42 protein-coding genes and 2 tRNA genes (1 of these 44 running past the window's edge) are annotated in these 53,588 nt (G+C 35.0%); 28 read left to right on the forward strand and 16 right to left on the reverse strand.

Annotation, left to right across the window (positions count from 1 at the left end):
* Both EYY60_RS18835 and EYY60_RS18840 read right to left on the reverse strand, forming a co-directional pair.
* On the reverse strand, positions 1 to 290 hold the 5' portion of the coding sequence (locus tag EYY60_RS18835) for a hypothetical protein (protein ID WP_132990825.1). 253 nt of this gene lie to the left of the window's left edge; 290 of the gene's 543 nt are visible here — the first part of the coding sequence; its start codon is at positions 288 to 290; its stop codon lies off the left edge, out of view.
* 148 nt (positions 291 to 438) lie between these two features.
* Positions 439 to 1,101, reverse strand: a complete 663-nt coding sequence (locus tag EYY60_RS18840; protein ID WP_132990826.1) for a queuosine precursor transporter — start codon at positions 1,099 to 1,101, stop codon at positions 439 to 441.
* 289 nt (positions 1,102 to 1,390) lie between these two features.
* On the opposite strand from EYY60_RS18840, the gene EYY60_RS18845 reads away from it, so the two are divergent.
* Positions 1,391 to 3,508, forward strand: coding sequence for a M3 family metallopeptidase (locus EYY60_RS18845; RefSeq protein WP_132990827.1), 2,118 nt, complete (start codon positions 1,391 to 1,393; stop codon positions 3,506 to 3,508).
* A 272-nt stretch (positions 3,509 to 3,780) separates the two neighbouring features.
* On the opposite strand, the gene tsf is transcribed toward EYY60_RS18845, so the two are convergent.
* The 6 genes from tsf to EYY60_RS18875 all read right to left on the reverse strand — a co-directional run bounded on the left by tsf (position 3,781) and on the right by EYY60_RS18875 (position 8,446).
* Positions 3,781 to 4,743 (reverse strand): translation elongation factor Ts, encoded by a 963-nt coding sequence (tsf, locus tag EYY60_RS18850; RefSeq protein ID WP_132990828.1) that lies wholly within the window; start codon positions 4,741 to 4,743, stop codon positions 3,781 to 3,783.
* 140 nt (positions 4,744 to 4,883) lie between these two features.
* Positions 4,884 to 5,648: a 30S ribosomal protein S2 gene (rpsB, locus tag EYY60_RS18855; RefSeq protein ID WP_012023686.1), complete on the reverse strand. Its 765-nt coding sequence runs from the start codon at positions 5,646 to 5,648 to the stop codon at positions 4,884 to 4,886.
* A gap of 176 nt (positions 5,649 to 5,824) precedes the next feature.
* The gene (gene rpsI, locus EYY60_RS18860) at positions 5,825 to 6,211 is read right to left on the reverse strand and encodes a 30S ribosomal protein S9 (protein ID WP_111288027.1); all 387 of its coding nucleotides are present in this window, start codon (positions 6,209 to 6,211) and stop codon (positions 5,825 to 5,827) included.
* Positions 6,211 to 6,666, reverse strand: coding sequence for a 50S ribosomal protein L13 (gene rplM, locus EYY60_RS18865; RefSeq protein ID WP_132990829.1), 456 nt, complete (start codon positions 6,664 to 6,666; stop codon positions 6,211 to 6,213). The genes rpsI and rplM overlap by 1 nt, the downstream gene beginning before the upstream one ends.
* Positions 6,667 to 6,860: 194 nt before the next feature.
* A complete protein-coding gene (locus EYY60_RS18870; RefSeq protein ID WP_132990830.1) occupies positions 6,861 to 7,673 on the reverse strand; it encodes a ferritin-like domain-containing protein in 813 nt (270 codons plus the stop codon).
* Between the two features lie 26 nt (positions 7,674 to 7,699).
* Complete coding sequence (locus EYY60_RS18875; protein ID WP_132990831.1) at positions 7,700 to 8,446, reverse strand: ferritin-like domain-containing protein; 747 nt, start codon at positions 8,444 to 8,446, stop codon at positions 7,700 to 7,702.
* Between the two features lie 196 nt (positions 8,447 to 8,642).
* On the opposite strand from EYY60_RS18875, the gene EYY60_RS18880 reads away from it, so the two are divergent.
* On the forward strand, positions 8,643 to 9,671 hold the full coding sequence (locus tag EYY60_RS18880) for a LacI family DNA-binding transcriptional regulator (protein WP_026728614.1): 1,029 nt from the start codon (positions 8,643 to 8,645) through the stop codon (positions 9,669 to 9,671).
* A gap of 48 nt (positions 9,672 to 9,719) precedes the next feature.
* Here EYY60_RS18880 and EYY60_RS18885 read toward each other — a convergent pair whose 3' ends face one another.
* Entirely contained in the window at positions 9,720 to 10,208 is a 489-nt protein-coding gene (locus EYY60_RS18885; RefSeq protein WP_132990832.1) for a hypothetical protein, read from the reverse strand.
* Between the two features lie 16 nt (positions 10,209 to 10,224).
* The gene (gene polA / locus EYY60_RS18890) at positions 10,225 to 13,065 is read right to left on the reverse strand and encodes a DNA polymerase I (RefSeq protein ID WP_132990833.1); all 2,841 of its coding nucleotides are present in this window, start codon (positions 13,063 to 13,065) and stop codon (positions 10,225 to 10,227) included.
* A 328-nt stretch (positions 13,066 to 13,393) separates the two neighbouring features.
* Here polA and EYY60_RS18895 point away from each other — a divergent pair, with 328 nt between their 5' ends.
* From EYY60_RS18895 to EYY60_RS18925, 7 genes are all read left to right on the forward strand, one after another.
* The gene (locus EYY60_RS18895; protein WP_132990834.1) at positions 13,394 to 13,591 is read left to right on the forward strand and encodes a hypothetical protein; all 198 of its coding nucleotides are present in this window, start codon (positions 13,394 to 13,396) and stop codon (positions 13,589 to 13,591) included.
* 50 nt (positions 13,592 to 13,641) lie between these two features.
* Positions 13,642 to 13,878, forward strand: coding sequence for a hypothetical protein (locus EYY60_RS18900; protein WP_132990835.1), 237 nt, complete (start codon positions 13,642 to 13,644; stop codon positions 13,876 to 13,878).
* Positions 13,879 to 14,067: 189 nt separating this feature from the next.
* A complete protein-coding gene (locus EYY60_RS18905) occupies positions 14,068 to 14,742 on the forward strand; it encodes a response regulator transcription factor (RefSeq protein ID WP_132990836.1) in 675 nt (224 codons plus the stop codon).
* Positions 14,743 to 14,754: 12 nt separating this feature from the next.
* Positions 14,755 to 16,092, forward strand: a complete 1,338-nt coding sequence (locus EYY60_RS18910) for a sensor histidine kinase (RefSeq protein WP_235832362.1) — start codon at positions 14,755 to 14,757, stop codon at positions 16,090 to 16,092.
* 108 nt (positions 16,093 to 16,200) lie between these two features.
* A complete protein-coding gene (locus tag EYY60_RS18915) occupies positions 16,201 to 16,392 on the forward strand; it encodes a hypothetical protein (RefSeq protein ID WP_132990837.1) in 192 nt (63 codons plus the stop codon).
* Positions 16,393 to 16,574: 182 nt separating this feature from the next.
* A complete protein-coding gene (locus tag EYY60_RS18920; RefSeq protein ID WP_132990838.1) occupies positions 16,575 to 17,810 on the forward strand; it encodes a metallophosphoesterase in 1,236 nt (411 codons plus the stop codon).
* 73 nt (positions 17,811 to 17,883) lie between these two features.
* Positions 17,884 to 18,186, forward strand: coding sequence for a thioredoxin family protein (locus EYY60_RS18925; protein WP_026728605.1), 303 nt, complete (start codon positions 17,884 to 17,886; stop codon positions 18,184 to 18,186).
* A gap of 23 nt (positions 18,187 to 18,209) precedes the next feature.
* Here EYY60_RS18925 and EYY60_RS18930 read toward each other — a convergent pair whose 3' ends face one another.
* Positions 18,210 to 18,848: a polysaccharide deacetylase family protein gene (locus EYY60_RS18930; protein ID WP_132990839.1), complete on the reverse strand. Its 639-nt coding sequence runs from the start codon at positions 18,846 to 18,848 to the stop codon at positions 18,210 to 18,212.
* Between the two features lie 96 nt (positions 18,849 to 18,944).
* On the reverse strand, positions 18,945 to 22,226 hold the full coding sequence (locus EYY60_RS18935) for a glycosyltransferase family 117 protein (RefSeq protein ID WP_132990840.1): 3,282 nt from the start codon (positions 22,224 to 22,226) through the stop codon (positions 18,945 to 18,947).
* A 245-nt stretch (positions 22,227 to 22,471) separates the two neighbouring features.
* On the opposite strand from EYY60_RS18935, the gene EYY60_RS18940 reads away from it, so the two are divergent.
* Positions 22,472 to 22,542, forward strand: a tRNA-Gln gene (locus EYY60_RS18940).
* Between the two features lie 109 nt (positions 22,543 to 22,651).
* Positions 22,652 to 22,722 (forward strand) — tRNA-Gln (locus tag EYY60_RS18945).
* A 236-nt stretch (positions 22,723 to 22,958) separates the two neighbouring features.
* Here the strand turns inward: EYY60_RS18945 and EYY60_RS18950 are convergent.
* From EYY60_RS18950 to EYY60_RS18960, 3 genes are all read right to left on the reverse strand, one after another.
* Positions 22,959 to 23,765: a helix-turn-helix domain-containing protein gene (locus EYY60_RS18950; RefSeq protein WP_132990841.1), complete on the reverse strand. Its 807-nt coding sequence runs from the start codon at positions 23,763 to 23,765 to the stop codon at positions 22,959 to 22,961.
* Positions 23,766 to 23,827: 62 nt separating this feature from the next.
* Positions 23,828 to 25,249, reverse strand: coding sequence for an aldehyde dehydrogenase family protein (locus EYY60_RS18955; RefSeq protein WP_132990842.1), 1,422 nt, complete (start codon positions 25,247 to 25,249; stop codon positions 23,828 to 23,830).
* Between the two features lie 162 nt (positions 25,250 to 25,411).
* Positions 25,412 to 26,236, reverse strand: a complete 825-nt coding sequence (locus EYY60_RS18960) for a universal stress protein (protein WP_132990843.1) — start codon at positions 26,234 to 26,236, stop codon at positions 25,412 to 25,414.
* Positions 26,237 to 26,411: 175 nt separating this feature from the next.
* On the opposite strand from EYY60_RS18960, the gene rimP reads away from it, so the two are divergent.
* The 4 genes from rimP to EYY60_RS18980 all read left to right on the forward strand — a co-directional run bounded on the left by rimP (position 26,412) and on the right by EYY60_RS18980 (position 31,733).
* The gene (rimP, locus tag EYY60_RS18965) at positions 26,412 to 26,876 is read left to right on the forward strand and encodes a ribosome assembly cofactor RimP (protein ID WP_162847905.1); all 465 of its coding nucleotides are present in this window, start codon (positions 26,412 to 26,414) and stop codon (positions 26,874 to 26,876) included.
* Positions 26,877 to 26,889: 13 nt separating this feature from the next.
* A complete protein-coding gene (gene nusA / locus EYY60_RS18970; protein WP_125722262.1) occupies positions 26,890 to 28,143 on the forward strand; it encodes a transcription termination factor NusA in 1,254 nt (417 codons plus the stop codon).
* Positions 28,144 to 28,201: 58 nt separating this feature from the next.
* Positions 28,202 to 31,090, forward strand: coding sequence for a translation initiation factor IF-2 (gene infB / locus EYY60_RS18975; RefSeq protein WP_132990845.1), 2,889 nt, complete (start codon positions 28,202 to 28,204; stop codon positions 31,088 to 31,090).
* Between the two features lie 133 nt (positions 31,091 to 31,223).
* The gene (locus EYY60_RS18980) at positions 31,224 to 31,733 is read left to right on the forward strand and encodes a DUF4920 domain-containing protein (RefSeq protein ID WP_132990846.1); all 510 of its coding nucleotides are present in this window, start codon (positions 31,224 to 31,226) and stop codon (positions 31,731 to 31,733) included.
* 67 nt (positions 31,734 to 31,800) lie between these two features.
* Here EYY60_RS18980 and EYY60_RS18985 read toward each other — a convergent pair whose 3' ends face one another.
* Complete coding sequence (locus tag EYY60_RS18985; RefSeq protein WP_132990847.1) at positions 31,801 to 32,190, reverse strand: SPOR domain-containing protein; 390 nt, start codon at positions 32,188 to 32,190, stop codon at positions 31,801 to 31,803.
* Between the two features lie 218 nt (positions 32,191 to 32,408).
* Between EYY60_RS18985 and EYY60_RS18990 the strand changes: the two genes are divergently transcribed.
* The 13 genes from EYY60_RS18990 to EYY60_RS19050 all read left to right on the forward strand — a co-directional run.
* A complete protein-coding gene (locus tag EYY60_RS18990) occupies positions 32,409 to 33,743 on the forward strand; it encodes a c-type cytochrome (RefSeq protein ID WP_132990848.1) in 1,335 nt (444 codons plus the stop codon).
* Positions 33,744 to 33,775: 32 nt separating this feature from the next.
* Complete coding sequence (locus tag EYY60_RS18995; protein WP_132990849.1) at positions 33,776 to 36,841, forward strand: TAT-variant-translocated molybdopterin oxidoreductase; 3,066 nt, start codon at positions 33,776 to 33,778, stop codon at positions 36,839 to 36,841.
* Between the two features lie 33 nt (positions 36,842 to 36,874).
* Positions 36,875 to 38,278: an NrfD/PsrC family molybdoenzyme membrane anchor subunit gene (gene nrfD, locus EYY60_RS19000; protein ID WP_035645274.1), complete on the forward strand. Its 1,404-nt coding sequence runs from the start codon at positions 36,875 to 36,877 to the stop codon at positions 38,276 to 38,278.
* Positions 38,271 to 38,795: a DUF3341 domain-containing protein gene (locus tag EYY60_RS19005; RefSeq protein WP_132990850.1), complete on the forward strand. Its 525-nt coding sequence runs from the start codon at positions 38,271 to 38,273 to the stop codon at positions 38,793 to 38,795. Before nrfD ends, EYY60_RS19005 begins: the two co-directional genes overlap by 8 nt.
* An 8-nt stretch (positions 38,796 to 38,803) precedes the next feature.
* Entirely contained in the window at positions 38,804 to 39,349 is a 546-nt protein-coding gene (locus tag EYY60_RS19010) for a c-type cytochrome (protein ID WP_132990851.1), read from the forward strand.
* A 27-nt stretch (positions 39,350 to 39,376) separates the two neighbouring features.
* The gene (locus EYY60_RS19015) at positions 39,377 to 40,771 is read left to right on the forward strand and encodes a quinol:cytochrome C oxidoreductase (protein WP_132990852.1); all 1,395 of its coding nucleotides are present in this window, start codon (positions 39,377 to 39,379) and stop codon (positions 40,769 to 40,771) included.
* A gap of 19 nt (positions 40,772 to 40,790) precedes the next feature.
* Entirely contained in the window at positions 40,791 to 41,981 is a 1,191-nt protein-coding gene (locus EYY60_RS19020) for a cytochrome c oxidase subunit II (protein WP_132990853.1), read from the forward strand.
* Positions 41,982 to 42,011: 30 nt separating this feature from the next.
* Entirely contained in the window at positions 42,012 to 43,814 is a 1,803-nt protein-coding gene (locus tag EYY60_RS19025; RefSeq protein WP_132990854.1) for a cytochrome c oxidase subunit I, read from the forward strand.
* A gap of 107 nt (positions 43,815 to 43,921) precedes the next feature.
* Positions 43,922 to 44,944 carry a Holliday junction branch migration DNA helicase RuvB gene (ruvB, locus tag EYY60_RS19030; protein WP_132990855.1) on the forward strand — a complete coding sequence of 341 codons (1,023 nt, stop codon included), beginning with the start codon at positions 43,922 to 43,924 and terminating at the stop codon, positions 44,942 to 44,944.
* Between the two features lie 9 nt (positions 44,945 to 44,953).
* Positions 44,954 to 45,769: a prolyl oligopeptidase family serine peptidase gene (locus EYY60_RS19035; protein ID WP_132990856.1), complete on the forward strand. Its 816-nt coding sequence runs from the start codon at positions 44,954 to 44,956 to the stop codon at positions 45,767 to 45,769.
* Between the two features lie 67 nt (positions 45,770 to 45,836).
* Positions 45,837 to 47,183, forward strand: a complete 1,347-nt coding sequence (locus tag EYY60_RS19040; protein ID WP_132990857.1) for a cytochrome P450 — start codon at positions 45,837 to 45,839, stop codon at positions 47,181 to 47,183.
* Positions 47,180 to 48,106, forward strand: a complete 927-nt coding sequence (queG, locus tag EYY60_RS19045; protein WP_132990858.1) for a tRNA epoxyqueuosine(34) reductase QueG — start codon at positions 47,180 to 47,182, stop codon at positions 48,104 to 48,106. The genes EYY60_RS19040 and queG overlap by 4 nt, the downstream gene beginning before the upstream one ends.
* 1,018 nt (positions 48,107 to 49,124) lie before the next feature.
* Positions 49,125 to 53,588, forward strand: a 4,464-nt coding sequence (locus EYY60_RS19050; RefSeq protein WP_132990859.1) for an Ig-like domain-containing protein, incomplete at its 3' end; no start/stop codon positions are given.

Here is a 53,588-nt window from a genome sequence, read left to right on the forward strand (position 1 = left end):
ACCAATTTTACGGCTTCCTCAGGAATTTCAAAGTTTTGTGTAAGTTCTTTTTGTGTCATTGTTTGTCCCATTTTGCACTTATCGAGAATCTTTCTGATATTAACAAAATTCAGCAATTTGTCGTTTGCTTCTTTTTTGATATCAATAGCAGTATTTTTTGGTTTGCTTTCAAGATCAGGAGAAGGAGTTATGGTAATGGCGTTTTTTACCGCAAAAGCAGTTTGATTTGCGGCTGTTCTTTTTGTTCCAATTTCCTTTGGCGCCTTGATGTTTTTTGATGAAATTTTCACTCCTTTTTTAACTGGCGCGGGGGTTAACATATTTACGGGTGTGATTATTTTTTTAGGTGGTTTTTTTTCATCATTTCCACAACTAAAAAAGAAACATGTTAATGCGAATAAAATAAGTAAGCTAACATTTTTCATAACCCAGATGTTTTTATTCTTTATGAGTAGAATCTTCTTCCAAATATTTTTTAATCAAATGATGCCCTGCATAAATTAAAGGCGTTAACAATATTGCAATTGACAATTTAAACGTATATCCAATCAAAGCCGATGACAAAAAGGTGTCAAAATCAATTTTACCTGGCAACCAAAATGCAATTCCAAGAACAATAAAAGAATCAAATAATTGCGAAATTACAGTTGATCCTGTTGTTCTGAGCCAAATTTTTCTTTCGCCAGTTCGTCTTTTAAAGAACCAAAAAATCCATACATCAATTAGCTGCGATGCCATGAAAGCAATCAAGCTACCAACAATAATCCACATACTTTGGCCAAAAACAGCTTGAAATTGGTCGTCATTTACAGGGCTTATTCCTTTTGCTGCGGGAATTATAATGGCCATAAATAAAATTAAAAAAGCATAAGCAATTAAGCAAGCCGTAATGAATGAGAGCTTTTTCACTCCTTTTTCTCCAAAATATTCATTAATCAAATCGGTTGTTAAAAAAACCACCGGCCAAGGCAAAATCCCAATACTCATTACAAATGGACCAATCTGGATCAGCTTGCCTCCAATTAATTCAGCTACAACAGCGTTGGTTATAAATATGCCTGCTAGAATAACAAAGACAACTTCTTTTTTGGTTTTAAACATGTGAACTTATTAAAATCTGATTTATTCAAAGTTAATTATTTTAACTAAATTAACATTTAGCATCGATGATTATTTCTTATTCGGTTTTCCTTTTAGTTAATAATAGAACTCTTTATTTTACTTTTCATTTAATAAATGTTTTCTGATTGCGAGCGATTGTTTGCCTGAAAAGTGAAATTGTTTTATTTGTCTCATTTTTTTAACATATTGTGATATGCTGTCGATTGGTAAATTTTAGGTATTTTTGGAGAAGAACAAGTTTCTATTATTTATAATCAAATTCACGAGAATGAAAAAATTAATGTCAATTTTTATCATGAGTACAACTTTTTTTGCGGCTTCCGCACAAAGCAATTCTGATAATCCGTTGCTAAAACCATGGCCAGGGCCATACGGAGGAGTTCCTGCCTTTAATGAGTACAAAGTTTCAGACTTTAAACCAGCAATTGAATTTGCAATTCAGGAAAAATTAAATGAAGTAGATGCTATTGCAAATAATCCAAAACCAGCTACTTTCGAAAATACTATTGTTGCTATGGAGCGCTCTGGGCAAACAATTGAAAGAATTATGACCGTTTACGGAATTTACAGGTCAAACTTAAGCAGTCCTGAGTTTAGCGCTATTGACAGAGAAATGTCTCCTAAATTTTCTGAGTTTTCAGATAAAATCAATCAAAATAAAAAATTATTTACCAGAATTGAAACGGTTTATAATTCAAAAGAAAAAAGCAAACTTACAGGTGAGCAACAACGTTTAATTTGGTTGTACTATACTAATTTTGTGCGTCAAGGTGCGCAGCTTAACGATGCAGACAAAGCAAAAGTTGCAGGAATAAACAAAGAACTTGCAACATTATTTACACGTTTTAGTCAAAATTTATTGGCAGAAGAACATAATCAATATGTTGCATTAAAAACAGAAAGCGATTTCGCTGGTTTGCCAGCAGAAGTTAAAAATGCAGCAATTGCTGAAGCAAAAGAGAGAAAATTGGATGTTATGGGATGTATTGCGAATACACGTTCTTCAATTGAGCCATTCTTGACATTTTCTACTCGCAGAGATTTAAGAGAAAAAGCATTTGATATTTTTGTTAAACGTGGTGATAACGGAAACGAGAATGACAACAATGCAACACTTGTTTCTATTTTGCAGTTGCGTACGCAAAAAGCAAAATTGTTAGGTTATCCAACATTTGCTGATTGGAGCTTATCTAACAAAATGGCAAAAGATCCTAAAAAAACTTTGGCTTTAATGGAATCTGTTTGGGAGCCAGCTGTTGAACAAGTTCATAAAGATGTTGCCGAAATGCAAAAAATCGTTGATGCTGAAGGCGGAAATTTCAAAATTCAGCCTTGGGATTACCGTTTTTATGCTGAAAAAGTTAGAAAAGCAAAATACGATTTAGATCAAAATGAAGTTAAGCCTTATCTTCAATTAGAAAAATTGCGCGAAGGAATGTTTTGGGTTGCTGGAGAATTATTCAATTTAAGCTTCAAGCAAATTACAAATGTTCCAGTTTATCATCCAGACGTGCGTGTTTGGGAAGTAAGCAACAAAGTAACTGGAAAAGTTGTTGGTTTATGGTATTTTGATCCTTATGCGCGTGCAGGAAAACGCTCTGGCGCTTGGATGAACGCTTACCGTAATCAAGAAAAATTAGACGGAAATGTACTTACAATTGTCTCTAACAACTGTAATTTTGTTAAAGGTGCACCAGATGAGCCAATTTTAATTTCTTGGGAAGATGCTTCAACTTTATTCCACGAATTTGGACATGCGCTTCACGGATTATGCTCAAATGTAACATATCCTAGTTTGGCAGGAACGTCTGTGGCAAGAGATTATGTTGAATTCCCATCTCAATTATTAGAGCACTGGTTAGCAACTCCAGAAGTGTTGAATAAATTTGCTTTGCATTACAAAACAAATCAACCGTTGCCTAAAGCTTTAGTAGAAAGAATTGAAAAAGCAGCAAACTTTGGTGAAGGTTTCTCTACAGTAGAAACAATTTCAAGCTCTTTAGTGGATATGAAACTGCATTTAGCTACTGAGCCGATTGATCCTCATAAATTTGAAAAAGAAACGTTAGATGCCTTACACATGCCATCAGAAATTGTAATGCGTCATCGTATTCCACAATTTGGCCACATTTTTTCAAGCGATGGATATGCTGCAGGATACTACAGCTATTTATGGGCAGATGTTATTAATGCTGATGCGTGGGAAGCTTTTTTAGAAGGAAAAGGTGCTTATGATAAAGCAGTAGCAAAAAGACTTTATGATACTGTATTTAGTGTAGGAAACACTATCGATCAGGAAAAAGCTTATGAAAACTTTAGAGGGAGAGCTCCAAAATCTGATGCGTTGATGCGCGCTAGAAACTTTCCAATTAAGAGCAAAAAATAATTAAGATGAAAATCTGATTAAAGTCCTCGAATAATTATTTATTCGGGGATTTTTTTTGAATTGCGTTATAGTTGCGATGATGTAATTTTTTGCATTTTAATCAGGCTAAAGTTCGATCTAAACCAAGGGTTCTTTATGGTAGTTCCGAAAGGAACGAATTATATTGTAGAGCAGTCCCGAGGCTTCGGGATCAGTCCAGTTTATAGATAGAATAACAAAAAAAGCCCCGAATCGTAAGATTCAGGGCTTTTTAATATTTGAAATAATAAATATTAACCTAAAGTAACTCTTTTGAAACCAGTGATTTCAACATTGAATCCTTTTACGTAATCACCAACTTTTTTACTGTCATCTTTGATGAAGTTTTGATCAAGTAAAGCTTTCTCTTGATCTAAAGTAGTGTTGTCAGAAATGAAACGTTGAACTTTTCCTGGAAGGATTTTGTCCCAGATTTGCTCTGGTTTACCTTCAGCTTTTAATTCAGCTTTAGCATCTTCTTCAGCTTGTTTGATAACTTCAGGAGTTAATTGAGAGAAAGAGATGTATTTAGGAACATTTTTCAAAGTTTTTCCTAAACGTTTTGCTTCTTCATTATCTTTTTCGATTACAGCAATACGAGCAGCAAGTTCAGATTCAACGAAAGCAGGATCAAAATCTTTGTAAGATAAAGTATCAGCTCCCATAGAAGCAACTTGCATAGAGATGTCTTTTGTTAAAGCCTCAGCGTTAGCAACTGGAGCAGAAATTGCAGTTAAAGCAGCAATTTTATTAACGTGAACATAAGATCCTACGTAAGCACCTTCTAAAATTTCGAAACCACCGATTTCGATTTTTTCACCGATAACACCAGTTTGCTCGATTAATTTCTCAGCAACAGTGATTCCGTTGAAATCAGAAGCTAATAATTCTTCTTTAGAAGAGAAGTTGATAGCTCTTTCTACTAAATCTTTAGCTAAAGCAACGAAAGCTTCGTTTTTACCTACGAAGTCAGTTTCGCAGTTTAAAGTGATGATAGCTCCTTTAGTGTTGTCAGCATTGATAAAAGAAACAGCAGCTCCTTCAGCAGACTCACGGTCAGAACGGTTAGCAGCAACTTTTTGTCCTTTTTCTCTAAGGATTTGGATCGCTTTATCGAAATCTCCTTCAGCTTCAACTAAAGCTTTTTTACAGTCCATCATTCCGGCACCTGTAGATTGTCTTAATTTATTTACGTCTGCAGCAGTAATTGTTGACATAATATTTTGAATTTTTAATGTTAAAAGTAAAAAATTCCAGCTTTTAAATCCCAAACTCCAATTTTAATAAATTATCAACATAACGTTTTTAATTTTGTATTTGGAATTTGGAATTTAAAATTTGGAATTTAAAATTTGATTTATTCTTCAGTTGCAGGAGCAGCTTCAGCCTCAGCAGCAGGAGCTTCTTCAGCAGCTTCAACTTCTTTTTCAGCACCTCTGTCAGAAAGACCTTCGATTACTGCAGTAGTTACTAAAGATAAAATTTTGTCAATTGATTTAGAAGCGTCATCATTTGCAGGAATCACGTAATCAACCTCTCTTGGGTCAGAATTCGTATCAACCATTGCGAAAACTGGAATGTTTAATTTTTGAGCTTCTTTTATTGCGATGTGTTCAGCTTTGATATCTACTACGAACAATGCTGCAGGTAGTCTAGACATATCAGCAATTGAACCTAAGTTTTTCTCTAATTTAGCACGTAGACGATCAACTTGTAAACGCTCTTTTTTAGATAAAGTGTTGAAAGTACCATCTTTCTTCATTTTATCGATAGAAGACATTTTTTTAACTGCCTTTCTGATAGTTACGAAGTTAGTCAACATTCCACCTGGCCATCTTTCAGTGATGTAAGGCATGTTTGCAGCTTTTGCTTTATCAGCAACGATGTCTTTTGCTTGTTTTTTGGTAGCTACGAATAAGATTTTTCTACCTGATGCAGCGATTTTTTTCAAAGCTTCGTTAGCTTCTTCAATTTTAGCTGCAGTTTTATATAGATTGATAATGTGAATACCATTACGCTCCATATAAATGTAAGGAGCCATGTTTGGATCCCATTTTCTAGTCATGTGTCCGAAGTGAACACCTGCTTCTAGTAATTCTTTTACTTCTATTTTGTTTGCCATTTTTGTACTAGTTTACGTTCTGTTGATTAGCAATGTATAAATGGCGATTTCTCTGGCTTTATACATTTAGATGCTAAACTATATCCTACCTCGATAGGAGAGCAACAATAACTGTGTTTTTTAATTTCAATAAATAATTGATAATGTCTTGTCCCATCTGAACAAGACAGGTAATATTAACGTTTAGAGAATTGGAATCTCTTACGAGCTTTCTTCTGACCGAATTTCTTACGTTCAACCATTCTTGGGTCTCTTGTTAATAAACCTTCTGGTTTAAGGATTCCTCTGTTTTCAGCGTTAACTTCACACATTACGCGAGCTAATGCCATTCTTACAGCTTCTGCTTGACCAGTTGTACCACCTCCGTAAACGTTTACTTTTACGTCAAAGTTGTTTTCATTTTCTGTCATAGATAATGGTTGTAACACTTTGTAACGTAAAGTTGCAGTTGGAAAGTAAGTTGCGAATTCTTTTTTGTTTACAGTGATGTTTCCAGTTCCTTCAGAAACGTAAACACGTGCAACAGCGGTTTTTCTTCTACCGATTTTGTGAATAACTCCCATTACTTAAGATCATTTAGGTTAACAGTTCTAGGTTTTTGAGCTCCGTGTTTGTGCTCAGATCCTACAACAACATTTAGATTTCTAAAAAGTTCAGCACCTAATTTGTTTTTAGGTAACATACCTTTTACAGCTTTTTCTACTAATAATGCAGGGTTTTTAGCTTGCAATACTTTAGCAGTTAAAGTTCTTTGTCCTCCTGGGTAACCTGTATGACGCATGTAAATTTTGTCATTCATTTTTGTACCTGTAAGGTTAATTTTTTCTGAGTTGATAACAATTACGTTATCTCCACAGTCAACGTGCGGTGTGTAACTTGGCTTGTACTTACCTCTTAAGATCATAGCAACCTTTGAAGCAAGACGTCCTAAGTTATGACCTTCAGCGTCAACAACAATCCACTCTTTAGTTACTGTGGCTTTGTTAGCTGAAACTGTTTTGTAGCTTAATGCGTCCATAATATTATTTTAATTAAACATTCCATCCCCAATAAAGGGGATGCAAAAGTACAATTAATTATTTTAAAACCAAATACCTGAAAAGAATATTTTATATCCTGAAAATCAGGCGCTCAGTTTTGTATTTAAAACCATAAAAAAAAACCGCCTTCACAATAACGTGAGGGCGGTTAAATATTTGATTTATTTTTGTCTTAAACAATGAATAAATTGGCAATATCTACAACTTGTTGTGTAGTTAATGGCTCATCGTAAGCTTCTGATCCTGCAGCAGCACCAAAAGCCATTGCAGTATTAAAGCCAGCCTGCATTGTAACTCCTTCACCATCGTAAACAGCTTGTGTTGCAGCAGGCATACCTGCGCCTCTTTCGCTATTCGATATCCATCCCTTTAAGCCACGGAGACGTCGAACTTCAGAGGCGTGTCGAGCTTCAACAGAATGAATTTGCAAAGCTGCGGTCAATAAGTCTGGTGTTGTTATTAAATTGGCTGCCTGGCCTTTGTAGGCTCTTACACCTGTATCTTCAAAGGCTTGTGCCAATGCTAAAAAAGTTGGGTAATCATGAAAAGGATCAAATGCGCCACCTACGGTAAAGTCAAAAGTAGGTTTTGCAACAAAATTTGCACTCATTGTACCACCCAGTCCTGCGATTAGAAATTTTACATGATTTGATTCATGTGCAGCAATTTGCTGAAAAACTTTTAAATCGCGTCCGCCATTTTCAGAAGCAGGAATAACGCCAGAGTCTAACGCCATTGCGTAAAATTCATTTTCAAGATATTCCAGTGTCAAAGCAAATTGCAGAGCACCAATTGGTGTTGCGGGCGTGGCTGTAATATCTTTTGCCATTACTTTATTGGCAAAAGTCGATAATCCAAATGGAATTGCGGCATACGCCAAATTTTTCCCAATATTCCCAAACTGATTAAAACTGTCTCGTCTTGAACCAGTACTATTCATTAAATTGTCATCAGTAAAGGTTTCTATAAATTTTAAAATATTCATAATTTCTAAGTTTTAGCTAGTTAATATTAAGGTAAATAGTTGGCAGTAAATTTTGTAGTAATAAATCCTCCAGCAATTGGCAGAATTTTGGAAGGATCTTTTGCGACATCTAATCCTGTTGATGTATTTACGATATCGTCGCCCGCAAAATCTTTAGAATTTGGGTTGATCAAGCTTCTTATTGCTGAAGCATGTCTGGCTTCTACCGAAACAATTTTTCCGGCCAATAATAAGTAGTCTGCGCTTTTAATTAATCTTCCGGCACCATTATAAGCAGCAACTCCTGTGTCTTCCAGTGCTTTTGCAGTTGCAAGAACTTCGTTGCGGCTGTTGAAGTTGAGCGAGCCATAATTGAATGCTAAGGAGGGAAGCAATTGAGAGCTAGGATCAGGAAGGGCTCCTGTTAAAGCGGCTTTAAAAAAATCTCTGTGAACTACTTCGTGATGATACAAGTCGGTTAAAACTTGTTTTTCTGTGTCATTAAAAACAGAATTGAAACTGGAGGAATTTACAACTTTTGTGTAAAAATCAGCTTCTAACTGTTCTAAGGCATACGCATAAGTAAGTACGCCAAAATCTCCGGAGCCTAAATCAAATACTCCATTTTTTATTCCGGGCAGGGAATTGTCCTGCATATTATCTTCATTATCATTGTCGCTGCAGCCAGCAAGAACCAAACCTGCACTAACTAGTGTTAAACCACTGAGCTTTAGAAAGCTCCTTCTGCTATCCAGGGAAGGATTAACTTCCTGAATTTTAACTTCGTTTTTCATAATCAAAGGTTTTTATTAAGGTTAATAAAGCGTATATTAGAGTATTAACGAGATTTAAGGAGATGCGGTTTTAAAAATCAGTGTTATCTTGCTTTTATTTTCAAAAGACCTTATAATTTTAATAAGTGGTAGGGCTTTTTTGTTTTATTTTAGGTAATTCTACTATATTTGTATTAATTACATAAAATTCAATTAGATGAAAGCTAAAGCAACTCTTAAACAAATTGCGAAAGAACTAGGTGTTTCTGTGTCAACAGTGTCTAAGGCATTAAATGACAGTCCAGAAATTAGTGAGCAAACGAAGGTGAAGATTAAGGAGTATGCCAAACTCAAAAATTATAAGCCGAATGTTATTGGTCTGAATTTGAAAAACAGAAAAACCAAAACTATCGGTGTAATTATACCTAATATATTGAACTCTTTTTTCGCAAAAGTTTTCAGTGGTATTGAAAAAGTTGCCGATAAAAAAGGATATAATGTGATTACTTGTATTTCTAATGAATCTTTGGAAAAAGAAATTCATACGCTTGAAATGTTGAGTAACGGAACTATTGACGGTTTCATTCTTTCAGTTTCTGAGGAAGCGCAAAAACTTCAGGATTACAATCACTTTTCGGAAATTATTAATGATGGAACACCAATCGTAATGTTCGACCGTATTGCAGATGAAGTAGATTGTGATAAAGTTGTGGTTGATGATTTTGATTCGGCTTTGAACTCAACACAGCATTTGATTAATTTAGGATGTAAAAATATCGCACTAATTTCTTCTGTAGATAATTTAAGTGTTGGGAAATTAAGAGCTGATGGATACTTGAAAGCTTTGGCAGACAATAATATTCCGGTAAACGAGAAAATTATTCTTCGTACCGATTCTGAAGATGATATGAAAGCTAAAATCGATGGGCTTTTTGATAATAAAATTGACGGAATTTTTGCTTTAGATGAAAATGACTCAGTTGCTGCTTTAAGAGTGAGTTTGAAAAAAGGATACAGAGTTCCTGAAGATATTTCAATTATTGGTTTTGCCGATGGAATTTTAGCTTCAAGACGTTTATCTCCAAGCTTGACAACAGTAAGCCAACACGGAATCGAAATTGGAGAAGTAGCTGCAAAACGATTAATCAAAAGATTAGAAGAAAGCGAAGAAGAAACTTCGGATTATGAAACAATCGTTATTAAGACGGTTTTAAAAGAAAGAGAATCGACTAGAAAAGTTAAATAATAAAAAAACCACCAGAGTAAACTGGTGGTTTTTTTTTGTGATATGAAGTTATTGAGTTTCATCGATGACTTGAGGTGAATGTAAATTTGGTCCCGACCAATCATTATACATCTTTAAGTAATCTAAAAGAATTTTTTGATTTTTAATGTCATATCCCTTTGTGTATTCGGCTATTGAAGATATATCTTTCTCATCGTAATAAAATAGATGTTTATTGTTCTTTTCAAGAATTCCCCAATAATTATCTGCTCCAGAACCAAAAGAATAAAATCTAACAAGTAAAAAGCTTCTTTCTGGCTTACTTGAGAAAACTTCAATGCATTTAGAAATGCCAATATTATTCGAGTATTTTTTGATTAATGATTTTGCCTTTATATCATTTACCCCAAACTGATTATGATCAATCAAAAATTGAATTATTTCTTTTTGATATTTTTTTATTCTATAATCTTTATCTACTCTAAAACCTTTCTGGCTATAGAGAGCTGATGTAGAAATAGACAATAAAAAAAATAAACACAATTTAACTTTGAACATAAAAAATCTAAAATTATTAATGCGCTTCTAGCCAATCTTTACCCATTCCTAATTCAACTTCTAGTGGAACCGACATTTTAAATGCATTTTCCATTTCGTGTTTAATCATTGGCTGGATTTTTTCGAGTTCGTCATTGTGAACATCGAAAACAAGCTCATCATGAACCTGAAGCAACATTTTAGATTTCCAGTTTTCGTCCTGTAATTTTTTATGAATGTTGATCATTGCAATTTTAATCACATCGGCGGCACTTCCTTGAATTGGCGCGTTAACTGCATTTCGTTCAGCGGCACTTCTAACAACTGCATTTGCCGAATTGATATCTTTTAAATAACGGCGTCGGCCTGAAATGGTTTGCACGTATCCTTTTTCTCTCGCAAATTCAATTTGTTCCTGAATAAATGATCTCAATCTAGGATAAGTTTTGTAGTAAGCATCAATCAAAGCGGCACTTTCGCTTCGAGATAATGAAGTCTGACTGCTTAATCCAAAAGCAGAAACACCATATATAATTCCGAAGTTTACTGTTTTGGCGTTGCTTCTTTGCTCACGGGTCACATCTTCTAAAGCAACATCAAAAACTTTTGCGGCTGTTGATCTGTGAATATCTTCTCCATTTTGGAACGCTTTTATCATGTTTTCTTCACCACTTAAAGCGGCGATGATTCGTAATTCAATTTGAGAATAATCGGCAGAGATTAAAGTGTAGTTTTCATCGCGAGCGACAAAAGCTTTGCGAATCTGGCGTCCTCTTTCGGTACGAATCGGAATATTTTGCAAGTTCGGATTGTTAGAGCTCAAACGTCCCGTTGCAGCAACTGTCTGCATATAATCGGTATGAACGCGTTGTGTCTTTTTGTCCACTTGCTCAGGTAAAGCCAAAATATAAGTGCTTTGTAGTTTTACCATTTGGCGCCAGTCCAGAATATCTTTTACAATTGGATTTTCGTTAGCCAAATAAGTCAAGACTTCTTCTCCAGTTGCATATTGACCGGTTTTGGTTTTCTTTTGTTTTGCGCCGCCGATCTTCATTTTTTCAAATAGAATATCTCCTAATTGTTTTGGTGAAGCCAAATTGAATTTTTCGCCGGCAGTTTCGTATATTTTTTGTTCCAAAGATTTGATTTCGACATCCATTTCAGAAGACATTCCTTTTAAGAAATCAACATCTAAACGAATTCCTTCAGTTTCCATAGCGGCCAAAACGCTCACTAATGGAATTTCGATTTCATCAAATAACTTCTTGGTTTCGGTTTTGTCTAGTTCTGTCGTGAAGATTTCCTTTAATTGTAAAGTAATGTCTGCATCTTCGGCGGCGTATTCTTTAATATCTTCCAAAGGAACATCGCGCATCGAAAGCTGATTTTTTCCTTTTTTGCCAATCAAATCTTCAATTGGTTTAGGAGAATATTTCAAATAGGTTTCGGCCAAAACATCCATATTATGACGCATATCAGGATTGATCAGATAATGTGCAATCATCGTATCGAAAAGTTTTCCTTTTACTGTGACGCCATAATTAGCAAGGATTTTTAGATCGTATTTTAAGTTTTGCCCAATTTTTTCAATGTTTTCATTTTCAAAAAACGGAACAAATTTGTTGATCAAAGTTTTAGCTTCTTCTTGGCTTTCTGGAAACGGAACATAAAATGCTTTTCCTTTTTCATATGAAAAAGACATTCCGACTAATTCAGCGTGCAAAGCATCAATTCCAGTAGTTTCAGTGTCAAAACAAACTGAAGTTTGATTCTGTAAATTCTGCAATAACAATTTCACACCCAAATCTCCTTGAACACTCTGATAGGAGTGTGGTGTGTCTGATAGAGTGCTGTAGAATGAATTTTTTGGAGTTTCTGAATCTTCATCTGCGGAAGCGCTTCCAAACAGATCAAATTGATCTTCGTTTTTTGGTTGTGGCTTTTTGTACAATTTAGCATCAGAAACTTCGGGAGCTGCGGTTTGTGTTCCATCTGTTTTGAACAAATTGTCAAATTGCTCTGCCATTCTTCTGAATTCTAATTCTTGAAAAATAGCTTCGGTTTTTTCAATATCCGGACGCGATAATTCATAATCATTTTCGTCAAAAGTAACAGGGCAATCTAATAAAATAGTTGCCAATGTTTTAGAAAGCAAACCTTTTTCTTTGTTTGCTTCAATATTCTCTTTCATTTTGCCTTTCAGCTTGTCAGTATTTGCCAAAAGGTTTTCCATTGTGCCAAATTCTTTCAAAAGTTTTTTGGCTGTAACTTCGCCAACTCCTGGAAGTCCAGGAATATTATCGGCGGCGTCGCCCATCATTCCAAGAAAGTCAATTACTTGTTCTGGTCTTTCGATTTCAAATTTTTCTAAAACTTCAGGAACGCCCCAAATTTCGATTCCGTTACCCATTCGGGCAGGTTTGTACATGAAGATGTTTTCAGAAACTAATTGTGCAAAATCTTTATCGGGAGTTACCATAAAAACTTTGTAATTCTGTTTTTCGGCTTGCTTAGCAATAGTTCCAATTAAGTCATCGGCTTCAAAACCTTCAACTTCAATAATAGGAATATGCATTGCTTTTAAAAGTTCGCATATATAAGGAACAGCAATTTTGATTGCTTCGGGCGTTACATCACGGTTTGCTTTATATTCAGGAAATAAATCATTTCGAAGCGTACTTCCGCCTTTATCAAAAGCGACAGCCAAATGATCTGGTTTTTCTCTTTTAATAACATCCAAAAGTGAGTTCATGAAGCCCATAATTGCAGATGTATCCATTCCTTTTGAGTTGATTCTCGGGTTTTTTATAAAAGCATAATAACCACGAAAAATTAATGCATAAGCATCTAGAAGAAAAAGGCGTTTTTGAGTTGACATATTAAAAATATTAGTCTGTAAAAATAAACAATTGGGTTCTCAAAAATTAGACTAACGAGATTTTTTTTCCACCATATAAGTTATATGAGTTCATTTTAGCAAGGTATGCACTGTAGAGACGCTCATTGTAGAGGCGCACTGCAGTGCGCCTGTTTGTATATTGTTAAATTAAATGAAACTTATATGACTTATATGGTTCAAAAAACAGCAAAGCGTTAATGTCTCGTTAAATAATTCAGTTTGTAAGAATTCTTCATTTTTTCTTCATTTTGCGAAAGTAATTTTGAAGTGTAAAATAAAAGGTATTAATTTTTAAATCTTAGAAATCATGAGAAATTTATTGATGGTATTAGTGGCAGTTTTAGGTGCAAGTGCAATGGTTCATGCTTTTCCTGCGAAAAACCAACAAACAGCACCTGTGAAAGAGGTTACGGCAACAAAACACCCAAAAAACAAATCTGATAAAAAAACAAAATCAGAAAAAAGTGAAGCTCCAAAAGCTGAAACAGCAAAAGTAAAAAAGTAAAATAAAAAATTTTAAAGAATAAAATCAATTAATTAAAAAACTTAGAAATCATGAGAAATTTATTTATGGCGATCGCCGCAGTTTTAGGAACAAGTGCAATGGTAACAGCAGCTCCAGCTCCAGTTAAGAAAGCTCCTGGAAAAGAAGTAAAAGCAACTCCTCAGCAAGATACAAAAGCAACACCTGCAAAAGAGGAAAAAGCAGCTAAACATTCTAAACATCATAATAAAAAAGCAAAATCAGCAAAAACTGAAGCTCCAAAAACAGAAGCTTCAACTATGAAATAACAGCATTTGTTTTTGATTTGTTTTCAGATTCATGGTTAGAAAACAAAACAGGGATAATGGTTATGGAGAATGCGGTTGAAAAAGCTGACGAAGAAATTTGTCGGCTTTTTTAATCGTTAATTTTTTAATAATAGTCGTCGGGATTTTTTAAAATTGCTTAAATTTAATTGCGCTTAATAGCTACAGATTATGAATATTTTAATTGTTGAAGACAATAAGGAACTTGCGGTCGAAGTTTATGATTTTTTGTGCAATGCAGGTTATGTATGTAAAATTACACATACTTGTGATGAAGCTCTTGAAGAAGTAGCTGGGAATGATTTTGATGCGATGCTTCTTGATTTAGGATTGCCGGATGGCGATGGTTTTGAGGTTTTGAAAGCGGTAAGAAAAACACAGTCAAAAATGGCTGTTATTGTTTTGACGGCTCGTGGTGAATTAGATGACAGAATAAATGGTCTGCATTTAGGCGCTGATGATTATTTGACAAAACCTTTTGCATTGACTGAACTTAGTGCGAGATTGTTTGCCGTGATTCGCAGAATTCATGGTTTTACTTTGAACAATTTAAGCATTCACGGATTTTTGCTGCAGCTTCAAGATTATAAAGTCAGTTATAATGAAGTGCCGATTAGTTTAACCAAAAAAGAGTTTGATATTTTTCAATATTTAGTGCTGAACAAAAACCGAGTTATTACAAGACTTCAATTGACAGAGCATATTTGGGGCGATATTCTAGAAGTCAATTCCGATTCTAATTTTATTGATGTTCATGTACGAAATCTTCGAAAAAAATTAGATAAACATACCACAATAGATTGGTTTGAAACGGTTAGAAATGTTGGTTATCGAATCAATGAATAAAAAGACAAATTTGTGAAGATAAAACACCAGTTGGCTATTTTTAATGCACTGACAAGATTGTTGGTGATTTTGATTTTATGGCTGATGTTGCCCATTTTGGTCGAAAATGTGGTTTACAGGCATATCAATAACGGCTTGGTTGAAAAAAAGAAAAAATTCATTGATCATTTGAATAAAAAAGAAATAGATGATTTTATTCAGAATGCCGATGATTCAACCGAAACCTATTCTCAATTTTCGACACTACACAGCGAATTTTTGGTTCTTTCTAAAATTCCTATAAAAGATAATGATAAAAAGACTTTTTTCAATAATGAATACCGAATTATTGAAGGAGAAGAAAATGAATATCGAATTCTGCAATATCATTTTACTTATGAAAATCAAGGTTATCAGCTGGAAATTGGTAGTAGCCTCAGCGAAGTAAATGACTTGACGTTCATTATTCGATTCTTTATTATTATTGTGTTGGTGGTTATTCTGCTCGTTACTTTTTTGGCAGATACCGTTTATATTGAATATCTTTTAAAACCTTTTTATAAAATCATTGATACAAAAATAAAGCGTGTCAACGAGCCAGAAGCTTTTGATCATACTCCGATAAAAGCAAATTCTAGAGATTTTAGAGAACTTGATTTGGTGTTAAACCAAATGATGGATCGAATTACAGAGCTTTTTAAGAAAGAAAAACAATTCATCTCAAACGTTTCTCACGAATTGCTCACTCCAATTGCATTGCTGAAAAATAAATTCGAAAATTTATTGCAAAATGAATCTTTAGATGATAATGCGGTTGATAAAATAGTTGGATCAATGAAGACATTGGACATGCTGAAAAAAATAATCAATAATTTGTTGCTGATTTCCCGAATTGAAAACAATCAATATGAAGCAAATGAAGAGATTAATTTTTATGAAATTGTCAATGACTTACAGGAAGATTTAGAAGATCGAATTGAAGATCGAGAAATTGAGTTTGTAAATAAAATGGAGCACGATTATGTTTTTACAGGAAACAAAACGCTGATTCATATTTTGATTTATAATTTGGTTACCAATGCCATAAAATACAATCGCCCAAACGGAAAAATTATTGCCAAAGATGGTTTTGAAAAAGGGCGTTATTTTATTTCCATAACAGATACAGGTCTTGGAATGAGTGAGGCGCATCTTGAAAAAATATTTAATCGATTTGCTAGAATCAGTTCAGATCAGGACGGGCAGGGTTTAGGGCTCGCAATTGCCGAAAGTATTGCCTCTTTTCACCATATTGAAATCAAAGTAGAGTCAGAAATTAATGTTGGTACAATATTCACTTTGATCGTTCCTGAGCCTCTAAAACATAATTAAAAGTTAATTTTTTTGAAATGGTTTAATCTTCATTTTGTCTTCATTTAGTGATTCTATCTTTGAGGTATAATAATAGAAGTAATAAACAAATCAGTAAAATTTTTAGTTATGAAAAAAATAGTAATGGTTGCAGTAGCTGTTCTAGGAACAGTAGCAATGGTAAATGCTCAAACAACTCCAGCTCAAGCTAAAGCAGCTCCAGCAAAAGAAGCTAAAGCTCCAGCAAAAGAGAAAAAAGCAGACAAAAAAGCTAAAAAAGCAGAGGCAACTAAGCCAGAAGCGGCAAAAACTCAAAAATAAAAAAATAAGTTTGCCTTGGCAGCAGACTTTGTGTGGATTATAAAAGGTTTTAAAAAATTTGGTAGAGAAAAAGCTGGTGGAGAAATCTGCCAGCTTTTTGTTCTTTATTTTTGAGTTAAATTTTTGATAATAAAAAGCAATAAAATTTTCATTCTTTGTTACTTTGCTTAAAACTATAACTAATGATCATTCGTTTTATAATTCTTTGTGCCCTTTTTCTATTTATTGAATTTTATTCCTATCAGGCCTTTCGTACTTTAATTAAAACGAGATGGGTTTTAGTAAGTTATCAACTCATAAGTTTTCTTCTTTTAGCCTTTATCATTTATTCTTTTACTCAGTTTGACCGTTCAGTAGGGCAGACCAAGCAAACCATGTTTACAATGGGGTTAATGCTTTTGGTTTATGTTCCAAAAATCGTTCTTACATTGGTAATGTTTGGTGAAGACATTTTTAGAATTGGTGCAAGCCTTTTGAATTATTTCATGTATAATGCGCCAAGAAAAGAAATAATGCCAGACAGAAGAAAGTTCATTAGTCAAATTGCTTTAGGTTTGGCGGCTGTGCCCTTTTTGTCTTTGATTTACGGAATTTTTGAAGGAAAATATAATTTCAAAGTAATCAAGCAGACTGTCTTTTTTCCAGATTTGCCAGATGCTTTTGATGGTTTTAAAATTACACAAATTTCAGATGTTCATAGCGGCAGTTTTGATAATCCTGAAAAGATAAATTATGCCATCGATTTGATCAATGATCAAGAAGCCGATATGATTTTGTTTACTGGCGATATCGTAAATACGCATGCAAAAGAAATGCATCCGTGGCTGGAGACTTTTAGCCGAATCAAAGATTATAAATATGGAAAATTTTCAGTTTTAGGAAATCATGATTATGGTGAATATGTGACTTGGCCATCAGAAAAAGAAAAGGACGAAAACTTTCAAGAAATCAAAAAACTTTATGGTCAAATTGGTTTTAAACTAATGCTGAACGAACATACTTATATTCAAAAAGGCAATGATAAAATCGCTTTAATCGGAGTAGAGAACTGGGGAGTCAATTTCAAAAAGGCTGGAGATTTAAATAAAGCCTCTGAAAATGTTGCTAAAGAAGATTTTAAAGTCTTGATGAGCCACGATCCAAGTCATTGGGACGCCGAAATTAAAGATCACCCTAAAAACTTTCATTTAACATTGGCTGGGCATACGCACGGAATGCAGTTTGGAATTGAGATTCCGGGCTATTTTAAATGGAGTTTGGCGCAGTATATTTATAAACAATGGGCTGGTTTATACGAAACTGCCGGAAGATACGTTTATGTTAACCGCGGATTTGGTTTTCACGCCTATCCAGGCCGAGTTGGCATTATGCCAGAAATAACAGTGATTGAACTAAAAAAGGGCAAGAATGTGGCTTAATTCGTTAAAAATGCTACATTTGTAGAATATTTGCCTCTTTGTAGTAAATTAAAAAATTTAAATTTTTGGTTTTATGTCAAAATTTGGAGAACTAATAAATGCTCAAGTCCCTGTGTTGATCGACTTTTACACAGATTGGAATGAATCTTCAGTATCTATGCATCCTGTAATTAAGGACGTTGCTGCTGCGCTTGGTGATAAGGCCAAAGTAATCAAAATTGATGTAGATAAGAATCAAGAACTAGCTGAGGCTCTTCGTATTAAAGGTCTTCCGACGCTAATGATTTATAAAGAAGGACAAATGATCTGGAGGCAGTCAGGCGAGCTTGATGCAAATACAATTATAGGAATTGTTCAAGAGCAGTTCAATCAATAATTAAATCTTTTTTTTGATGTTATTTAGTGAATAACATCAAAAGCATACCCATTTTCTTTTAAAAAATGTAATGTTTTTGGCAATGCAAATTTTAAATTTTGCGATGCTTTTATGCTGTCATGAAAAACAATTACACTTCCCGAAGTTACATTTTTAGTCACATTTTCAAGGCATTTCTCTGGCGTGATCGATTGATCGAAATCAGCGCTTAAAACATCCCACATTACTATCTTGTAGCCTAAGCTGCGCAATATTTTGGACTGTGCTTTTTTTATTTTTCCATAAGGAGGACGAAACAGCAAACTGTTTAGTTTTTTCTCATTGGCTAAAATCGAGGCGCAATTTTTTACGTTTTCAATATAATCGTTAGTTTGGCTTTTCCATCCATTGATATGATTCATGGTGTGGTTTCCAATAGCATGTCCTTCTGCGATCAATTTTTCAAATAAGGAAGAATTTGCATTGATGTTTTTTCCAATACAGAAAAAAGTAGCTTTTGCATCGAACTTCTTTAATTCAGACAAAACCCAGTCTGTAATTTCTGGAGTTGGGCCATCATCAAAAGTGAGGTATATTTTCTTTTCCTTGTTCGGGATATCCCAACAATACTTAGAAAACACCTTTTTTATAAATGAATTAGTTTTGACCCAATAAAAGCTCATTTTGAATGGATTTATAGATACTGTAAAATTAAAAAATGCAGTGCTATTTATCTAACAGCACTGCATTTTTTTAATCAGTATATTTTTCGTATATTATTATTCTTTTTCACGTCCAAAACGTTCGAATACATTTACATATGTATTGAATGTTTTTTTGTGTTTTTCGTAGAACGCTTTGTCGTTATTGCGATCCATTACTTGCAAAAGACTTCTGTAGCGCTCAATATCAGTAATAATATCAATAGCAAGATCAGTTTGGTCTCCAGGAGGTAATGTTGCATAATAGTTCAGGTTTTCATTGTATTTTTTGACTAATCTATTAAGCAATTCTCGTGCTTTTGCAGTTTCTCCAACTTTGTAATATCCATTTGTGAAAGGTTCCACTAGTGAATAATAGCCAAATTTGTCCAACGGCATTTTTGTCATTGCTAAATTAATTACGTTTTTAGCTTTGTCAATTTTGCCTTCCGCAATGAGCTGATCCATTAAACGAGATAAGTTTGTGCGGTACGTGATGCTGTTTCTTCTGGTTTCAGGATCGTGATAAATTTTATCGCTTTCGCTGTTGCCCCAATCCCATTTCATTACAATATCATACATTTTATCTGCATCAATTTGTCCCATATCCATTGGGCCACCATCTTTTGATGGAACATTTCTGATTGGAACTAATTTATAAACCATTCCGTCTAGCTGCAGATAGTTTTTCAGCCATAAATAATCTTCGTCATCAAAAGCTCCGCCGCTAAAGTAAATTGGACGCTTCCAGTTGTTGTTAGCCAAGATATCAAGCATCATTAAGCGGTTTTTGTATATCGCGCTTCCTTTGATGTCAATATCCAAATAAGGAACAATAGAATCGTTGTATTTAGGGTTGATAACCTTGTTTTTGATGATAGCATCTTTATCAACAGGAACTCTGATTTTGTTTGTTGGATAAAAGTGGATTGTTTGCCCGTTTTGAAGACCAACAGTCGATTTTGGGTTTTTAATAAAATCGATAAAATCATTAATGTTCCAACGTGTGTCAATTTTTTGGATGTAAGCCACATAATCCAATTTATCTCCCACATAATCTTCATGTGTGAATGATATTGGCAATGGATTTGATTCATAAGCTTTGGCTTTCATTTGATCAATATACCAATCTGTCATGAACAAGCTCGTATTTACGATTTTGACATCGGTTCTAAAATGCTCTATTTCTTGAGCATACCAGAGCGGAAATGTGTCGTTATCTCCAATAGTAAATAAAATAGCATCTTTGTCGCATGAGCTTAAATAAGCTTTCGCCATTGCAACTGCTGTATATCTTCCAGATCTGTCATGGTCATCCCAGTTTTGAGAAGCCATTAAAATTGGAGCTGCTAATAAACTTCCGGCAATAATTACTGGTCCGGCAATTTTTGGAGCAAGATATTTTTGGATGCTTTCATATAAAGAGTAAACTCCAAAACCAATCCAAATGGCAAAAACATAAAATGATCCTACAAGTGCATAATCTCTTTCACGAGGTTCAAAAGGTCTTTCGTTCAAATAAATTTTTAGCGCGATTCCAGTAAATAAGAACAATGCTAAAAGCACATAAAAGCTCTTAAGGTCTTTATTTGCGTGGTACATTATTCCAATAAGTCCTAAGATGAAAGGAAGGAAATAATAAACATTGCGTCCTTTGTTGTTTAAAACATCTGAAGGCAAATTTTCTTGAGAGCCTAAATGCACTGAGTCAAGAGGCTTGATTCCACTGATCCAGTTTCCGTCAAGATTGTCGTATTTTCCTTGAACATCGCTTTGTCGTCCAACAAAATTCCACATTAAATATCTCCAGTACATATATCCAAATTGGTATTCGAACATGAAACTGAAATTATCAGTCGCGGTTGGTTTTTCGATAATTAAATAATCTTTATAACTATTTAAGAACTTAACGTAGCCTTCGTTGTCGATTTGTTTTTGAGCATAAGCTTTTCTGAATTCAGAAACTGTTTTCTCAACTTCGTTTCTTAATTGAGCAGTCGCTTTGTTGTATTCATCTTCGCTTAATTGGCTTGCGTCAATTCCGTATTTTGCTAAATCTTCCTCATAATTATAATTTGGGTTGATTCTGAATTTCGGCGGATTTGTAAAGTTGATATAGTTTTGAATATGAGCAGTTTCAGTGCTCCACATTCTTGGCAGAATCGTTTTTTGATTGTCATCAGAATTTTGATCTGCATTTTTGTAATTGTTAGTAATGATGTATTTACCAGTTTTATAATCTCTTTCGTAGTTTGGTTTTTTGTCTAAGTATGGTGTTTTTTCGTCAAGACCTGCAAAAACTTCTGTGTATTGCGGACCATAGAATAAAGGATTTACACCATATTGCTCACGATTGTAGTAAGCTAAAACCTCAGTAGCATCAGATGGTTTATTTTCGTTGATTACGGTATTTGCATTTGCACGAACCGGAAGCATCATCCAAGTAGAGAAACCAATCAAGATGAATAAAATACAAAGGATAATGGTATTGTAAAAAATAAGTCCTTTTCGTTTGGTGAATTTTAATCCAAAGTAGAAGAAAGCTACAAAAAGCAACGCAACAAAAATAGTTCCTGAGTTGAAAGGAAGTCCCATGTTGTTTACCATGTAAATTTCAGTTTTTCCGAAGAAAGCCATCGTTAAAGGCAAAAGCAATTTGAAGATGAACAACAAAATTCCAATTACAACTACATTGGCAATAAGGAAATTTTTAATAGTAACTTTTTCGTAGTGTTTAAAATAGTAAAGAAAACCTATAGATGGAATTGTCAATAATGCCATAAAGTGAACACCAAATGAAAGTCCGACAACTAATGAAATAATCAAAAGCCATTTGTTTCCTTTTGGTTTGTCCATATCTTGTTCCCAACGAAGACCAAGCCAGAAAAGCAATGCAATTAATAAAGATGCCATTGCGTAAACTTCTGCTTCAACCGCATTGAACCAAAAGCTATCTGAAAAAGTGTAAGCAAGAGCGCCAACAAAAGAGCTTCCTAATATAACTATAGAATTGTTTTGGTTGATTTCTGCAAAACGAGCTACAATCTTTTTTAAGATCATAGAAGAAGACCAGAACATGAATAAAATTGTAAATGCGCTAGAAAACACAGACATCATATTAACCATTACGGCTACATGTTGTGCATCAATAGCAAACATGGCAAAGAAAGCTCCCATCATCTGGAATAAAGGTGCTCCCGGCGGGTGGCCCACTTCAAGTTTGGCTGCAGTGGCAATATATTCGCCGCAATCCCAAAAACTCATTGTAGGTTCGACGGTTAAAGTGTAAGTAATTAAAGCGATTGCAAATGCAAACCAACCAATAATAGTATTCCATTTATTGAAATTGAATTGTGCCATATTTAGGTGTTAAAATTTTGTATGTTTTCTATCCTACAAAGAAAATGTTTTTTTGTGTAAAGAAACGAGCATTAACAAAAAATTCTATAAAACTCTATATTAAAAGTAATATGTTGTCAATGAGATGATTCTGGAACTTGTTGAGATTTGAATGTGAAAAAAAACAAAAAAAATGATTTTTTTTGTTTAAAAAGTTTGCAAAAACTAAATAAAGCCTTAAATTTGCACTCGCTTTACAGCACTGCTGGTCTATGGTGTAATGGTAACACTACGGTTTTTGGTGCCGTCTTTCTAGGTTCGAGTCCTAGTAGACCAACAGAAAAGCCTCTCAGAAATGAGAGGCTTTTTTTTATGCAAAAAAGTTTCAAATAAAATTTGCATAAGACAAATAAAGTTCTAATTTTGCACCCGCTTTACAGCACTGCTGGTCTATGGTGTAATGGTAACACTACGGTTTTTGGTGCCGTCTTTCTAGGTTCGAGTCCTAGTAGACCAACAGAAAAGCCTCTCAGAAATGAGAGGCTTTTTTTTTATGCTTTAAATTAGGATGTTTTCTAGATGTTTTTTTATCGCAAAGCACGCTAACGTATACACAAAGTGCGCTAAGTATCTTTTTAAAGAATGCTGAGTTCGCAAAGTTTTATGTGTCTTATTTTAAATATAGCCCGTGGTTTCAACCGCGGGAAACTTATAGGGAAAGACGTGTTTTTTGGAAGGCTTATTGCAGAAGGCTTATTTGTGATTTAATGAAGATGGAACGATACCGAATTTCTTTTTGAATGAAAATGAAAAATGGGATAAGTCTTCAAATCCTACGCCAATATAAACTTCTGATGGCGGATTTCCTTGGCTAATTAAATAATAAGCTTCTTGAAGTCTTTTGTTTAAGAGCCATTTTCCAGGCGCTTGTTGGAATATTTTTTGAAAATCTCTTTTAAAAGTTGCTAAACTTCTTCCAGTAAGATAGGCGAATCGGTGCATTTGTACATTGAAATGGAAATTTTTGTTCATAAATGCTTCCAGATCGATTTTTCCGGGTTCAGTAAAATCAAATAAAATGTCTTTTAATTCAGGATTTACTTTTAATAAAAGATGAATCGCTTCCTTGATTTTTAAATTAAATAAGGCTTCGTTACTTTCTTGCTCGACTTCGAGATAGGTTATCAGCGATTCCATGAAGGATTTGTAGAGCGGATTTGGAGCTAATGTGATCATGGCTTCAGAATCGACTTTTTTGCTTGTTTTGTAATTGTATTCTTTATTTACTTCGCGAAGAATTTCCTGATCTAAAAAAAGTGATATGGTTTTGAATTCCCCTCCCTCTGGTGGGATTTTGGTGAATTTCGCCAAATGATTTCTTTTGCTGAAGCGAAAATCTCCTGGTTTTGAGTGAAAGGTGTTTTTGCTGTCTGAAGCTATCATTTCTCCGGAAATTTGATAGCTGAAAACATGTTCTGGAATGAAATGTTCTCCTTCTCGGCTGCGTGCATAGTAGCAGGAGTAGAGTATTTTTGGTTTCGGATTTGATTTTGTCGTCATAATGGTAAAATTACAAAAGATCCGGAAATTTTTTTCATGAAAACTTTCCGGATCGTAAATGATTATAGTGGTTTGATAAGTGCTTTTGGTTCCAAGTAAGCTTCAAGTCCAATGGTTCCAAATTCGCGGCCAATTCCTGATTGCTTAAATCCGCCAAAAGGGGCCATAGGATCGTGCCCAATTCCGTTTATTTGAACGCGTCCAGCGTTGATTTGTGAGGCAACTCGGTGTGCTCTTTTCTCGTCTGATGAGCTTACATAAGCTTGAAGTCCATAAGTGGTGTCGTTTGCGATATCAATAGCTTCTTCTTCGGTTTTGTATGTAATGACGGTTAAAACTGGTCCAAATATTTCTTCTCTTGCAATGCGCATTTGATTGTTTGCATTTACAAAAACAGTCGGTTTGACAAAATTTCCTTTTTCAAGTCCATTAGGTTTTCCTAATCCTCCGGCAAGAATTTCGGCTCCCTCATTAATTCCAGTCTGAATATAATCTTGAACGCGTTGGTATTGTTTTGTGCTTACCATTGGTCCGACTGCGGTATTGCTGTTTTTTGGGTTGCCAACAATTATGTTTTTTAGGGCTTCTTTAAGGATTGATTTGGTTTCTTCTAATTTGTTTTCTGGAATTAAAAGTCGAGTTCCAGCAATGCATGCTTGTCCGCTGTTCATAAATGCAGCGCTCAAGGCAAGTGGAATTGCTTTTGATAAATCGGCATCTTCTAAAATAATATTTGGCGATTTTCCTCCAAGTTCTAACGTAACTCGTTTCATAGTGTTGACCGCTTCTTTGGCAATAATTTTTCCAACGTTTGTTGAGCCAGTAAAAGAAATTTTTGAAATATCGGGGTTTCGACTGATTTCTGCACCGACAACTTCTCCCAATCCATTCACGATATTTACTATTCCTTTAGGGAGTTGCGCGTCATGTAGGCATTCCATCATTAATTGCGTTTGTTGCGCGCTCATTTCGCTAGGCTTTATAACAATTGTGCATCCTGCGGTGATTGCTGTAGCTAATTTGCTAGAGATAAATCCGTTACTGGAATTCCAAGGAATTATAATCCCAACAACGCCAATTGGGGTCATTTGGACTTCAGATTGTCCCATGGTTTTGATGAAATCGTAGCCGTTTAATAAGTTAATTGCAGAATCGAATCCCTTTAGCATGTATTCGTAACTTACTGATGCAAATTGAAATGTTCCTCCGTATTCTTCGACCATTATGTTCACAAAATCGGTTTTTCTTTTTTCGATGGCAGTTTTGATGTTTTTCAGGTATTGAATTCTTTCTGAAGTGCTAGTTTTAGAAAAAGTTTTAAAAGCATTTTTGGCGGCTTCAATTGCGTTTTGAGTGTCTTCGGTATTTCCTAGTTGAACTTTTCCGAGCTTTTCATTTGTGGTTGGGCTTATAAGGTCGAAATATTCAGTTCCTTTAGGTGTTGTAAATTCTCCGTTAATGTAAATTTTGTCTATTGTTTTCATGATGTATGATTTAATGAATTTTTATTTGACAAATTTCCGGATAAATGTCATGTATGGCTTTGTTGTAAAGCTCAATTGAACTTTGTTGAAAAGCTCATGTTTTTTTGCAAAAAAAAATAGCTTCTCGATTGAGAAGCTATTGCTGTTAAAGTGATTTTGCTTTTAAATCTTTAGAGTAATGACAGGTCTGACGGTGTGATTGACTAATCCTTCGCTTATACTGCCGTTGAAGAAGTGTGCAAAGCCTGTTCTTCCGTGTGTACACATCCCTATGATGTCTGCGTTTATGCTGTTTGAAAAATTGAGGATTCCTTTTTCGATATTGGTGTCGTTGTAAATCTGAGTCGTACAGTTGGTTATGCCGAATTCTGTTACAAAATTCTTCATTGCTTTTTCCATAATATGTGTTGGCTTAAAGCTGTTTGGCGTGCAGATGGTTACCAGATGGATTTTTGCTTCAAAGAATTTGGTGAAATTCAGTAGTTTAGCGAAAGGTTTTTTGGTTTCTTCAGAAAAATCAGAAGCAAAAACAATATCGGTAACCTTGAAGTCTGAAATGTCTTTTTTGATGACCAAAACCGGGATTTCGGAGTTTCGGACAACTTTTTCTGTGTTTGAGCCAATTAAAAGTTCTTCAACTCCTGATGAGCCATGGGATCCCATTATGATTAAATCAGCTTCATAATCCTTGCTTACTTGGAGGATTCCGTGAATTGGTTTGTCCATTTTTACAATTTCAGTTACCGAGATTCCGTCCAGATATGGTCTTGAAGATACTTCATCAAGTGTTTCGTTTGCTTTTTTCATAAAAAGCATAGTTTCAGGTATGCTCGCGCCTCCGAGTATGGCATCGTTCATTTGGTGCGGCAATTCAAGCATGTGCAAAATGATAATTTCTGAATTGTTTTTTTTAGCAATTTGCGCAGCCACTTTTAACGCATCTTCAGCATGTTCTGAAAAGTCAGTAGGTACTAAAATTCGTTTCATAATTTTTTGGGTTAAATTATTAGAATAATCTGTTTTTGAATGCTCTTATAAAGATAAGAAATATTTTTAGAGCAATCAATTTATTTTGATTTATAAAAAAATCACTATATTTGCATCGTTATTTATTAAAATCTAAATAATGAGGGGACTAAGTGTCCCCTCTTTTTATAAAATTATGACATTTAAGGAAAAAGTTAACGAATTAATTACAGAAGCACTTCTGGAAAAGCCATCGATCTTTTTGATTGATCTTGCTGTTTCGGATTCTTTTAAAATTAGTGTTGGTTTAGACGGAGATAATGGAGTTGCGTTGCAGGATTGTATTGATATCAGTCGTGCCATCGAAAACAATCTGGATCGTGAAGAGCAAGATTTTTCGCTAGAAGTAGCTTCGGTTGGAGTAGGATCTCCTTTGAAATTGATTAGACAATACAAGAAAAATATTGGTAGAACGTTGATTGTTACTACAAATAATGAAAAAATTGAAGCAGAATTGGTAGAAGCTAACGATGTTTTCATAATTTTGTCTTGGAAGGCAAGAGAACCGAAAAAAGTAGGAAAAGGAAAAGAAACAGTTCAAAAAGAGCAACAAATACCTTATACAGAGATAAAAGAGGCAATTGTTACAGTAACATTTTAATTAAAGAATTCGCATGGAAAATTTAGCATTAATCGATTCATTCTCAGAGTTTAAAGATAATAAACTTATTGATCGTGTAACGCTTATGGCAATTTTAGAGGACGTGTTTAGAAATGCATTGAAGAAAAAATACGGTTCAGATGAAAATTTCGATATTATCATAAATCCTGATAAAGGAGATATGGAAATATGGAGAAGAAGAGTAATTGTTGCAGATGAGGATCTTGACTTTGAAAATGAAGAAATTACATTGACTGAAGCTAGAAAAATTGAAGCGGATTTTGAAATTGGAGAAGAGGTTTCTGAGGAAGTTAAATTGATTGATTTAGGAAGAAGAGCTATTTTAGCGCTTCGTCAAAACTTAATATCTAAAATTCACGAACACGATAATACAAATCTTTACAAACAATTTAAAGATATTATTGGTGATATATATACAGCTGAAGTGCACCATGTACGCCCAAGAGTAGTGATCTTGGTTGATGATGAAGGAAATGAGATTGTGCTTCCAAAAGAAAAACAAATTCCATCAGATTTCTTCCGTAAAGGAGATAATGTTCGCGGAATTATTGAAAGCGTTGAATTAAAAGGAAACAAGCCTCAAATTATTATGTCTAGAACTTCAGAGAAGTTCTTGGAAAAATTATTTGAGCAAGAAATTCCAGAAGTTTTCGACGGATTAATTACAGTGAAAAATGTAGTTCGTATCCCGGGTGAAAAAGCAAAAGTTGCTGTTGATTCTTATGATGATAGAATTGATCCAGTTGGAGCTTGCGTTGGGATGAAGGGTTCTCGTATTCATGGAATTGTTCGTGAGCTTGGAAATGAAAATATTGATGTTATCAATTATACAAACAATATTCAATTATTTATTACAAGAGCATTAAGCCCTGCAAAAGTTTCTTCGATCAAAATTGATGAGGAAAGCAAAAGAGCTGAAGTTTTCTTGAAATTAGAAGAGGTTTCTAAAGCAATTGGTAGAGGAGGTCACAACATTAAATTAGCGGGTCAATTGACGGGTTATGAGTTAGATGTTATTCGCGAAGGTGATGTGGCTGGAACTGTTGCAGATGAAGACGATGTTGAATTAACAGAGTTCTCTGATGAAATCGAAGAATGGGTAATTGAAGAGTTTGCAAAAATAGGTTTGGATACTGCAAAAAGTATCTTGAAACACGACGTAGAAGATTTAGTAAGAAGAACAGATTTAGAAGAGGAAACGATTCTAGATGTTATGAAGATACTAAAAGAGGAGTTTGATAGCTAGAAAATAGCTGATATCTGCTCTAACAACACAACTAAAAAGGTAATAATAAAAAGGTTATATGTCTGAAGAGAGAGTAATAAGAATAAACAAGGTTTTAAGGGAATTAAATATTTCGTTAGAAAGAGCTGTTGATTATCTAAAAGATAAGGGAATTGCTATTGATGCAAATCCGAACGCTAAAATTTCTGACAGTGAATTTAATATCCTACAAAGCCAATTTGCGGGCGATAAGGGGAATAAGGAAGCTTCTAAAGAGGTAGGAGAGGAGAAAAGAAAAGAAAAAGAAGCATTGCGTGTTGAGCGTGAGAAAGAAATTGAAGACAAACGCAGACAAGAAGAGGAGCGTCAAAAACAGCAAGAAATAATTAAAGCGAGAGCCGTTGTTTCAGGACCTGTACAAGTTGGTAAAATTGACCTAAATCCGAAAAAACCTGCAATTGCTCCTTCTGAGGAAACAGCAAAAGTTGAAGAGCCAAAAACTGTTGCTGCACCTGTGCAGCCAGAAAAACCAGTTCAGGCTGAAACTGTAAAACCTGAACCTGTTACTGCGACTCCGGTTGTGGAGGCAAAAAAGGAAGAACCTATTATTACGGAGAAAAAAGAAGTTAAAGCAGAATCGTCTAAAGTTGCTCAGGAACCAATCGTGTCTACTGATCCGGCAACTTCAGAAGAGACTATCACTACTCAATATCAAAAGCTTTCAGGAACAACTCTTACGGGTCAAACAATTGATTTGTCTCAGTTTAATAAACCAAAGAAAAAGAAAGAAGATCCTAAAGCGGCTCAAAATAAACCTGGGGTGCCAGGGGCGGGAGGAAACAACGCAAATAAAAATAAGCGTAAAAGAATTGCTCCTAAACCAGGAATGCCTGGTGCGCCAAAGCCACCAACAGGTAATAATAACAATGCTCCAGGAACGCCAAATCCTAATAAGATAACTCCAAATAATAACAATAGTGGAGGTGGTTTCAATGCAAATAGAAGCCAAAGACCTGGATTTGTAAAAGGAAACCGTCCTGCAATTGTGGCTAAAGTTGAGCCAACAGAAGAAGAAGTAAAAAACCAAATTAGAGAAACTCTTGAAAAACTTCAAGGTAAAGGAGGGAAATCTAAAGCGGCAAAATATAGAAGAGATAAAAGAGAAACGCACCGTCAGAAATCTGATGATGAGCAAAGAGCGCTTGACGAAGGAAGTAAAACTATTAAAGTTACCGAGTTCGTTACTGTAGGTGAAATTGCAATTATGATGGATGTGCCGATTACTAAAGTAATTGGAACTTGTATGTCTCTTGGTATCATGGTTACAATGAACCAACGTCTAGATGCAGAAACGTTAACTATTGTGGCGGATGAATTTGGTTACGATGTTGAATTCATTACGGTAGATATTGAAGAAGCGATAGAAGTTGTAGAAGATAGAGAGGAAGATTTAGTAACAAGAGCGCCAATTGTAACAGTAATGGGTCACGTTGACCACGGTAAAACATCTTTGCTGGATTATATTCGTAAAGAAAATGTTATCGCTGGTGAGTCTGGAGGTATTACACAGCACATTGGGGCATATGGAGTTACGTTGGATAACGGACAAAAAATCGCATTCTTAGATACTCCGGGTCACGAGGCGTTTACCGCAATGCGTGCACGTGGAGCTCAAGTTACGGATATTGCAATTATCGTAGTAGCGGCGGATGATGATATCATGCCACAAACAAAAGAAGCAATTTCGCACGCACAGGCTGCGGGAGTACCAATTATATTTGCGATCAATAAAATTGATAAACCAAATGCGAATGTTGATAAAATTAAAGAGCGTTTGGCTGGTATGAATTTACTTGTTGAAGATTGGGGTGGAAAAATTCAGTCACATGATATTTCTGCAAAAGTCGGAACAGGAGTTAAAGAATTGCTAGAGAAAGTTTTATTAGAAGCAGAGATCTTAGATCTAAAAGCAAATCCAAATAAAGCAGCTCAAGGAACTGTTGTTGAAGCTTACTTAGATAAAGGAAAAGGATATGTTTCTACAATTTTAGTACAACAAGGTACTTTGAAAATTGGAGATTATATGCTTGCTGGTAAACATCATGGTAAAGTGAAAGCGATGCATGATGAAAGAGGGCATACGATTTTGTCAGCTGGTCCTTCAACTCCAGTATCTGTTTTAGGTTTGGATGGAGCTCCAACAGCGGGCGATAAGTTTAATGTATTCGAAGATGAAAAAGAAGCGAAACAAATTGCATCTAAACGTTCTCAATTAATGCGTGAACAATCTGTTCGTACTCAAAGACATATTACACTTGATGAAATTGGACGTCGTATTGCTTTAGGCCAGTTTAAAGAATTAAATGTAATCCTTAAAGGAGACGTGGATGGTTCTGTTGAAGCATTATCAGACTCGTTCTCTAAGCTTTCTACAGAAGAAGTTCAAATCAATATTATTCATAAAGGTGTTGGTGCGATTACAGAAACCGATGTTAACTTAGCTTCTGCGTCAGATGCAATCATCATCGGATTTAACGTTCGTCCTGCTGGAAATGCTAGACAGCTTGCTGATAAAGAAGAAATTGATATCCGTTACTATTCTATTATTTATGCTGCGATCGATGACTTGAAAGATGCAATGGAAGGAATGTTGGCGCCAGAAATGAAAGAAGAAGTTTTAGGTAATGCTGAAATTCGTGAGATTTTCAAAATTTCTAAAGTAGGTTCTATTGCTGGATGTATGGTAACTGATGGTAAGATCTTGAGAACTTCTAAGATTAGAGTTATTAGAGATGGAGTTGTGGTTCATACAGGTGAATTAGTTGCCTTAAAACGTTTCAAAGACGATGTTAAAGAAGTGACTAAAGGTTACGATTGTGGTATTCAGATAAAAGGATTTAATGACATCGAAATTAATGATGTTATTGAGGCTTACCATGAAGTGGCAATCAAAAAGAAATTGAAATAATATTTAGTTAATATACAGAAAGCTCCAATGAAAATTGGGGCTTTTTTTATGCGTTATCTTGATGAAAAATGCTTTTATGTAAAGTTGTTCGTTTTTCTGAAATTTTGCTATTTTTGATTAAAATTATTTGATTATGAAACAGTTTTTATATTCAGCTTTGTTTTTTATTGGTATTTCTACTTTGTCTTTTTCTCAAGAAGCTGTAGAGAAAAGTGCTCCACCAGCAGGAAATGCGACAGTAGGTGATTTTTATGGAGATGATGTTTCTAGTGTTTCTGTCGATAAAGCAATTTCTGTTGAAAAACTGGAAGGGGAATTTAAAGATCAAAAAAGTATAAAGAATGTTGCTGTAAAGGGAATGGTAACTGATGTTTGCGAAAAAAGAGGATGTTGGGTGACGATTAAAACCGAAAATGGATCTTCTTTTTTTGTTAAAATGAAAGACTACGCATTTTTTGTACCGACCGCTTTAAAGGGCAAAAATGTAGTTTTGGAAGGAAATGCAGAGAAAAAAATAACTTCTGTTGATGAGTTGAAACATTATGCAAAAGATGCTAAAAAATCACCTGCTGAAATAAATGCGATTACTATGCCTAAAGAAGAAATTCGTTTTATGGCGAGTGGAATCAAAGTGGTAAATTAACTTGAATAACGAGATAAAAAAAAGAGCGAGATTAAATCTCGCTCTTTTTTTTGTTAGAAGTATTAGGCTATTTTCCTGGCTTAAGCAAAAAGACATTTTTGTATCTGTTTTTTATATCTGCCAAATTTCGTTCAGCCTCTATTCTGGTTTTGAAATTTCCAACTATTACTTTGTAATTTGGTGTATTGAAAATTATCGTTCCGTCAATGTTGCTGTATTCTCTTTTGAAATCAGATAACGTTTTCTTCGCTTCGTCACTTTTGCCACTGAAAATTTGAATTCGGTAGGTGTCGTTTGTACTTATTGATGTGTTAATTTTGCGCTTCTCTATCAATAGTTGCTCGAATTTAGGGTCTTGATTTACTGTTAAATTTTGATCCTGAGCATGAATATTATATGCTAATGTGAATAGAGTCAGTGTGAAGAAAACTCTTTTTGAAGGGGTTAAAATTCTCATAATGTGATGGTTTTTATGCAAAAATACTATTTAAAGTTTGTGTGGAAAATTTTAATATTATTTAGAATTGATATAAATTGATATTTAAGACTATTTTAAGGTTTTGAGAATAGTTCATAAGTCGTATTTTTGTGCAAGTTTTAAAAGAGGGTATAAGTTTTTACGAATTTATTACAGTAAAAATCATACCAAAAATTAGTAGATAATTATTATACTATATGAAAAAGGTGGGTAACCATAATTCGATCTCAAGAAAATTGCTGCTTAGCTTATCGCTAACGCTTATTTTCTCCCTAACTTCATTTGCTCAAGATCCTGCTGCAGCTCCTGCGGCGCCTGAAGCTGCTGCTCCGGCTGCGACATCTGGTGGAGATCCGGTAAAAGGGAAAGAACTTTTTAATGCAAATTGCGCTGCATGTCACAAATTAGATGCTAAATCAACAGGTCCTGCGTTAAGAGGAGTTGCTGAAAGGCATGAAATGGCTTGGATTTACAAGTGGGTGCACAACAGTTCTGATATGATTAAATCAGGCGATGCTGCTGCTGTTAAGCTTTTTGAAGAAAACAACAAGGCAGTAATGACTTCGTTTCCTCAATTATCTGAAGGAGATATTGATAATATTATAGCTTATACTTCTGAGAAAAAACCTGAACCTGTTGCTGCGGCTGGTGGTGCTGCGACTCCTCCGGGAACTAACGTAGAAAGCGGTTCAATTTCTAATAATGTTATTTTAGGAGCTCTTGCTCTAGTAATGGCTATTTTGGTTGTTATGTTGTTCATGGTGAACAAAGTATTGACTAAAGTGGCTAATAAAAATGGTATCGAAGTAGGTCCTAAAGAAGAAAGATTGCCGATCTGGAAAGCTTTCGCTAAAAACCAATTCTTGGTGTTAGTTACTTCGATTTTCTTGCTTCTTGCTAGTGGTTATTTTGTTTATGGATATTTAATGCAAGTTGGTGTGGATCAAAACTATGAGCCAATTCAGCCAATTCACTATTCTCATAAAATTCACGCTGGAGATAACGAGATCAATTGTAAATATTGTCACTCGGCAGCTCGTGTTAGTAAAACTGCAGGTATTCCTTCTTTGAATGTTTGTATGAACTGTCACAAGAATATTTCTGAAGTTGCTGAAACAACTGCTACTCCTGAGTACAGTAAAGCTTTCTACGATGCTCAAATTCAAAAATTATACGATGCTGTTGGTTGGGATAAAACTAAACAAGCATATACTGGAAAAACACAACCTGTAAAATGGGTTCGTATTCATAATCTTCCTGATTTTGTATATTTCAACCACTCACAACACGTTTCTGTTGCGGGAATTGAGTGTCAAACTTGTCATGGTCCGGTACAAGAATTTGAAATCATGAAGCAATATTCTAAATTAACAATGGGATGGTGTGTGGATTGCCACAGAAAAACTGATGTTAAGATGGAAGGTAATGCTTACTATGATAAAATTCACGCTGAACTTTCTAAAAAATACGGTGTAGAGAAATTAACTGCAGCGCAAATGGGAGGTTTAGAATGCGGTAAATGCCACTATTAATCGAATTATTAAGATTTTAATATTTATATACAATGTCATCAAACAAAAAATACTGGAAAAGTGTTGAAGAACTAGAGAATGGTTCTATTGTTGAGGCGCTTAGAAATAACGAATTTGTTGAAGAGATTCCTACAGATGAATTCTTAGGAAATGCTGAAGCTTTGGCTACATCAGGAACTTCACGTCGTGACTTTTTAAAGTACGTAGGATTTAGTACTGCAGCTGTTACACTTGCTGCTTGTGAAGGTCCTGTGCACAAGTCTATCCCTTATGTTTTACAACCAGAACAAATCATTCCTGGTGTTGCTGATTACTATGCAACTACAGTTTTTGATGGTTTTGATTTTGCAAATCTTTTGATTAAAACTCGCGAGGGTCGTCCAATCAAAGTTGAAAACAACACTATTGAAGGTGCTAAATTTGCAGCTAATGCTAGAATTCACGCATCAATCTTAGGATTATACGATAGTGCTCGTTTGAGTGAGCCAAAATTAAAAGGGCAAAAAAGCAGCTGGTCTGCTGTTGATTTGCAAATCAAATCAAGCCTTGCTAAAGCAAAAGCAAAAGGAGGACAAGTGGTATTGTTGACAAATACATTAGCAAGTCCATCTACTGAGAAATTGATAGGTGAGTTCATTGCTAAAAATCCTAATGCAAAACACGTTGTTTATGACGCGGTTTCTTCTTCAGAAGCTTTAGATGCATTTGAGGCAGTGTATGGAGAAAGAGCCTTGGTTGATTACGATTTTTCAAAAGCTTCTTTAATTGTATCTGTTGGTGCTGACTTCTTAGGAGATTGGCAAGGTGGAGGATATGATTCTGGATATGCAAAAGGTAGAATTCCTTCTGGAGCTGAAGGCGCTAAAGTAATGTCTCGCCATATTCAGTTTGAATCAAATATGACTTTATCTGGAGCAGCAGCTGATAAGCGTGTTCCAATGACTACAGCTGATCAAAAACAAGCTTTAGTTCAAATATATAATATTATAGTAGGTGCTTCTGTGCCTGTTGCTTTAGTAGGTAAGCTTAAAGATGAAGCAGTTAAAACTGCTCAACAATTAAAGCTTGCTGGTGCTAATGGAGTTTTGGTTTCTGGAATTGAAGATAAAAACGCTCAGTTATTAGTGTTGGCAATCAACCAGAAATTGGCTAGTGAGTCTTTCAGTACTGCTGGAACAAGACAAATTAGAAAAGGTTCTAATGCTGCTGTAGCTCAATTGTTAAAAGATATGAATGCAGGAAGTGTTCATACTTTGATTATGAGTGGAATCAATCCTGCTTACACATTGGCTGATTCAGCTTCTTTTGTTTCTGGATTGAAAAAAGTGGATACATCAGTTGCTTTTTCTTTGAAAGAAGATGAAACTGCTTCTATCACTACTATAGCTGCTCCAGCGCCTCATTATTTAGAGTCTTGGGGTGATGTAATGATTACTAAAGGGACTTATGCTTTGACACAGCCAACTATTCGTCCAATCTTTAATACAAAACAATTTCAAGATGTTTTATTGTCTTTAAATGGTGTTGGTGGAACTTTCTACGATTACCTTAAAGCTAATTCAGCTAGTTTAATTGCTGGTTCTTCTTGGAATAAAGTATTACATGATGGTGTTTTAGTAACGGGTTCTGCGGCTTTAGCTGGTGGATCTTATGATTTTGCTGGTGCTGCAAGTGCTCTTGCTAGTGCTAAATCTGCTGGTGGATTAGAATTAGTATTGTATACTAAAACAGGTATGGGTGACGGTCAACATGCAAACAATCCTTGGTTGCAAGAGTTTCCAGATCCAATCACAAGAGTTTCTTGGGATAACTATGTTACTGTTTCTAATGCAGATGCTAAGAAATACGATTTATCAAATGAGATCGTTGCTAATGGTGGTTTAAACGGAAGTTATGCTACAATTACAACAGCTGATGGTGTAAAGATTGAAAATGTTCCGGTTATTGTTCAACCAGGACAAGCTGTTGGAACTATCGGTTTGGCAGTTGGATACGGTCGTAAAGCATCTTTGAAAGAAGAAATGCAAGTAGGTGTTAATGCTTACGCTTTATATAAAAACTTCAATAATGTTCAATCTGTTACTTTAGCAAAGGCTAATGGTGTTCATGAGTTTGCTTGTGTACAAGGACAAAAAACATTAATGGGTAGAGGGGATATCATTAAAGAAACTACCCTAAAAATATTCAATTCTGAAGATGCAGAACATTGGAATGAAAAACCAATGGTATCTTTAGATCACCAAGAGGTTGAAGCTACAACTGTAGATCTTTGGGAATCATTTGATCGTACAACTGGTCATCATTTCAATCTTTCAATTGACTTAAATGCTTGTACTGGATGTGGGGCTTGCGTTATTGCTTGTCATGCTGAAAACAACGTTCCTGTTGTAGGTAAAGCAGAGGTAAGAAGAAGCCGTGATATGCACTGGTTACGTATCGATAGATATTATTCTTCTGAAAGCACTTTTGAAGGTGATAACAAGAGAAAAGAAGGTATTGCTGGTCTATCTAGTTCATTGTCTACATTCAATGAAATGGAGAAAGCAGGTGAAAATCCTCAAGTTGCATTCCAGCCTGTAATGTGTCAACACTGTAACCATGCACCATGTGAAACAGTTTGTCCAGTTGCTGCAACTTCTCACGGCCGTGAAGGTCAAAACCATATGGCTTACAACAGATGTGTTGGTACTCGTTACTGTGCTAACAACTGTCCATATAAAGTACGTCGTTTTAACTGGTTCTTATACAACAAAAACAGCGAGTTCGATTATCACATGAACAATGATTTAGGCCGTATGGTATTAAATCCTGATGTTAACGTTCGTTCTCGTGGTGTTATGGAGAAATGTTCTATGTGTATCCAAATGACACAAGCTACTAAATTAAAAGCTAAAAACGAAGGTCGTCCTGTAAGAGATGGCGAATTCCAAACAGCTTGTTCAAGTGCTTGTTCTTCTGGAGCGATGATATTTGGTGATGTAAATGATAAAGAAAGTAAAGTTGCAGAATTGGCAGCTGATGCAAGATCTTACCACTTATTGGAGCATGTAGGAACAAAACCTAATGTGGTTTACCATGTTAAAGTTAGAAATACTTAGTAAATTATTAATTAAGAAACAATATAAAGGATTATGTCGTCTCACTACGAAGCACCCATTAGAAAACCTTTAGTTATAGGTGATAAATCTTATCACGATGTAACTGTAGATGTGGCAGCGCCTGTTGAAGGACCTGCAAATAAACAATGGTGGATTGTATTTTCAATCGCATTAACAGCCTTCCTTTGGGGATTAGGTTGTATAATTTACACTGTATCTACCGGTATTGGAACATGGGGATTAAATAAAACAGTTGGTTGGGCTTGGGATATTACGAACTTCGTTTGGTGGGTTGGTATTGGTCACGCCGGAACATTAATTTCTGCAGTACTATTACTTTTCCGTCAACGTTGGAGAATGGCTATTAACCGTTCTGCTGAAGCAATGACTATTTTCTCAGTAGTTCAAGCAGGTTTATTCCCAATTATTCACATGGGTCGTCCATGGTTAGCATACTGGGTATTACCAATTCCAAATCAATTTGGATCTTTATGGGTAAACTTTAACTCACCATTACTTTGGGACGTATTTGCGATTTCAACGTATCTTTCAGTATCATTAGTATTCTGGTGGACTGGTTTATTACCTGACTTTGCAATGCTTCGTGATAGAGCTATTACTCCATTCAATAAAAGAGTTTATTCTATCCTAAGTTTCGGATGGAGTGGACGTGCAAAAGACTGGCAACGTTTTGAAGAAGTATCTTTGGTATTAGCTGGTTTAGCAACTCCTCTTGTACTTTCTGTGCATACAATTGTATCTATGGACTTTGCTACTTCTGTAATTCCTGGATGGCATACAACAATTTTCCCTCCATACTTCGTTGCTGGAGCGGTTTTCTCTGGATTCGCGATGGTAAATACATTGTTGATCGTTATGAGAAAAGTTTCTAATCTTGAAGCATACATCACATTACAGCATATCGAGTTGATGAATATCATTATCATGATTACTGGATCTATCGTTGGTGTTGCATATATCACTGAGTTATTCGTAGCTTGGTATTCAGGAGTAGAGTACGAGCAATATGCATTCTTAAACAGAGCTACTGGACCTTACTGGTGGGCATATTGGTCGATGATGACTTGTAACGTTTTCTCTCCACAATTTATGTGGTTCAAGAAACTTAGAACAAGTATCATGTTCTCATTTATTATTTCGATTGTAGTAAACATCGGAATGTGGTTTGAAAGATTTGTAATCATTGTTACTTCTTTACATAGAGATTACCTTCCATCTTCTTGGACAATGTTTTCACCAACGTTTGTTGATATTGGAATTTTCATTGGAACAATTGGTTTCTTTTTCGTATTGTTTTTATTATACTCTAGAACATTCCCTGTAATTGCTCAGGCAGAGGTTAAAACAATTTTGAAAGGAACAGGAGATAATTACATAAGAGAAAGAGCAAATAGTAAAGATTCACATCATGAGTAATAAAGTAATATACGCCATTTATAATGACGACGATATTTTGATGGATGCAGTTAAAAAAACTAGAGCTGCTCACCATCATATTGAAGAGGTTTTTACTCCATTTCCTGTTCACGGATTGGATAAAGCCATGGGCTTAGCGCCAACAAGATTAGCAATCTGTTCTTTCTTATATGGATGTGTTGGTATTTCTGTTGCCACTACAATGATGGGTTATATCATGATTCATGACTGGCCACAAGATATTGGAGGAAAGCCAAGTTTTAGTTTCATTCAAAATATGCCATCTTTTGTGCCTATTATGTTTGAAATGACAGTATTTTTTGCTGCGCACTTAATGGTAATCACTTTTTATATGAGAAGTAGATTATGGCCATTTAAAGAAGCTGAAAATCCGGATGTAAGAACAACAGATGATCACTTCTTGATGGAAGTAGCAGTAAATGATAACGAATCAGAATTGGTTTCTTTCTTTGAAGGGACTGGTGCTGTTGAAGTTAAAGTAATAGAAAAGAATTAATTGTAGCTATGAAAAGGATATATAAAATAACACTTTTAGTTGGTATAACTATTTTAGTTTCATCTTGCCACAATAATTCGGCACCGAACTATCAGTATTTCCCAAATATGTATGAGTCTGTTGCTTACGAGCCATATTCAGAAGCAAATATATTTAAAGGTGGAAAAGAAGGACAGCTTCCTGTTGCAGGAACTATTAATAGAGGTTTTGAGCCTTATGAATATGAAAATTCGACTGCTGGTTATGAGTTAGCAAAAGCGAATTTAAAATCTCCTTTAACTGAAGAAGAAAGAAATTCTGGTAAAGGAAAAGAGCTTTTCGAAATTTATTGTATCAGTTGCCATGGTGCTGCTGGTAACGGTAAAGGTAAATTGGTTGAAAGAGAAAAATTTCTTGGGGTACCTAGCTATAAAGACAGGGTAATCACTGAAGGAAGTGTATTCCATGTTGAGACTTATGGTTTAAATGCAATGGGTTCACACGCAAATCAATTAAGCGCCCACGAACGTTGGTTAGTTGCTGACTATGTTCTAAAACTAAAAAGCCAATTATAATTGTTGAACAAACTGATCGTAATAGATATGTATACATTTTCAAGTAAATTAAAAACTTTTTCTATCATCTTAATGGTTCTTGGACTATTAGGAATTGGGTATGGTTTTTTAAGTGCACCTAAAGATATTCAAGAAGTTGAAAAAATACTAGCTGCGGATGCTCACGGTTCGCATGGGGCTGCACATGAAGAGGCTGCTGAGGCTTCTCATAAAGATGCTGCGCATCATGAAGCTGCTGAAGCTTCACATGAATCACACAAAGGTGGTGAGCATGAAAAAGTTGGAGCAGCTGATGAACATACTGAACATTTAACTCATGTATTGCACCAATTGCAAAATAAGCCATGGTCTGCATTATATGTTGCTTCTATTTTCTTTTTACTGCTTTCTATGGGAGTTTTAGCGTTTTACGCTATTCAACAAGTGGCTCAGGCAGGTTGGTCTCCAGTTTTATTTAGAGTTATGCAGGGTATCACGGCTTATTTGCCAGCTGGTTCAATCATTTTCTTTATTATATTAGTTTTATGTGGATTGCATTTTAACCATATTTTTGTATGGTTAGGTGAAGGAGTTACTGATCCAAAAAGTCCAAATTATGACGCTATTATTGCTGGAAAATCAGGATATTTAAATTTCCCATTTTGGATTGCAAGAGCATTTGTCTTTTTATTAGGATGGAATATTTACCGTCATTTTTCAAGAAAGAACTGTTTAGCACAAGACGAAGCTAATGATGATCTTTACTACAAAAAGAACTTCAAAGCTTCTGCTGGATTCCTAGTTTTCTTCATTGTTTCTGAGTCTATTATGTCTTGGGATTGGATTATGTCATTTGATCCACACTGGTTCAGTACTTTGTTTGGATGGTATGTATTTGCCTCTTTCTTTGTAAGTGGTATTACATCTATTGCTTTAGTGACAATTTACTTAAAATCAAAAGGTTATTTGGAGTATGTAAATACAAGCCATATTCACGATTTAGCTAAATTTATGTTTGGTATTAGTGTTTTCTGGACTTATTTATGGTTCTCTCAATTCATGTTAATCTGGTATGCTAATATTCCAGAGGAGGTTACTTATTTTGTAACAAGAATTCAATTATATAACTTGCCATTCTTTGGTGCTGTAGTTATGAACTTTGTTTTCCCATTATTGATATTGATCAACACAGACTTCAAACGTCTTAATTGGGTTATTGTAATGGCTGGTATTGTTATCTTATTGGGTCACTATGTTGATTTCTTTAATATGATTATGCCTGGTACAGTTGGAGACAAATGGTTTATTGGTGTTCCTGAAATTGCATCTATTCTTTTCTTCTTAGGTTTATTTATTTTTGTTGTATTTACTGCATTAACTAAAGCTCCTTTGTTAGCAAAAAGAAATCCTTTCATCGAAGAAAGTAAACATTTTCATTATTAATATTTAAAGAAGTAAACAGATGACAAGTTTGTTGGTAATTATAGTTGTAGTTTTATTAGCAGTTGCATTATGGCAATTGACGAAGATATTTGATCTTACTCAGGTAGGTTCTTCTTCGGACGATTCTCAGGTTGCATCGGATAATGATAATAATGTTCAAGGATATATTATGTTTGGCTTTTTAGCTTTCATTTATATATTTACGATTTATGGTTTACTGAAATGGGGTAATTTAGCTCTTCATACTCCTGCTTCTGAGCATGGACTTTTAGTAGATAACTTAATGAATATTACTTGGGTTTTGATTTTTACAGTTCAAGTTATTACTCAAGGTTTATTATATTGGTTTTCTTTCAAAAATAGAGGGCATAAAGACAGAAAGGCATTGTTTTTTGCAGATAGTAACAAACTTGAAGCAATTTGGAGTATTATACCATCTGTAGTTTTGGCTTGTTTAATTCTTTATGGATTATATGCTTGGAACAATATTATGTTTGTTGACAAAGATGAAGATGTTATTGAAATCGAATTATATGCTCAACAATTTAAGTGGACTGCAAGATATGCTGGTGCTGATAATACATTAGGAAAAGCGAATGTAAGATTAATCGAAGGAGTTAACACTTTAGGTGTTGATATGTCTGACAAGAATTCTCAAGATGATATCGTGGTTACTGAATTGCATATTCCTAAGGGAAAAAAAGTTCATTTCAAAATGCGTTCTCAAGATGTATTGCACTCAGCTTACATGCCTCATTTTAGAGCACAAATGAACTGTGTTCCTGGTATGGTTACTGAATTTGCTTTCATTCCAACATATACAACTGCTGAATATAGAGAGTTGGATTTTATGAAGGAAAAAGTTGCAAAAATCAACAAACTTAGAGCTGAAAAAAGTGTTGAGTTAGTTGCTAAAGGTGGAACAGCTTTAGATCCTTATACTTTTGATTTTTTATTATTATGTAATAAAATTTGTGGAGCTTCTCACTACAACATGCAAATGAAAGTTGTGGTTGATACTCCTGAAGATTATAAAAAATGGTTAAGTGAAAAAACTACTTTAGCTCAAGATATTGCTGCAGCAAAAGCGGCTGAGAAACCAGCTGAAGGAGCTGCTCCAACTACAGATACTACTGCAAAAGTTCAAGATACTGTGAAAGCGGTTATTGATACTGTAAAAGCAGCGGTAGCTAAAGTTGCGATGAAATAATATTATTTAGAAAATTTAAAGTACACATATATGTCAGCAGAAGCGCACGGTCACGATCACGGACACGATCACGAGCACGAACATCATCATAAAGACACATTCATTACTAAATATATTTTTAGTATTGATCACAAAATGATTGCTAAGCAATACTTGATTACAGGTATTATCATGGGAATCATTGGTATTGTAATGTCTTTGCTTTTCAGAATGCAATTGGCTTGGCCTGAAGAGTCTTTCAAAATCTTTAATGTTTTATTAGGCGATAAATTTGCACCAAATGGTGTAATGGCTAATGATATTTATCTAGCGTTAGTTACGATTCACGGTACTATAATGGTATTTTTCGTTTTGACAGCAGGTTTAAGTGGAACTTTTAGTAACTTGCTTATTCCGCTTCAAATTGGAGCTAGAGATATGGCATCAGGATTCATGAATATGATTTCTTATTGGTTGTTTTTCTTGTCTGCTGTAGTAATGGTTTGTTCTTTATTTGTTGAAGCTGGACCGGCTTCTGCAGGTTGGACAATTTATCCTCCATTAAGTGCATTACCACAAGCAATTCCTGGTTCTGGAACTGGTATGACTTTATGGTTAGTTTCAATGGCAATCTTTATTGCATCTTCTTTGATGGGATCTTTGAATTACATTGTAACTGTAATCAACTTAAGAACTAAAGGAATGTCTATGACTAGACTTCCACTTACAATCTGGACATTTTTCGTAACAGCTATTATTGGTGTTATTTCGTTTCCAGTATTATTATCTGCAGCTTTATTATTAATTTTTGATAGAAGTTTCGGTACTTCATTCTTCTTATCTGATATTTATATTGCTGGTGAAGTTCTTCACTACCAAGGTGGATCTCCTGTACTGTTCGAGCACTTATTTTGGTTCTTAGGACACCCTGAAGTTTACATCGTAATCTTACCTGCAATGGGTCTTGTGTCTGAAATTATGGCTACAAACTCTCGTAAACCAATCTTTGGTTATAGAGCGATGATTATGTCAGTTCTTGCAATTGCATTCTTATCTACTATTGTTTGGGGGCACCACATGTTTATTTCAGGTATGAATCCTTTCTTAGGTTCTGTATTTACTTTTACTACTTTATTGATTGCAATTCCATCTGCTGTAAAAGCGTTCAACTGGATTACAACTTTATGGAAAGGTAACTTACAATTCAACCCTGCAATGTTATTCTCTATTGGAATGGTTTCTACTTTCATTACTGGAGGTTTAACGGGAATCATTTTAGGAGACAGTACTTTAGATATTAACGTTCACGATACTTACTTCGTAATTGCTCACTTTCACTTAGTAATGGGTATCTCTGCACTTTACGGAATGTTTGCTGGTATTTACCACTGGTTCCCTAAAATGTACGGAAGAATGTTGAATAAAAACTTAGGTTATATTCACTTCTGGGTAACAGCAGTTTGTGCTTATGGAGTTTTCTTCCCAATGCACTTTATCGGATTAGCTGGTTTGCCAAGACGTTATTATACAAATACAAACTTCCCATTATTTGATGATTTACAAAATGTGAATGTATTGATTACTACATTTGCTCTTGTAGGAGGTGCGTTCCAATTAGTATTCTTATACAATTTCTTTAGTAGCATTTTCTACGGTAAGAAAGCAGTTCAAAATCCATGGAAATCTACAACATTAGAGTGGACAACTCCAGTTGAGCATATTCACGGAAACTGGCCAGGAGAAATCCCTCACGTATATCGTTGGCCGTATGACTACAGCAACCCAAATCATGATGTAGATTTTGTACCTCAAAATGTACCAATGAAAGAAGGTGAAGAGGTTTTACACCACTAAAAATATTAAAAAGGCTATCAGAAATGATAGCCTTTTTTGTTTAGTTAAAGTTTTAAACCTTCAGTTTTACTGTTTTAGAAACTGATTACTTTCTATATCTTTGTAGTATGAATGAAAACCTTGATCCTACTACAAAAGGATATAACTCAGAAGAATTAGATCTTGAAAAAAGATTGCGTCCACTATCATTTGATGATTTTGCTGGACAAGATCAAGTTTTGGAAAATTTGAAAGTCTTTGTTGCAGCAGCAAATCAGCGTGGCGAAGCGCTTGATCATGCTCTTTTTCATGGACCTCCTGGTCTTGGAAAAACTACTTTGGCTAATATATTGGCTAATGAACTTCAAGTTGGAATTAAAATTACTTCTGGGCCTGTACTAGACAAACCAGGAGATTTGGCAGGTTTGCTCACAAACTTAGATGAACGTGATGTTTTATTCATTGATGAAATTCACCGACTAAGCCCTGTTGTTGAGGAATATTTATATTCGGCAATGGAAGATTTCAAAATCGATATTATGATTGAATCTGGGCCAAATGCTCGTACGGTTCAGATAAATTTGAATCCGTTTACGCTTATTGGTGCCACTACACGTTCTGGTTTGTTAACTGCTCCAATGCGAGCACGTTTTGGTATTTCATCTCGTTTGCAATATTATACGACAGAACTTTTGACTACAATTGTTGAAAGAAGTGCTTCAATTTTAAAAACACCAATTGACTTAGAAGCTGCAATTGAAATAGCAGGACGTAGCCGAGGAACACCTCGTATTGCAAATGCATTATTAAGACGCGTTCGTGACTTTGCACAGATAAAAGGAAATGGAAGAATTGATTTGGAAATTTCACGTTATGCATTGAAAGCATTGAATGTTGATGCGCATGGATTAGACGAAATGGATAATAAAATTTTATTGACCATTATAAATAAATTCAAAGGTGGACCAGTTGGGCTTTCTACTTTAGCAACGGCTGTTTCTGAAAGCAGTGAAACTATTGAGGAAGTATATGAGCCGTTTTTGATTCAGGAAGGATTTATTATGCGTACTCCTCGTGGCCGTGAAGTTACAGAGAAAGCATATAAACATTTGGGAAAGGTTAATACAAATATTCAAGGTGGATTATTTTAAAGACATTTTATGAAGCATTACTTTCTATTTTTGCTGTTTGTTTATTGTTGCTCTTTTGGGCAAACTAGTTATTTTCCACATCTTTCTTATGGAAAATCGTCGCAGCAAATTTTGGATTTGTATGTTCCAAATGGGAGTTTGAAAGATGTACCAGTTGTAATTCTTCTGCATGGAGGATCTTGGTCTATGGGCGGACTTGAATACACAAACAAGCATGCGCAAGATATTGCTAATAAAGGTTTTGTTGTTGCTAATGTTGATTATCGTTATATAAATGATACTATTTCTGCTAAAGATTTATTAGAAGATATTAATATTGCTGTTGGGTATGTTTCGAAAAATTCTAGTAAATATGGTTATGCCAAAAGAGGATATCATATTGTTGGAATTAGTGCAGGTGCTCATTTGGCATTATTATATGGTTACACAAAGAAGAATATGAAGTCTATAACAGCTTTGTGCGCACCTTCGAGATTGGACTCTGCGGAAGTTTTGGAACTTAGAAAAAATAGTGGCCATTTGGATATTATCGAAAAATTGGCTGGAGCTAAAATTAATCCAAATGGAAATAATCCCGCAGTGACAAAGATTAGTCCGTTTAGTAATATTTCAAATATACCTACATTGTTAATTCATGGTAACGCTGATAACATAGTTGATGTCAGTCAGTCACAAAATCTTTATAATGAATTAAAAAGAAAAGGGGTAGAAACAAAATTGATTATTAGAGAGGGCAAAGGACATGACGTTGGAATGAATACACCTGAAACTGAAATCCAGAATATAAAAGACATTACGGAATGGATTTTACTGCATAATAAATAAATTTGATTAACAAACAAGGAAATATAAAGATCAATATTCAAGGTGAATTGTTCTAATTCTACTAAAAATGTCTGCTACTAAAAAATATATTTATCCAAATAAATTATCAATACTCAGATTTTTTAAGGATGCCGAGGGCGTTCGAAGAAATCCGATACCTTATCATAAAAGATATTTTGGCAAATTAGGAGACTCGTTTTCTTTAAAAATTGGATTTTCAAAGTACTTAATTTTATCAAGGGATAATGATATCGCACAGTATATTTTAGTTAAAAATCAGAAGAATTATTACAAGTCAAAATTCCAATCTGTTTATCTTTCGAAATATTTAGGGAAAGGTCTTTTGACAAGTGATGGTGATTTTTGGTTGCAACAACGAAGACTTATTCAGCCTGCTTTTCATAAACAAAAAATGAATATGCTGGTTAATAATATGAATGCAACTATCACTTCTGAAATCGATGTTTTAAAAGAAAATGAAACTTTTAACGCTTTTCCTGCGATGAGCCAATTGGCATTTAATGTTGTGGCAAAATCATTATTTGAATTTTCAATTTCGGAAGAAAAACTGCATAGAATTAAATTTATAATTGAAGAAGTTCAAAAATTCTTGGTCAAAGAAATCAGACTTCCTCACAAAGCATTATGGTTTTCTTTGAGCGGTCAGGTCAAAAAACATTTAAAATTAGCTGAAGAAAATGACAGCATCATCAAAGAAATTATAGAAACAAGAAATGCTTCAAATGATGATTTTAATGATTTGCTAAATATGCTCTTGGAAACTCGTTATGAAGATACTGGAGAAAGTATGTCCACACAGCAACTAATAGATGAAATAAAAATTTTGTTTATAGCCGGGCATGAAACAACTGCAAACGCATTGACTTTTACGCTTCATTTTTTAGGAAGTAATCCTGAAGTGCAACAAAAGGTCTTTAATGAGATAATTGAAATTGAATCACAGACGGATAATGTTATTGAGCAGTTGCAAAAGATGACATATACAAATGCGGTTTTGAATGAATCAATGCGGTTATATCCTCCAGCATGGATTACAGATAGGCAAAACCTCGAAGACGATACTATTGGCAGCTTTAAAATCAAAAAAGGAACTTTGATAGGGGTTTCGTTTTATGAACTGCATCGAAATCCTAAATATTGGCAAGATCCTGATGAATTTATTCCAGAACGATTTCTTGATGAGCAAAAGAAACAGTCAATGCAATATTTTTATCCTTTTGGAGCTGGACCACGCATGTGTATTGGAGCAGGTTTCGCTATTTACGAAATGTGTCTAGCAATTTCTCATATTGTAAAACGCTATAATATTACATCAAATACAGCTATCGTAGAATTCAATCCACTGGTAACTTTGAAACCAGTTAATATCGAAATTTCATTGTCTAAAAGATGAGTATTAATTCGAAAGAGACATATTCAAAGTTTATAAAAGAAGAAGCTAAAAGGCTTGGTTTTCTTTCGTGCGGTATTTCGAAAGCTGGATTTTTGGAAGAAGAAGCTCCTCGCCTGGAAAAATGGTTAAATAATAATCATAATGGCCAGATGGCTTATATGGAAAACCATTTTGACAAACGTTTAGATCCTACTTTGCTTGTTGATGACGCAAAAAGTGTAGTCTCACTTCTTCTTAATTATTTTCCATCGGAGTCTCAAAATTCAGAGAGTTTCAAAATTTCGAAATATGCATATGGTCAAGACTATCATTTTGTTATCAAAGAAAAATTGAAAGAACTTCTCCATTCAATCGAAGAGAATATTGGAGCAGTCTCAGGTAGAGCTTTTGTTGATTCAGCTCCAGTTTTGGATAAGGCTTGGGCGGCAAAAAGTGGCTTGGGATGGATTGGGAAAAACAGCAATTTGATAACGCAAAAAGTAGGTTCTTTCTATTTTATAGCGGAACTTATTTTAGATATCGATTTAGAATATGATCACAAAGTAACTGATCATTGCGGCTCTTGTACTGCTTGTATTGATGCTTGTCCTACGCAGGCAATTGTAGCTCCGTATGTTGTCGACGGCAGTAAATGCATTTCTTATTATACAATCGAATTAAAAGAAAATCTTCCTTATGAAATGAAGGGGAAATTTGATGAATGGATGTTTGGCTGTGATACCTGTCAAGATGTTTGTCCATGGAATCGGTTTTCGAAACCTCATTCAGAACCTTTATTCAATCCAAATCCTGAATTGCTTTCTTTCTCTAAAAAAGATTGGACTGAAATTACGGAGGAAACTTTCCGTATCGTTTTTAAAAATTCTCCCATTAAAAGAACCAAGTTTGCGGGATTAAAACGAAATATCTCCTTTTTGGAGTAAAAGAATATGTTTTTTAGATTCGAATTTGATTAAATTATCATTTTTCTCATTTCATAAATCTTCATTTTAACAAGGCACATTTTTGTAAGATTCTATTTTCTAGATAAATACGTGTGTCTTTTTGTCGCTGTAAGAAATAAAATACGATGAGTGTCATTTGTCGATAATTATTATCGACAAATGACACATTATTTCGTGATTTGTTTTTATGGCAAATTTTTAAAATTAATTTTTCGATAGTTTTTCGTAGCAAAATACAATACGTTTTATCCTGCAAAAAGAAAGGATAGAGCAATCTTGATTTTCAACAAACGCAATAGAAGTTCAAGATGTATGTAAAATTTATTGACCTCAAATTTTAGTATTTGTATAAATTTAAATTACTGATAATCATGTGTTTCTTGTTTTTTTGTATAAAAAAATGGCTTATGTGATAAATGTGCAGTGAGGCATTGTCTTTTTACTTAATAAAATAATTTAATAAAAAATGTTCTATTATAAAACCAAATTTGTAAATAACTTAATCAATGAGATTTAAGTATAAAAAAGCAAACAATTGTTAAAAAAATTTTTTGAGTCCTAAAAATGCCTTTTTTGTAAGATATTTTAATGTTTTTGTTTTAAATGTCTAAAAAACATGAGTTATTTGTAATAATTTAAGAAAATTCATCTGTTTTATTGTGGAATAAGTATTTTTTTGAATTTTTAAAATTGAATTTTGACGAAAAAAGGTGTTATTCAACGTTTTTATAGGTAGTTTGTCGACTTAATGTGGCTAGTTATTAGGTGTTTATATATTTTCGCGACACCAAAACTACCCAATAACCTATGAGACAATTTTTATGTCTTGGACCTAAAATGGTTCAAATGCATTTTGATTTTAATAAAAATCTGAAGAAAGATTTTGTCTTTTTTTCAAAATCCAATCCCTATTTTTTTTCGTATTTGTCCAATAAGCTAAAAACCATGGCTGGTTTTTCAGTTAACAATATCTGTATTTCTCAAATTTTACCTGCGTATGCGTAACTCTACTCTTGATCAGTCTAGATTTTCTAGACTAACCTTTTTTGTTGCATTTTTATTACTGATTAGCTACAGTGCTTCGGCTCAGTTCTATACGAAACACTATATAGCGCCAGCACCTTGGCAATATTTTAGTAAATCAAACGAAATTGTAATTGCAACAAATTCAGTTACACCGGTAACGATTACGCTATCTAGAAGTAATGGTACTGTTGATGCAACTTTGTCAGCCGTAAAAGGAAGTCCAGCAATTTACAGATGGGGGCTTTTAGCGAAGGATCTCCCTATGTATGCATTAAATACTGTAATTAATGGAGCAGGATTGATCGTTACAAGTACTGGACCTACTTCAGTAAATATGCGAAATGTTGCTTCTGATGATAATACGGGTGATAATGATGATAGATATCTGAAAGGTAATGCTGCATTGACAAGTTTTGGTGATGCAGGACTCGGTATAAGATTTAGAGTAGGTTATTACAGAGATGGTTCTTTAGGGAATTTTGGAGGCTATGGAGATCAGAGGCCAATTTATACTATCATGGCTACTGTTGATAATACCACAGTGAAAATTAATAATGTTGTTACAACAACTTTAAACGCAGGCCAAAGTTATTTATTCAAAGCGAACATAGGAACATTGGTAGAGTCATCTAATCCAGCTGTTATGAATACTTCTGCAGCAATTGACACTCCGGATGGCTGTGGTGATAGCGCATATAATCAGATTCCACCTGAATCAGTTTTAGGAACAGAATACTTCATAGAAAGGGGTAAAGGGAATAATACAGCAGAGCAAACCACCGTGGTCGCAACAAAAGACGATACACACTTAGTAATTGATACCTATTCAACTACAGGTGCTGTGGTAGGAACTGCAACTATTACATTGGCAACAGCAGGAAGTTCTCATACTTTTTCAAATGGTTCGCTAAATACTCCGTTTTCAGCATCACGTGTTTCTTCAGATAAGAGGATCGTAGTGTATTCGGGAACTGCTCAGTCTTGTGAAGTTGATATATCGACAATCGCTCCAGTATCTGAATGTGGTGGATCTAATTTTATAGAAACGGCCAAATTTAGAAATTATGGAACGGGCACATTGCCTTATTTTGGATATATTCTTTTGAGAAGTCAAAATGATCCGGTAATGGTTAATGGAGTTAATATTGAAACAAGAAGTGGTATCGCTGCACGTCATCAATTAGGAAGCACTGGATGGTATATTATAAATTTTGAAGATACTCAAATTGGAAGTCCAGATGTTCTATCGATTTTATGTGATACTAAAATGACAGTATCAATTGTGCAACAAGGAGGAGGGTTTTCAATGGCAGGATTTTTCTCGAATTTTGCTGCGCAACCAGATGAACCAACTTTAACATATATTTCAGGTGGCGGATGTACTAACAATACCGCTGAACTTACAACGCCGCCAAATTTTGCTCCTTACCAATGGTATTTTAACGGAACCGCAATTAGTGGAGCAAATTCATCAACTTATACCGCTACTAAAACGGGTAACTACACGGTGTCTTCTACTTTAGCGTGTGGGGCCCAAACACAATCAAAACCAGTTAGTGTTACTTTATGTACCGACCTTGGAATTACAAAAACGGTTGATAATGCAACACCTTGTATAGGTTCTAATGTAGAATTTACTATTAAGGTTAGTAACTTGGGAGGAAACAATGTTTCGGGAGTTTCAGTTAGTGATTTACTTCCTACGGGGTATACTTTTGTAAGTTCAACACCTTCTGTTGGAGTTTATGATTCTTCAACCGGTACATGGAGTATTGGTGATGTCGATGCTCAAACATCAGTAACATTAAAAGTTACCGCGACCGTAAATGCATCTGGCAATTATACAAATACAGCATCATTACCAGCTTCAATAGATATAAATACGGCAAATAATTCGGCTAGTGCGGCTGTGAATCCAAAGGCGTCAAATCTTGTTGTAACAAATCCTGCAGCAGTTTGCTCACCTTCTACTGTTGATTTGACAACTTCGGCTGTTACTGCAGGAAGTATTGGAAGTTTAACTCTTTCATATTGGACGAATTCAACGGCAACTACATCTTATTCAACACCAACTGCAGCAGTTGCGGGAACTTATTATATAAAAGCTGTTTCTTCTGATGGATGTGTGTTTGTAAAACCTGTTGTAGTAACAGTGAATGCACTGCCAACTACACCAACAATTAATGTTAATTCAGGACAGGCTTCCTGTGGTACTTCGGGAGGGGTAGTTTTAAGATCGACGAGTTCTGCAACTACATTAGGAGGTAGTGGCAGTACATATTTATGGTCAACAGGAGAAAACACTCGAAGTATCACAATTTATAACGATGGAGTTTATTCTCTTAAGATAATTAATAGCTCTGGTTGTGCAAGTAGTAGCTCTGCATCAATAACAGTAACACTTACTCCAGCCGCACCAACGGCTTCGAATCAAACATTTTGTTCTTCTGAGAATAAAAAAGTTGGTGATTTAGTGGCTACTGGAAATAACATAAAATGGTACAGTTCAAATAGTGGAGGTACGGCTCTTTCGGCTAATCAAAATTTACAAACTGCAGCAGGAACTTATAATTATTATGCAAGTCAGACATCAGCAAATAATTGTGAAAGCACAAGAACTCAAATAGTAGTAACTATAAATAGTACATCATCAGCGCCAACGGCTTCAGCTCAATCATTTTGTGCTGCTGATAATAAAAAAGTAAGTGATTTATCTCCAAATGGATCAACCATAAAATGGTATAGTGCTTCTTCAGGAGGTTCAGCTCTTTCATCTAATCAAGCTTTAACTAGCGGGACCTATTACGTTAGCCAAACGGTTAATAGTTGTGGGGAGAGCGCAAGAACTTCAGTAGCAGTGACGATAAATAATGTACCATCAGCACCAACAGCATCGGCTCAGACGTTTTGTATTAATGATGCTAAAACAGTTAATGACTTAGCAGTTACATTAACTTCAGGATCGACAAAAAAATGGTATAATGCCGCAACAGCTGGAACTGCTTACACAGGAACAGAATTATTGACTACAAGAACTTATTATGTAAGTCAGTCAAATGCTTGTGGAGAGAGTACAAGAACGGCAGTTGCAGTTACAGTAAATACAACAGCAGGACCAACAGCATCGGCTCAGACATTTTGTACGACTGATAATAAAACGGTTAATGATCTGGCGGTTACTTTGATCTCAGGTGCAACTAAAAAATGGTATAATGCCAATACAGGCGGAACTGCCTACATTGGAACTGAGATATTATCTTCAGGAACTTATTATGTTAGCCAAATTTTAAATAGTTGTGAAAGTGTTAGAACAGCAGTTGCAGTAACAGTAAATACAACTGCTACGCCAACTGCTAATTCTCAGACTTTTTGTGCAATTGATGCTAAAAAGGTCAGTGATTTAACCGTTACTTCCGGCACAAATTTAAAATGGTACAGTGCTAGTTCAGGCGGTACACTTTATAATGGAAACGAAACTTTAGCATCTGGAAACTATTACGTAAGTCAGACGCTTAATAATTGTGAAAGTTCTAGGATTTTGGTTGCAGTAACAGTAAATCCTACACCAGCAACGCCAAGTATTTCTGCCGGAGGGCCGACAACATTCTGTACAGGAGGAAATGTTGTTCTGACTTCAACCAGCGGAACAGGATATTTATGGTCTAATGGAGCGACTACACAATCAATTACGGTTTCAAATACAGGAAGCTATAGTGTCCAGGTAACGAATGCTTCGGGCTGTTTAAGCGTTTCTTCGACAGCAGTGAATGTAACTGTGAACACCATTCCTTCAGCACCGACAGCTTCAGATCAGACATTCTGTTCTGTAGACGCCAAAACGGTTGGTGATCTATCACCTTCAGGAGCAGGAATCAAATGGTACAGTTCCAATTCAGCAAGCACCGCATATACAGGAACAGAAACATTGTCTACAGGAACTTATTATGTAAGCCAGACAACCAGCGGATGTGAGAGCGCGAGAACAGCTGTAAATGTTACGGTTAATCCAAAACAGGCTGACGTGGTAACGAACGCAACAATCTGTTCAGGAGGAAGCTATGTATGGTCGGCAAACGGACAGGCTTATACAACGAATCAGTCAGCGCTTAAAATCTCAAACAACGGCTGTACTGCAGACCAGGTTCTGAACCTGACGGTAACGCCTAAACCTGCGGATGCCGTAACGAATGCAACGATCTGTTCAGGAGATACTTATACATGGACAGCCAACAATACGGCTTACAGCACAACGCAAAACGGAACAAGAATCAGCAACAACGGCTGTACAGCAGACCAAGTATTGAACCTGACTGTTACTCCAAAACCTGCAGATGTGGTGACAAATGCAACGATCTGCTCAGGAGATACCTATACATGGACAGCAAACAATACAGTTTACAGCACAACGCAAAGCGGAATGAGAATCAGCAACAAC

This window comes from Flavobacterium zhairuonense, from assembly GCF_004352915.1.
Classification (GTDB): domain Bacteria; phylum Bacteroidota; class Bacteroidia; order Flavobacteriales; family Flavobacteriaceae; genus Flavobacterium; species Flavobacterium zhairuonense.

Coding starts and splice junctions, on each gene's coding strand:
- EYY60_RS18840 (WP_132990826.1), bottom strand. CDS start 1,101: ATGTTTAAAACCAAAAAAGAAGTTGTCTTTGTTATTCTAGCAGGCATA.
- EYY60_RS18845 (WP_132990827.1), top strand. CDS start 1,391: ATGAAAAAATTAATGTCAATTTTTATCATGAGTACAACTTTTTTTGCG.
- tsf (WP_132990828.1), bottom strand. CDS start 4,743: ATGTCAACAATTACTGCTGCAGACGTAAATAAATTAAGACAATCTACA.
- rpsB (WP_012023686.1), bottom strand. CDS start 5,648: ATGGCAAACAAAATAGAAGTAAAAGAATTACTAGAAGCAGGTGTTCAC.
- rpsI (WP_111288027.1), bottom strand. CDS start 6,211: ATGGGAGTTATTCACAAAATCGGTAGAAGAAAAACCGCTGTTGCACGT.
- rplM (WP_132990829.1), bottom strand. CDS start 6,666: ATGGACGCATTAAGCTACAAAACAGTTTCAGCTAACAAAGCCACAGTA.
- EYY60_RS18870 (WP_132990830.1), bottom strand. CDS start 7,673: ATGAATATTTTAAAATTTATAGAAACCTTTACTGATGACAATTTAATG.
- EYY60_RS18875 (WP_132990831.1), bottom strand. CDS start 8,446: ATGAAAAACGAAGTTAAAATTCAGGAAGTTAATCCTTCCCTGGATAGC.
- EYY60_RS18880 (WP_026728614.1), top strand. CDS start 8,643: ATGAAAGCTAAAGCAACTCTTAAACAAATTGCGAAAGAACTAGGTGTT.
- EYY60_RS18885 (WP_132990832.1), bottom strand. CDS start 10,208: ATGTTCAAAGTTAAATTGTGTTTATTTTTTTTATTGTCTATTTCTACA.
- polA (WP_132990833.1), bottom strand. CDS start 13,065: ATGTCAACTCAAAAACGCCTTTTTCTTCTAGATGCTTATGCATTAATT.
- EYY60_RS18895 (WP_132990834.1), top strand. CDS start 13,394: ATGAGAAATTTATTGATGGTATTAGTGGCAGTTTTAGGTGCAAGTGCA.
- EYY60_RS18900 (WP_132990835.1), top strand. CDS start 13,642: ATGAGAAATTTATTTATGGCGATCGCCGCAGTTTTAGGAACAAGTGCA.
- EYY60_RS18905 (WP_132990836.1), top strand. CDS start 14,068: ATGAATATTTTAATTGTTGAAGACAATAAGGAACTTGCGGTCGAAGTT.
- EYY60_RS18915 (WP_132990837.1), top strand. CDS start 16,201: ATGAAAAAAATAGTAATGGTTGCAGTAGCTGTTCTAGGAACAGTAGCA.
- EYY60_RS18920 (WP_132990838.1), top strand. CDS start 16,575: ATGATCATTCGTTTTATAATTCTTTGTGCCCTTTTTCTATTTATTGAA.
- EYY60_RS18925 (WP_026728605.1), top strand. CDS start 17,884: ATGTCAAAATTTGGAGAACTAATAAATGCTCAAGTCCCTGTGTTGATC.
- EYY60_RS18930 (WP_132990839.1), bottom strand. CDS start 18,848: ATGAGCTTTTATTGGGTCAAAACTAATTCATTTATAAAAAAGGTGTTT.
- EYY60_RS18935 (WP_132990840.1), bottom strand. CDS start 22,226: ATGGCACAATTCAATTTCAATAAATGGAATACTATTATTGGTTGGTTT.
- EYY60_RS18950 (WP_132990841.1), bottom strand. CDS start 23,765: ATGACGACAAAATCAAATCCGAAACCAAAAATACTCTACTCCTGCTAC.
- EYY60_RS18955 (WP_132990842.1), bottom strand. CDS start 25,249: ATGAAAACAATAGACAAAATTTACATTAACGGAGAATTTACAACACCT.
- EYY60_RS18960 (WP_132990843.1), bottom strand. CDS start 26,236: ATGAAACGAATTTTAGTACCTACTGACTTTTCAGAACATGCTGAAGAT.
- rimP (WP_162847905.1), top strand. CDS start 26,412: ATGACATTTAAGGAAAAAGTTAACGAATTAATTACAGAAGCACTTCTG.
- nusA (WP_125722262.1), top strand. CDS start 26,890: ATGGAAAATTTAGCATTAATCGATTCATTCTCAGAGTTTAAAGATAAT.
- infB (WP_132990845.1), top strand. CDS start 28,202: ATGTCTGAAGAGAGAGTAATAAGAATAAACAAGGTTTTAAGGGAATTA.
- EYY60_RS18980 (WP_132990846.1), top strand. CDS start 31,224: ATGAAACAGTTTTTATATTCAGCTTTGTTTTTTATTGGTATTTCTACT.
- EYY60_RS18985 (WP_132990847.1), bottom strand. CDS start 32,190: ATGAGAATTTTAACCCCTTCAAAAAGAGTTTTCTTCACACTGACTCTA.
- EYY60_RS18990 (WP_132990848.1), top strand. CDS start 32,409: ATGAAAAAGGTGGGTAACCATAATTCGATCTCAAGAAAATTGCTGCTT.
- EYY60_RS18995 (WP_132990849.1), top strand. CDS start 33,776: ATGTCATCAAACAAAAAATACTGGAAAAGTGTTGAAGAACTAGAGAAT.
- nrfD (WP_035645274.1), top strand. CDS start 36,875: ATGTCGTCTCACTACGAAGCACCCATTAGAAAACCTTTAGTTATAGGT.
- EYY60_RS19005 (WP_132990850.1), top strand. CDS start 38,271: ATGAGTAATAAAGTAATATACGCCATTTATAATGACGACGATATTTTG.
- EYY60_RS19010 (WP_132990851.1), top strand. CDS start 38,804: ATGAAAAGGATATATAAAATAACACTTTTAGTTGGTATAACTATTTTA.
- EYY60_RS19015 (WP_132990852.1), top strand. CDS start 39,377: ATGTATACATTTTCAAGTAAATTAAAAACTTTTTCTATCATCTTAATG.
- EYY60_RS19020 (WP_132990853.1), top strand. CDS start 40,791: ATGACAAGTTTGTTGGTAATTATAGTTGTAGTTTTATTAGCAGTTGCA.
- EYY60_RS19025 (WP_132990854.1), top strand. CDS start 42,012: ATGTCAGCAGAAGCGCACGGTCACGATCACGGACACGATCACGAGCAC.
- ruvB (WP_132990855.1), top strand. CDS start 43,922: ATGAATGAAAACCTTGATCCTACTACAAAAGGATATAACTCAGAAGAA.
- EYY60_RS19035 (WP_132990856.1), top strand. CDS start 44,954: ATGAAGCATTACTTTCTATTTTTGCTGTTTGTTTATTGTTGCTCTTTT.
- EYY60_RS19040 (WP_132990857.1), top strand. CDS start 45,837: ATGTCTGCTACTAAAAAATATATTTATCCAAATAAATTATCAATACTC.
- queG (WP_132990858.1), top strand. CDS start 47,180: ATGAGTATTAATTCGAAAGAGACATATTCAAAGTTTATAAAAGAAGAA.